The sequence below is a fragment of the Vibrio sp. genome (assembly GCF_050299255.1).
Taxonomy (GTDB): domain Bacteria; phylum Pseudomonadota; class Gammaproteobacteria; order Enterobacterales; family Vibrionaceae; genus Vibrio.
Window position 1 is genome coordinate 57,672 of record NZ_JBNKVP010000003.1, and the last position, 40,482, is coordinate 98,153.

A 40,482-nucleotide genomic window follows, 5' to 3' on the forward strand; every position below is an offset into this window, starting at 1 on the left:
TGATCCCCCTAGTCGCGGACATTGCTGCTGGTAAATGCCTGGTTGAGATTAAATCACCATAGAGTGATACCCAGATTTCTCATTAATAAAACAGGAAAGATTAAATGAAACATTTTACTAAGACGGCAGCAGCGCTGTTGATTGGTGCGGCCACAGCATTAAGTGGTTGCGCCGACACAAACACCACACCTCAACTAACCGCTGATTTGGTATTGCTCAACGGTGATGTCTACACGGTTGACCCGCAAAGTCCTCGCGTGGAAGCGTTTGCCGTGAAAGACCACAAGTTTCTGGCACTGGGCAGTAGCGACGAGATAAAAGCCTATGTTGGCGACACTACCCAGATCATCGACGCCCAGGGCAAGACTGTCACCCCAGGCCTGATTGACGGCCATACGCACATTAGTGAAGGCATGAGCCTGGCCACCGGTGTCGACCTGAGTGACATCGTCGACCAGCAGGAATGGCTGCGCATCATTAAAGACAAAGTCGCCACTATGGAGCCTGGCCAATGGCTGCTCGGCGGAGCCTGGAACCACTTGCTGGTGCCAGGTGGTCAACTGCCCACTATCCAGATGCTTGACAGCGTCGCCCCCAATAATCCGGTTCTGCTGTGGGATATCGACCACCACACCGCCTGGGTAAACAGCAAAGCCTTTGAAGTAACCGGGATGAGCAAAGACAGCGAAGTGGCTGACGGCGGCATAATCGGCCTGGATGACAACGGCGAAGTCAATGGCATTTTGTATGAAAGTGCCGCCTTCGGTATGATGCGCCACCCTTCGATGGCTGATGCTAAAGATCCGATGACAGGCTTCAAAGCCAGCATCAAACTGGCTAACTCGCTGGGTATTACCTCGGTCCACGATATGTCGTTGGGCTACCAGCCATTCCTACAGATCCTGGATGACGGTGACCTGAGCCTGCGTGTTTGGCAAGGTGCCTTTATGACCGGAGAACCTGACTTTATCGAGCAGTCGCTGGCCGATCGAGACACATTTGCTGAGCGTATGGCTGCCTATACTGCAGAGCACGGTGACCGGGGACCACAGCTCGAACTGGGCTACATCAAGTTTATGATTGATGGTGTGCTGTCTACCCATACTGCGTTACTCAAGTTGCCTTACGCCGACAAACCAGAAGCGCAAGCCGAGCATATTGTTACGCCTAAAATGCTCAGTGCCGCGGTTCAGCAGGCCAATAAAGCAAATATGCCGGTCTCTATTCACGCCATCGGCGACCGCGGCGTAGCAGAATCCATTGATGCTTATGCCAGCGCCCAGGGCATAGCGACCAGCGTACCTAACCGATTGGAACACATTGAGCTGATCACCGCAGATGATATTCAGCGTATGAAGCAGCACAACATTGGTGCTTCGATGCAGCCACGCCACGCCAACTGCTGTGTCGGCGCTTACGTTATCGATCGTGTCGGTGAGCACCGCACCGAAACCGAAGCCTATCTATGGAAAACCATGCTGGATAACCAGGTAGAACTGGCGCTGGGCAGCGACTGGCCGACCTCGCCATTTAATCCGCTGGCCCAGTTGCAAGACGCTCAGACCCGAGAAAGCATTTACCACGATGGCCAGATGCACCAATGGGATGGCGGCAAGAACGCCCTGACCTTTGAGCAGGCGCTGCATGCATATACTCAGGGTGCGGCCAACCTGACCGCCTGGAAAGACCAGATCGGCAGTATCACTCCCGGCAAGTACGCCGACTTTGTGATTCTCGATAGCAGCCTGCCTGCGCAGGGATTCCGTGACTTGAACGACGTCTCTGTCACCAGCACCTGGCTGGCCGGCGAAGCGGTATACCAGAAGCCGGATGCGTTGGCAAAAAATTAACAGCTAACCAACGGTGTCATGCCGGTCAGCTAGGCTGACTGGCATTTTTTATGCCGTTAATCCTTGGCTGGCTCTCGAATGCACAACTAAGAAGACCGCGGCATCAGCCTGCCTGAGCGTGGGCACCAGATACAAAAAATCCGAGTGCAGTCGCTGTACTCGGATTTTGCTATCTGACCAGCCGTATGGGCTGGTCTGGTTTATTTCTTCAGCAGGTAATTGACTAGCTCGAAGTACTCATCCATGCTGGTGATCGACTGAGTCTGAACCAGATAAACGTTGTTGACCACGACCGCGGGTACGCCAGATAGGCCGCTGTCTTTAAACTGTTTATCGAACCGGCGCACCATGGAGTCGACCGCAAAGCCGTTAAATGCCGCATCAAATTTTTTGCCGTCTACACCGTGGTCGGTAAAAATCTGTTTCAGTTCTTTGTCATTTTTTGGTGGCTTGCGCAGGTTATGAATGCGGTCAAACATGACCGGCACCATAGTGTCTTCCACTTTCAGCGTAACCATAGTGGCGTAAGATTTGGCCATCGACTTACCCATCGCGCCGCCCATAAAGGAGACATGGCTCTTCTGGAACTTGGCATTATCCGGCAGGTGGCTCTTTAACTGCTTGATAACAGGTTCAAAGTTATTACAGTGCGGGCAGTAGAACGAGAAAAACTCGGTGACCAGCGGTGTTTTTGATTTTTCCAGATCTAACACTTTGTAATGCTCGCCTTCTGAGAAGCTGGCGGCGTGGGCCGACAGGCTCAGCATCAGAGTGGCAACTAATGCAAACAGCTTTTTCATCTATTACTCCAAAATTAATCTCGGTACGTTTTTACCATTGCGGCATCAGTGTCAGCGGTGGCTCGGCCAGCGCCGCAATTTGTTCCTTAAAAGCCAGAACTTGGTTCTCCCAATACTTTGCATCATTAAACCATGGAAATGCCAGCGGGAAAGCAGGATCTTGCCATCTTTTTGCTAACCATGCCATATAGTGCACCATACGTAGACCACGTAAAGGCTCAATAAGTTTCAATTGGTTACAATCAAACTGACAAAACTCTTGATAACCCTCCAACAGAATGTCCAGTTGGGTTAGTTTTTCATGCCGATCACCGCTGAGCATCATCCACAGGTCCTGCACTGCAGGGCCGTTGCGGGCATCGTCGAGATCGACGAACATCGGACCATCACGCCACATTATATTGCCCGGGTGGCAGTCGCCATGCAGGCGGATAGTTTGCTGGCTTGCTGGCCAGGACTGTTCCAGTTGGTCGATCAGCAGGTTTAAATCGTTGAAGAATGCCGACTGCAGGTGCGGTGGGATAAAATCGCACTGCTGCAGTACGGTGCGCGGCTGATAGAGGTATTCGTCGAGTCCCAGTGTCGGACGATGGAGAAACGTTTTCTGCTGGCCAACCTGGTGGATCCGGCCCAAATAGCGGCCGACCCATTCGAGCTGTTCCAGGTTGTCCACCTCAAACTGGCGCCCGCCAACGCTGGCAAACAGGGTAAACAGATAACCCTGATACTGGTGCAGACTGACACCTTGCAAAACCACAGGTGCCACGACTGGGATCTCGGCTTGTTCCAGCTCCAGGGCAAAATCATGCTCTTCCTGGATCTGGGCCTGACTCCAGCGGTTAGGGCGGTAAAACTTCACCACGTAGCGCTGGCGCTCTTCATCGCTGAACTGATAAACGCGATTCTCATAGCTGTTGAGAGGCAGAAATCCGGATTCAGCCCGAATACCGATGCTTTCCAGCGCATACCACATGAAATCTGGGGTCAGGCCGGCAAAATTAAATGCTTGTTCAGTCATAATAAAAAAGGCTCATTGCTGAGCCTTTTCCGTTGTTGAGCAGTCAGTTACAGCTTCTTAATGAAGCGACTTTCCACTTCAATGGTAAAATCATCATTATCAGACAGTATAAACTCAATCGTCGCTACTGGCGTGGATAAACTGTCCGGATCGACGCCAAGGCTCATCGGCAGGCTGAGTACCTCGCCCGGATTCACCTCGACGGTCTGCTTACCATACCAGGACACATCGGATAGCCCTTTTACATCCAGCTGGTATTGCTGCACTTGCTGAGTTTTGTTGATCACTTTCAGGGTATAGGTATTTTCAATCTCCCCGGCGGCGTTGATGCGGAACAGCTGATTACGATCGCGCAGTACCGACAGCCCGGCCGGATCGACCGAGGCGACCTGGACGAAAAACAGTCCGATCATCAACAGCAGTACTGCACCGTAGCCGAGCAGTTTTGGCCGCATAATATGGGTATGGTGTCCCGACAGGCGGTGTTCGGTGGTGTAGCTGATCAGGTCGCGTTTATACCCCATCCGGTCCATGGTGGTATTACAGGCGTCGATACAGGCGCCGCAGTTAATACATTCGTACTGCAGACCATCGCGGATGTCGATGCCGGTCGGACAGACCTGGACACACAGGTCGCAGTCAATACAGTCGCCGAGGCCAAGCTGTTTAGGATCGGCTTTACGTGAACGTGGCCCGCGCGTTTCACCGCGTTCCGCATCGTAGCCGACGATAAAGGTGTCTTTATCAAACATAGCAGACTGGAAACGGGCATACGGGCACATGTGGATACAGACGATCGAGCGCATCCAGCCGGCATTGGCATATGTACAGCCGGCAAAAAACAGCACCCAGAACACCGGCCAGAAGCTGGCTTGCCAGGTAAAGAAGTCCACCACCAGATCGCGCACCGGAACAAAATAGCCGACAAAGGTAAAGCCGGTCGCCAGGGCGATCATCCACCAGGCCAGATGTTTAACCGATTTGCGCATCGCCAGGTTAGCGGTAAGCGGTCCGGAGTCCTGTTTGCGGCGTTTATTGGCGCTGCCTTCCAGTTTTTCTTCAAACCAGATGTACATAAAGGTCCACACCGTTTGCGGACAGAGATAGCCGCACCAGACCCGGCCGAGGAAGGTAGTGATAAAAAACAGTCCGAATGCGGCAATCATAAACAGCAGCGCCAGCAGGGTCAGATCTTGTGGGTAAAGGGTGGTGCCGATGAAATTAAACTGCTGGTTGCCGATATCCAGTAAGATCGCCTGGCGATCGCCGTATTGCAGCCAGGGAATACCGGCAAACAACACCAGTAGGAACCAGCCACCGTAGCGACGCAGTTTCTGGAACGTGCCTTTGCTGTCACGTACGTAGATACGGTTACTGGGATTAAACCGGTCGCCCTTACTCTTGTGAGCTTTAGGGTTAAAGGTTTTTGGAGTCACATCTTTGACGTCGATCTTATCCTGACTCATGGAGGTTTCCTTCTTGGGCTATCGGGCGCAACTTCTAGCGATTGCGCTCAGGTGACATTACTTTGGTGTCCCGAGTGATCTCAGGATCGTTATAGTAAGCAGTTGCTGGTTGGCGATTATACAACCAAAAGGGAGAGAAAAGCTTTACTCTCCTCTCCCTTTGTTAACTCGGTCTCTTCCCGGAGTCTGGTTACTTCGGGGACGTTATTGTCTATAGATCAGTCAATTATGCCGCGTGCGCGCAGGATCGCGGTCTTGAAGTCCTCTTCCTGATCTTTTTTCAGCCCCGGAATCATTTCATCTTTACCGCTGTTACGCATTTTAAGGTGATAGATCAGTACGTCGTCGGTCAGTTGCTCCAGGTCACCCTGATAGCCCGCTTCGTCGGCCAGCAGGCGAATAAACTGCACCAGGTTGAGTTGCTGCTCTTTGTGCCATTCCGGTTCCAGCAGTTCGAGCAATTCTTCAATACGATGGCATTTCATCGGTTTTCTCCACACTAAGATTCTGGTTATGCGGCTAAAGGTAACAAAACCACTATCGCTTGGTAAGAGAAAGTTAGCGCAAATAAAAAAGCGCAGATAACTGCGCTTTTGATTAAGCTGCTTGGCTGGCTTTGGAGGAAGAAGCCTGCATTCGTGCATTTTTCTCTGCCAAAGTCATTGCCGGCGCGGCGTTTTTTGCGTTCGGAGCGGTGACAAAGCCACTGCGGCGACGCATTGCACTGGTGTTGGTGTGCGAGAACCTGACTGCTGTTGGTCGCATAAAGGTACCTAACTGCCAGGCATATCCATTGCCAATGTAATGGCCTGAATAGTTATGAGTTGGGCTCCATTCGTCTGATTGAAGTTTAGCTCTTCTGGCGTCAGCCAATCCAATAAGCTATTCAGGGATAGTGATATGTAGTACATATCACTGCCTAGATTAGCACCAACATTGTGACAGATCGATATGTGATCAATTAAATATGCTATGCCCCTCACCAATGCTGAAAATCGTCGATTGAGTTACGGTCAAAAAACAGATTAAGATGGGGTTTTGCAGAGGAGGTGTGTATGTCGTTTTTCAAGAAAACCCTCGCCAGTTTCGGTATTGGATCGGCCAAAGTCGATTCCGTTTTAAAGCAGGAAGTGCTGTATCCGGGTCAGAAGGTCACGGTCACTATCCATGTCTATGGCGGCTCAAGTGCCCAGGCGATTGATAATATTGATCTGAAGTTATGCTGTCGCTATGTCAAAGAAGTTCCGGCCGACAACGATGCTCGTCACGATCAGGGGCCGATGAAACGTGTCCATCAGACTTATGCGCTGGCCGACTGGAGCCTCCCGTACGCGTTTACCATTCAGCCGGGCGAGCAGCGTGACTTCGATATCGAGCTGGATGTGCCCTGGAATACCCCGGTGACCATAGGGGATGCCAAAGTGTGGCTGGATACCAGCCTGGATATTGCCATGGCACTGGACCCGAGCGACAAAGATATCCTGACCGTGCGGCCGGATCCGTTGATGGACGGCATTCTGACGGCGTTGGAAGAACAGGGCTTGCGTATCCGCCAGGTGGAGTGCGAAGCGGTGGACGGTTTTGCCCTGCCGTTTGTCCAGGAGTTTGAATTTGTTCCGGTCGACGGGCCTTATCACGGCCGGTGGCGCGAACTGGAGCTGGTGGCCTATCGAAGCGATACAGAATTGCAGCTTTGGTTTGAGATTGATCGCCATAGCCGTGGTGCAAAAGGGATGCTGGCGAGTTTGCTCGGTATGGGTGAGTTAAAACGTCAGTTGACCATCGCGGCCACCACGCCTGGTGAAGAAGCCGGACAACAGGTGCTAGATTATTTAGAATCAACAAGTTAGCCTTGTTATAAAATTTTAGCTTACACGTGTAAGCTAAAATGTGCCATACTGCGACAGAGTGAATCACTGGAGTTTGGTATGGAAACGCGTTCTCAAACACAATACAGCGTCGGTGAAGAGATCGCCAACGCAGTCACCCACGGCATCGGTTTAATACTGGGCATCGTGGGGCTGGTGCTGCTGTTGCAGAAATCTTTAAGCCTACAGGCTGATGTCCTAACCATTACCAGTATGAGTGTCTATGGTGGCAGCTTGATCTTGCTGTTTCTGGCGTCCACCTTGTACCACGCTATCCCTCATCAAAAGGTGAAACGGGCGCTGAAAACCTTTGACCACTGCGCCATCTATCTGCTGATCGCCGGCAGTTATACCCCTTTCTTACTGGTGGGTTTGCGCACTCCCTTGGCATTCGGACTGATGATAGTGATTTGGATGCTGGCCCTGGTCGGTATCCTGATGAAAATCGCCTTTTTCTATCATTTCAAGCGGTTGTCGCTGTTGACTTACCTGATGATGGGCTGGTTGTCGCTGGTGGTGGTTTATCAGCTGGCGCTGCACGTTTCTGTCGGTGGGCTGACCCTACTGGCGCTCGGCGGGGTGATCTATACCCTAGGGGTGATTTTTTATGTGGCCAAACGGATTCCGTTTAATCACGCGATTTGGCATGGCTTTGTGCTGGCCGGAAGCGCCTGCCACTTCCTGGCCATTTATCTCTATATTCAGCCGGTTTAACGACGCCAGAAGGCCGGGAAGAACAGCACCAATAAAGTCAGGATTTCCAGTCGGCCCATCAACATCCCCAGACTGAGCAGCCACTTGGCCAAGTCGGGTAACGGGGCAAAATTACCGGTCGGCCCAATCACATCGCCCATACCGGGACCGACGTTCGCGACTGCGGTAATGGCGCCGGAAATACTGGTGATAGGATCCATCCCCATCGCACTCAACCCTGCGGCAACCAGAATAATGGTAATGACAAACATCAGTGCAAACGCCACCAGTGAGCGGACAATATCTTCATTGACCGGCCGCTGGTTGTAACGCTGCACGAACACGCCGGAAGGGTGGATCAATCGCATCATCTGCTTGTTAAGCATGGTCATGGCGATCTGAAAGCGGAAAATCTTAATGCCACCCGCGGTAGAACCGGAACAGGCACCGGCCATCATCAGAAAGGCAAACAGGGTGGTGGGCAATGCGCCCCAGGCGGTAAAATCTTCCAGGCCATAGCCGGTGGTGGTCACTACGGAAATAATGTTAAACATCGATACCCGCAACGCATTGGGCCAGGTGTAACCGTCACGCAGTACCAGCCAGCTGGCGACCACAGCGCTGGTGCCGGCAACCAGATAAAAGAAACCGCGCACCTGGGCATCGTTGAGTAACTCTTTCGGGCTGCGTTTACGCAACGCCGAGACAAACAGCAGAAACGGCAGCCCGCCGAGAAACATAAACAAAGTCGCGACCCAATGGCTGCCATTGCTGAAGTGATTCATCGAGCCGTCCGAGGTCGAATAGCCGCCGGTCGACAGGGTGGTAAACGAGTGGTTGATCGCCTCAAACAGGGTCATGCCGGTATACAGGTAGCCAAGCAGACAGAGCAGCGTCAGGGTCAGATAGACCACCACAATATTTTTTGCCACGGTTTTGGCGCGCGGGCTACTTTTGTCTGACCAGTCGGACGATTCGGTCTGGAACAGCCGCATACCACCGACGTTGAGCATCGGCAGCACCGCCACCGCCATCACGATGAAGCCCACTCCGCCGAGCCACTGCAGGATAGAGCGCCACAACAGGATACTGGGGGCCATATCGTCCAGCCCGCTGAGTACCGTTGAGCCGGTGGTGGTAATGCCGGACATGGTTTCAAAATAGGCGTCGGTGAAACTGATGTGGTTGATAAACACGAACGGCAGCGCGGCGAACGCGCTGGCAATGGTCCAGACCAGGCTGGTGATCAGGAACATATCGCGCACGCTGAGGGTAAACTTCGCTGTCCGGCCTATGGTCAGGCAGATGAAGGCGACAAGGTGGGTGATCACTACCGCCAGGGCAAAATCGATAAAGCCACTGGTACCGGAGAAAAACGCCACCAGGGTCGGCACGTACATAAACAGGGCCAGCTTGGAAAGCACTAACCCGATAACGAACATGACCGGACGAAAGTTGACCATCTCGGGGCCCTACAGGAAGAACGGACTCGGCTGGAACAGGGCTTCCACGTCCGGCACGTATTTTTTGTCGACCAGGAACATCACCACGTGGTCATCCTGCTCGATCACCGTGCGGTCGTGGGCAATCAGCACTTCTTCACCACGCACGATTGCGCCTATGGTGGTGCCCGGTGGCAGTTTGATGTCACCGATGGCACGGCCGACCACTTTAGAGGTGGTTTCGTCACCGTGGGCAATCGCTTCGATCGCTTCGGCGGCACCGCGGCGCAGAGAGGAAACGTTGACGATATCCGCCCGGCGTACGTGGGTCAGCAGCGCAGAGATGGTCGCCTGCTGTGGTGAGATGGCCACGTCGATCACGCCGCCCTGCACCAGGTCGACGTAAGCGCTGCGCTGGATTAGCACCATCACTTTCTTCGCCCCCATCCGCTTGGCCAGCATGGCAGACATGATGTTGGTTTCGTCTTCGTTGGTCAGGGCGATAAATACGTCGACCTGATCGATGTTCTCTTCGTTGAGCAGTTCCTGATCCGCGGCGTCACCGCAGAATACGATGGTGTTTTCCAGCTCTTCAGACAGTTTTTCCGCCCGCTGGTAATTGCGTTCGATCAGCTTGATGCTGTAGGTGTGCTCCAGCCGTTTGGCCAGTGACGCCCCTATGTTACCGCCCCCGACGATCATGATGCGGCGGTAGGTTTTCTCCAGCCGTTGCAGTTCACTGATCACCGAGCGGATATGGTTACTGGCGGCGACGAAGAACACCTCATCGTCCGCTTCGATTATGGTGGTGCCCTGCGGACGAATCGCCCGTCCCTGACGGAATATCGCCGCGACCCGGGTATCGATGTGCGGCATATGTTCGCGCAGTGCCGACAGGGCATTGCCCACCAGCGGACCGCCATAATAGGCTTTTACCGCCACCAGGCTGACTTTCTGGTCGGCGAAACTGACCACCTGCAAGGCACCCGGATACTGGATCAGGCGCTCGATGTAGCTGGTGACCAGCTCTTCCGGTGCGATCAGGTGGTCCACCGGTACCGCACCAGACTGGAACAGCGCCTCTTTTTCCGCCAGATACTGCGGTGAGCGGATCCGGGCGATACGGTTTGGGGTATTGAACAGGCTGAAAGCGACCTGACAGGCGGCCATATTGGTTTCGTCGGTATTGGTTACCGCCACCAGCATGTCGGCATCCTGCGCTCCGGCTTCATGCAGCACATTGGGGTGACTGGCATAGCCGTTGACCACCCGCAGGTCATACTTGTCCTGCAGTTCGCGCAGCCGGTCGCTGTCCTTGTCGACAATAGTGATGTCGTTGTTTTCACCCACCAGGTTTTCTGCCAGCGTGCCGCCGACTTGTCCGGCGCCAAGGATGATGATTTTCATAGCCTGTTCTCTTGTTCTTTCCTTGTGATTATCCGCGTGGTTCAGGCGGACTTACGCAGTACCGCATAGTAGAAACCATCCATATCCTGTTCACCAGGCAGGATTTGTCGCCCCGGGGTGGCCGGTTCTGAGCCGATCAGTTCGGCATCTTCGCGACGTTGCAAAAAGCGTATAATCTGTTGACTGTTTTCCTGCGGCGTTATCGAGCAAGTCGCATACACCAGCGTGCCGCCGGGTTTGAGTTGCTGCCACATGGCATCCAGGATGTCACTTTGCAGTTCTGCCAGCACCTCGATATCGTCGGCGCGACGTAACCATTTGATATCCGGGTGACGACGGATCACCCCAGTCGCGGAGCACGGCGCATCGAGTAGAATGCGATCAAATTGATTTCCTTGCCACCAATCTTGTGGTTTACGTGCGTCACCGCAAATAACTTGCGCCTGCAGTTGCAGTCGGGCCAGGTTATCTTCCACCCGCTCCAACCGTTTCGGGTCACTGTCGATCGCCACCACTTCGGCATCGCAGCGCTCCAGAATATGGGCGGTTTTCCCGCCTGGGGCGGCGCAGCAGTCCAGGATCAGTTCACCAGACTGAGGTTGCAGGTAGTCGGCCGACAGTTGTGCCGCGCCATCCTGCACCGATATCCAGCCTTGGTCGAACCCGGGCAGCAGTTTGACATCGCATGGGGTGGCCAATTTTATGGCGTCTTCGGCTTCTGGGTGGATCTGGTGATCTATGTTTGCAGAATTAAGCAGCGCGCAATATTCATCGCGGGTGTGATGGCGGCGATTGACCCTAAGCCACATCGGCGCTTTGTTGTTGTTGGCTTCCACTATCTGTTGCCACTGCTCTGGGTAGGCCTGCTTGAGCAACTTAAGTAACCAGCTCGGATGGCCATATTTGCCGGCATCGTGGCTGACCGACTGCTGATCCAGCTCTGCCTGGTTGCGTTGATAGTTGCGCAGTACCGCGTTGATTAGGCCTCTCAGGCGTGGTCCTTTCAGCGTCTTAGTCGCCTCGACCGTCTCTGCGACCGCGGCATGGGGCGGAATGCGCATCCAGCCAAGCTGATATAAGCCGACCAGGATCAGGTGGTGAAATACGCGCTGTTTGCCTTTCAGCGGCTTATCCATCAGTTGATTGGCAATCGATTCCAGCCGCGGCAGGTAGCGCAGGGCGCCGTAGCAGATCTCCTGCAGCAGGGCCTGATCGCGGGGTTTTATCGATTGTTGCGCCGCAGGGAGCGCGGAAGAGAGGGATTGGCCTTTATCGACCACGTTGAACAGGACGTTGGCGGCAGCGGCACGCACATTCATAATTTCATATCCAATTTGGGAGGGCATCTCTGCCCTCTAAAAGTTCTTAAACAGACTGTCAGCTGAGCACGCTGCCGACTTCAAACCAGGCGGCACGGGCATTAAGGATATCCTGTACCGGTAAGGCTTTTTTTCCTGGGATCTGGAGTTGCTCCAATACCAGCACCTGGTGACCGGTGGCCACATAGATACCGGTTTTGTCGGCTCGCAGTATGGTTCCGGCCGGCTTATCGCTGGTTTGCGCATCTACCCGGCTCTGCCAGACTTTAATGCTGTTGTCGGCCACGGCAAAATGGCTCATTGGCCAGGGGTTAAATGCCCGTACACAACGCTCAATCTGTGCTGCGTCCTGGCTCCAGTCGATACGTGCTTCCTCTTTGCTCAGTTTCTGCGCGTAGTTGGCCAGCTCATCGTCCTGTTTCTGCGCCACCGCACTGCCGGCCGCGATGTCGCTCAGGCAGTCCAGCAGGGCAACCGGGCCGAGTTCGGCCAGTTTCTGGTACATGCTGGCGCTGGTATCGCTGGCTTCGATAGGCAGACGGGCGACTTTCAACATATCACCGGTATCCAGGCCGATATCCATCTGCATAATGGTCACGCCGGTTTCCTGATCGCCGGCCCAGATCGAACGCTGGATCGGCGCCGCGCCGCGCCAGCGCGGCAGAATCGAACCGTGGACATTGATGCAGCCCAACTTAGGCGTATCCAGTACCGGCTGTGGCAGCAGCAGCCCATAGGCCACCACCACCATGATGTCGGCCTGCAGATCCGCTAGCTGCTGTTTGGCTTCATCGCTTTTAAAGTTTTCCGGCTGATATACCGGAACCTGGTGTTCCAGTGCGATGGTCTTGACCGGGCTGGCGGTCAGTTTCTTACCGCGGCCGGCCGGGCGATCGGGTTGGGTGTACACCGCGATCACCTCGTGCTCCGAAGACAACAACGCCGCCAGGTGACGGGCGGCGAAATCCGGAGTACCAGCAAAGACAATACGTAATGGCTTGCTCAAGGTAGGCTTCCTTTACTTGGGAGAAATTAAGCTTGGTTGGCTTGTTTTTCGTTGTAACGCTTTATTTTCATCAACTTGTCCTGAATACGTTTTCGTTTCAGTGGTGACAGGTAGTCGACGAACAGCTTACCTTGTAAGTGGTCAAGCTCGTGCTGAATACAGATAGCCAGCAGGTCATCGGCGTGCATGGTAAATTCTTCTCCATGCTTATCCAGCGCTTTGACCGTCACTTCTGCCGCACGAGGTACCAGCGCACGCGCGCCAGGCACGGACAGACAGCCTTCTTCAATGCCGTCTTCACCATGCTTTTCGATGATCTCCGGGTTGATGAACACCATCGGTTTGTCACGACTGTCAGAAATGTCGATCACCACGATGCGTTGGTGAATATCGACCTGAGTTGCAGCCAGACCGATACCTTCTTCGTCGTACATGGTTTCTAACATGTCTTCGACGATTTTTTGAATTTCAGGAGTGACGGCTTCGACCGGTTTTGCCACGGTACGAAGGCGTTCATCCGGGAATGTTAATACTTGTAATACAGACATATACACTCAAATTATTGAACTGTGCCGAATCGGGTCTTGCCCTGTTGGCTCAATTCTAGACATTTTACCAGCTAAATGACAGCATCCCAGCGTGATTAATCGTCCTTCATATTAACCTTAGACCAGGAAAATCGCGTCATGTTGCCAGAAAATGCTTCCCTGTTTATGCGCAATCGGCTGCGGATGCTATCGCTGCTACTGATGGTATTGAGCTCTGGAACCGCTCTGGCTGCACAACCAGCGGCCGCTCAACATCAGGTATCCAAGGGGGACACCCTGTGGGATATCGCCGCTCAGCACTGGCAGGACCCTTGGCAATGGCCGGCGCTGTGGAAACTCAATCCGCACATTGATGATCCCGATCTGATTTACCCTGGCACAACACTGCATCTTTCCTCCCTCGGTGTATCTTTATCTTCTCCCGTTACTGTCCAGCGACAGCGAAAGTTGCGGCCGACCATCCACTTTCAGCCGACTGTCGGCACCGAAAACGCGGCAGAGTTATCAGCAGAGGTTATTCTGCTGTCACCTGAGCGCATCGCCCAGGCGGTGAAAGTGGCGGCAGGCGACGATGAGCGAGAACTGTTGTCCGGACTGGGCGATATCACCACCATCGCCCGTTTTGACGCAGACAAAGGCGCGGTTTACCGTCAGATGGGGCAGTTTCAGCGCGGTTCATATCAGGTCATTGCCCTGGTGCGGATCGCCGATGTTGAGCCGATCCAAAGCGGTGAGACCTCCTCGCGTATGGCGGTCAGCCGGGTCAGGCAGGAGATTCGCCGCGGCGATCTGGTGCTGTCGTTGCCGCCTCGGAGCGAGCCGCCACGGTTACCACTCCAGCTTGCTGCGCCGCAGCAGGTCAGTATTATCGGTAGTGTCAACGCTCGCCACTTATCTCAGACTCAGGGCTGGCTGGTGCTGGATCGCGGCCTGGCAGACGGGCTCCAGACCGGCAGCCGGTTTGATATTGTGCCGGCCAGTCCAAGCGACAGCGATGCGGAACCATCCCGCCTGGCGGGCAAAATTGGCCTGTTAACTGTGCTGCGCAGTTATGACTATTTCAGTCTGGCAAGGATCGAACACAGCCTGAGGCCGATCAAACCCAACGCCCGGTTGCAGGCGCATTGAGTTTTAATCAATGACCGAACAACAGTTTAGCGCCTGGCTCACGTTCAGCCTGACTCCAAAGTTGGGCGGCCAACGGCTCCAGCAGCTGCTGGCGGTGGACCGGGCGGAAAACTTACTAACCTACGACCGGCGCCAGATGACTATGCTGGGGCTGAGCGACGAACAGATCACTTTTATTCAGAGCAAGGCTCCGCCGCTGGTTGAGCGCTGCCTGGCATGGCAGCAGCAGAGTCCGCAACATCATATTGTCACCAGAGAATCCCCGGGCTATCCGGCTCTGCTGGCACAGATCGCGGCGCCGCCTGCGCTGCTGTTTGTGGCTGGCCAGTTGGATACGCTCAGCTTGCCTCAGCTGGCGATGGTCGGCAGTCGCAACGCCAGTATCGACGGCCGCCAGGTCGCCCATCAGTTTGCTCAAGCGCTGGCCTCCCATGGCCTGGTTATCACCAGTGGCCTGGCGCTCGGCATAGACGGTCAGGCTCACCAGGGAGCGTTGGACGCGGGCGGTCGTACCATCGCGGTGTTGGGTTCGGGGCTGGATAAACTGTATCCGGCCCGCCACCGCCCATTGGCAGAACGTATCGTCGAGTCCGGCGCACTGGTGTCTGAGTTTCCTCCCTGGGCGGTGCCCCGGCCCAGCCATTTCCCGCGCCGTAACCGAATCATCAGTGGCCTGAGTGCCGGGGTACTGGTGGTAGAAGCGGCGGAAAAGAGCGGTTCTTTGATCACGGCGCGTTATGCTGGCGAACAGGGCAGGGATGTGTTTGCTCTGCCCGGTTCCATTCACAATCCCATTGCACGTGGCAGCAACCGGCTGATCAAGCAAGGTGCTTGCCTGGTTCAGGAGGTGGAGGACGTCCTGCAAGAGATTGATACCCTGGTCAGCTGGTCAAAACAGCATCAACCGGTTCAGCAATCGCTTTTTATTGCCGCTGAAGATAATCAGCAATTGCCATTTGCCTCGCTGTTAGCTAACGTAGGAAGTGTGGCGACACCAGTTGATATTCTGGCCAGTCGTACCAATATACCCGTCCATGAAGTCATGATGCAGCTTTTAGAGCTTGAACTTTCAGGGCATGTTGTTGCAGTTTCTGGTGGCTATATTCGTAAGGGGAGGGGCTAGCTATGATGATGGATATTTTAATGTATCTGTTTGAAACTTACATCCATAGCGATGCTGAGTTGCAAGTGGATCAAGATGAGTTGGAAGAAGAGCTGCTGCGGGCAGGTTTCCATCAAAAAGACATACTTAAAGCTCTGACCTGGCTGGAAGACTTGGCCGCGCTGCAACACAGCGACCGCCAGTATGCCATTTCAGTGGGTAACGCCCGTTCAACCCGTATCTACTCCGGCTCGGAAATGGAACGGTTGGATATGGAGTGTCGTGGTTTTCTGTTGTTCCTGGAGCAGGTCAGTGTGCTGACCACGGAAACTCGTGAGATGGTGATCGACCGGGTGATGGGATTGGAAACCAATGAGTTTGAACTGGATGATCTGAAATGGATTATCCTGATGGTGCTGTTCAACGTACCAGGGAATGAAAACGCGTATACGTTAATGGAAGAACTGTTGTACAGCAAAGAACAAGGTATTCTCCATTAATTAAGCGGTTATGAGCGGAAAAATCGATCATCAGTTGTTTGCGGCCCATGAGCATGCGCTGGAGCACGAACCCTGTCCACAATGTGGCGGTGAGTTGCAACTTCGTCATGGCAAACTGGGCCCTTTTCTGGGGTGTGGCAACTACCCGGCTTGTGACTACATCCGTCCGCTGCACCAGAACGATGGTCATATTGTCAAAACGCTCGGCATTGCCTGTCCTGAGTGTCAGCACGAACTGGTGCTGCGCCAGGGCCGTTACGGCATGTTTATCGGCTGCAGCCATTACCCCGCTTGTCACCATATCGAATCACTTAACGCCGAACCGGAAACGAGTGACGATTCGTTTCCGTGTCCGGAATGCCGCACCGGTCAGCTGGTGGAGCGAAAAAACCGTTTTGGTAAGACGTTCTACGCCTGCAATGGTTATCCCAAGTGTAAGTTTGCCGTCAATCAGCCGCCGGTCAATGGCCAGTGCCAGGCCTGTGGGTTTCCTCTGCTGGTGCGCAAAAAAAACGCCAATGGTGAGACGCTGCAGTGTGCTGACCGCAAATGCCAGCACCAGCAGCAGTAACCTGGTGCATCTCAGCGCAGAGTGTCAGGGCAAAACCCCTATTCCTCCGATGATAAAGAAAACCCCGCGGTTATAGACCAAACAGTGCCTTGGTATTGGCGCTGGTAATCTTGTCCACCTGTTCGGGTGTGATTTGACGCAGTTCTGCGATTCGGTTGGCAACCATCTGGGTATAGGCCGGTTCATTGCGTTTGCCGCGATGTGGTACCGGAGCCAGGTAAGGACAGTCGGTTTCCAGGATCACTTTCTCCATATCCAGGTGTGGGATCACTTTATCCATGCCGCCATTTTTAAATGTCGAAACGCCACCAATGCCGAGATGGAAACCGAGCTGATTGATCGCCCGGGCCTCTTCAACGCTGCCGCCAAAGCAGTGAAACACGCCGGACAGAGAGCCATCCTGTTCCTGCTCCAGCAGGGTCAGGGTTTCTTCAATCGAATCCCGGGTATGAATCACCACAGGCAGGGATAACTGTTTGGCCCAGCGCAGTTGGGTGATAAAGGCATACTCCTGTTCGGCCCGGTAGGTTTTATCCCAGTACAGGTCGATACCTATTTCACCCACCGCGATAAACGAATGCCTGGCAAACCATGAATGGATGGTATCCAGTGTCTGTTCTACCTGCTGATCGACATAGCAGGGGTGCAGACCCATCATAGAACGGCAGACTTGCGGGTAGCGTGCTTCTGTATCCAGCATGGGTTGGATAGATTCTAAGTCTATGTTGGGTAGAAGAATTTTTTCAATTCCCTGTGCCAGTGCGCGTTCAACCACCTGATCTCGGTCCTGGTCAAATTCGCTGGCGTAGATATGGGCGTGGCTGTCAATCATGGCAAGGTTTCTCTGCTGGATGTTCGTTGCTGAGTATACGGCAATGTGAGCCTTGGGTCATTTTTCGCATTTTTCTTGCCGGCCTATAGCGAATCAGACCAAGAGTGATATGATTTCGCCAAGCATTTCCCCAGACAAGGAGAGAACAGTGTCTGTATCTATTCAAGGTCAGTTCCCAGGACGCCGTATGCGTCGTATGCGTAAGCATGATTTCAGCCGCCGCCTGATGGCGGAAAACCAACTGTCGGTCAGCGACCTGATCTACCCGATGTTTATCCTGATGGGGAAAGATCGCCGCGAGCCGGTGGAGTCCATGCCGGGTATTGAGCGCTTGTCTATCGATCTGATGCTGGAAGAGGCGGAATATCTGGCCCATCTCGGCGTTCCGGCTATCGCCCTGTTCCCGGTCGTTAACCAGGACGCGAAAAGCTTGTGCGCGACTGAAGCGTACAACCCGGAAGGCCTGGTACAACGGGCAGTACGTTTGCTGAAACAGAACGTACCGCAAATTGGCGTCATCACTGACGTCGCGCTGGATCCGTTCACAACCCATGGCCAGGACGGCATCATCGACGATGACGGTTACGTACTGAATGACGAAACCACCGAAGTGCTGATAAAACAGGCACTTTCTCACGCTGAAGCGGGCGCGGATGTGGTGGCGCCGTCGGATATGATGGATGGCCGGATTGGCCGGATTCGTCAGGCTCTGGAAGAAGCCGGTCACATTCATACCCAAATCATGGCCTATTCAGCCAAATACGCGTCAAGTTACTACGGCCCGTTCCGTGATGCAGTTGGCTCGGCCAGCAACCTGAAAGGCGGCAACAAGAAAAACTACCAGATGGATCCTGCCAACAGCGATGAAGCCATCCATGAAGTGGCGATGGACATCAACGAAGGGGCGGACATGGTGATGGTTAAGCCAGGTATGCCGTATCTGGATGTGGTTCGCAGGGTGAAGCACGAACTGCAGGTACCCACCTTTGCCTACCAGGTTTCAGGGGAATACGCGATGCACAAAGCGGCGTTTGCCAACGGTTGGTTAAGCGAGCGTGATACGGTGATGGAATCACTGCTGTGCTTTAAGCGTGCCGGTGCTGACGGTATCCTGACCTACTTTGCTAAAGATGTGGCAGAGTGGCTGGCACAGGACAACGCACAAGCTGCGCAGCATCTGGTGCCGGAAGACTAACGCCTGCTCTGTCTGCGATAGGCTGGCCTTGTGCCGGCCTTTTTTGTTTAGGGTCACTATTTTTTTGATTAGGTCACTATTTTTTGGGGCAGGTAACTATGAAGATTCGAACCGGTAGCCTGGCTGAAGTGGTACAGGTGGTGAACTGCATTGACGAGTTTGTGGAAAAAGAGAGTGAGGCCAGTTTAGCGGCCAGGTTAGCAGGAAAAAAACAGCTGGTGTTGGTGGCGGAACAGGATGGCCAGCTGCTGGGTTTTAAGATCGGCTATCAGCAGGATGAGCAGACCTTTTACAGCTGGCTTGGCGGTGTTGCACCTTTGGCACGCAATACCGGTGTCGCCCAGCTATTGCTGGATCACCAGCAGCGCTGGGCGGCCGAGCAAGACTATCGCTGGTTAACGGTAAAATCCCGTAATCGCTTTCCCGCAATGTTGCGCCTGCTGCTGAGAAACGGCTATCAGATTCACCACTTTGAACCCTATCAGCCGTTAGAGGAGTCACGAATCCACTTTATAAAAGCACTGGATAAAATTAAATGAGACTTTTTCTCATTTAATGCTTGACGATGTAAATGAGAATTATTACTATCAAGTTGTCTTAGGGAATCAGCCGCCGAGATAACTCTTTTGCTATCAAGTTATTGATAGCCATCAGCGAGTTAAAGGCTGGACCGATTCTTTGTGACACGACATTGCTCACATTGCTTCCAGTGTATTTTATAGCGGTGGTATTTCCGGGCGGATGATTTACCCGGTTTCACCAGATTTTGCTAGGCGACATCTTCGGATGTCGCTTTTTTATTTGCCTGATACAACCGGAGAACAAAAAGATCCCGGTAGTCTTTTCCACATGGCAGGATCGGTTTTTGATCATCGTTAACCTTAACGATCATAAAATACATTGTTTAAAAACAATGCCTTATGGTTGAATTTGTGTTGAGTTGCATCGTTTGCGCAACTTGGGGGTAAATTATATAAACAGAGTTATCCACAGGCGGGGGAGGAAAATAGCAAGAATTATCGTTATCTATGTCACTCACTGATCGACTCCCGCATGGCATCGATGATCGAGACGTGGCATTCTTAGCAGATCAAACTCGATTTCTTGTTGGATAGCAAAACACTATGGCTCAAATACCTGACAATCCTCTGATCCTTATCGACGGTTCTTCATACTTATATCGTGCTTTTCATGCCTACCCGGGCACCATGAGTAACGGCGAGATCCCTACTAACGCGGTGTACGGTGTGGTGAACATGCTGCGCAGCATGATGCGTCAGTTCCCATCGGAACGTATTGCCGTGGTATTTGATGCAAAAGGTAAAACGTTCCGTGATGACTTGTATCCGGAATATAAATCTCATCGTCCACCGATGCCGGATGACCTTCGCTGTCAGATTGAACCGCTGCATGAACTGATTCGGGCCATGGGTCTGCCACTGATCTCGGTACCAGGGGTAGAAGCGGATGACGTGATCGGTACCCTTGCCCACCAGGCATCTCAGGCGGGTACGCCGGTGCTGATCAGTACCGGTGATAAAGATATGGCACAGCTGGTCAACGATCACGTCACGCTGATCAATACCATGACCAACGTGGTGCTGGATCGCGAAGGGGTGATAGAGAAGTTCGGTATTCCACCTGAACTCATCATCGATTACTTGGCACTGATGGGCGATAAAGTCGATAACATCCCTGGCGTGCCGGGCGTCGGTGATAAAACCGCTACCGCTCTTTTGCAAGGGATCGGCGGGATTGATCAGTTATACCAGCGTTTGGATGAGATCGCCGCGCTCGGCTTTCGCGGTTCGAAAACCATGGCGAAGAAGCTGGTCGACAATAAAGACAACGCTTACCTCTCTTACCAGCTGGCGACCATCAAACTGGATGTGGAACTGGAGTGTGCTCCGGACACCCTGCATAAAGCTGAGCCAGACCAGGATCTGCTGGTGAAACTGTACAGCCAGCTGGCATTTAAATCCTGGTTAAACGAGCTGCTGGAAGGCAACAGTCCGGTGGTGCAATCGTACCAGCAAGCATCAGGCGGCAACCCCGCGTCGGCTAACAGCAGCGCGAGTCATCAGGATATCGACAACAGTGCGGTCACTATCGATCGCAGCCACTACCAGACCATCACCGACGAAACCAGTTTCAATCAATGGCTGGAAAAGCTCCAGTCGGCGTCGTTGTTTGCCTTTGATACTGAAACCGACAGCCTGGACTATATGGTGGCTAACCTGGTTGGTGTCTCCTTTGCGATAGAAGAGGGCGAAGCGGCTTACGTTCCGGTGGCACACGACTACCTGGGAGCACCAGCGCAGCTCGATCGCGACTGGGTACTGGCTAAGCTGAAACCGCTGCTGGAAGACCCTGAGCTGGCGAAGGTCGGTCAGAACCTGAAATACGACGCCAGCGTGCTGGCCCGCTACGGGATCGAGATGCAGGGTATTGCCCACGACACTATGTTGGCGTCCTATGTTTACAACAGTGTCGGCGGTAAGCACGATATGGATAGCCTGGCACTGCGGTTTTTGCAGCACAGCTGTATCTCCTTTGAGCAGATCGCCGGCAAGGGCAAAAATCAGCGAACCTTCAACCAGATTGAGCTGGAAGAAGCCGCACCATATGCCGCAGAAGATGCGGATGTGACGCTGCGGCTGCATCATCGCCTGTATGCCAATATAGCCGCCGACAGCAAGTTGAAATCGGTTTACCATGATATTGAAGTGCCATTGGTGCCGGTATTATCTCGCATGGAGCGCACCGGGGTACTGATCGATGCCAACCAGCTTGGTCAGCAGTCGCAACAGATTGCAATCCGGCTGGATGAGCTGGAGCAACAGGCTTTTCAGTTGGCGGAGCAGGAGTTTAACCTCAGTTCGCCGAAACAGCTCCAGGCGATTCTGTTTGAGAAAATGGGCCTGCCGGTGGTCAAGAAGACTCCGTCTGGTACCCCGTCAACCAATGAAGAAGTGCTTCAGGAGCTGGCGCTGGATTACCCATTGCCGAAACTGATCCTCGAATACCGCGGCCTGGCCAAGCTCAAGTCGACCTACACCGACAAGCTGCCGAAGATGATCAATCCACAGACCGGCCGGGTGCATACCTCTTACCACCAGGCAGTGACGGCGACCGGGCGACTGTCCTCGACCGATCCGAACCTGCAGAACATCCCGATCCGCAATCAGGAAGGCCGCCGAATCCGCCAGGCGTTTGTGGCACCAGCCGGCTACAAAATCATGGCGATCGACTATTCCCAGATCGAACTGCGTATCATGGCTCATCTGTCCGGAGACCAGGCGCTGCTGGACGCTTTCCAGCAAGGTAAAGATATCCATGCGGCGACGGCGGCTGAGATCCTGGGTGTCGCTATCGACCAGGTCAGCAGTGAACAGCGTCGCCGGGCTAAAGCGGTTAACTTTGGCCTGATTTACGGTATGAGCGCGTTTGGGCTGGCCAAGCAACTGGGGATTCCTCGTTCAGAGGCTCAGCACTATATGGATACCTATTTTGAGCGCTATCCGGGAGTGATGCAGTATATGGAAGATACCCGTAGCACCGCGGCGGAACAGGGTTATGTTGAAACTCTGTTTGGCCGCCGATTGCACCTGCCTGAAATTAAATCGCGCAATGGCATGCGTCGTAAAGCGGCAGAGCGGGCGGCGATCAATGCGCCGATGCAAGGCACTGCGGCGGATATCATTAAGAAAGCCATGCTGCTGGTGGACCAGTGGATTCAGGATCAAGGACAAGGCCGGGTTAGGCTGTTGATGCAGGTGCACGATGAACTGGTATTTGAGGTAGAAGAATCCGCATTGGCCGAAATTGAAAGTAAAATACAACAATTGATGGAGTCGGCGGCGGAACTTAAAGTGCCTCTGATTGCGGAAGCCGGTCATGGCGATAGCTGGGATCAGGCTCACTAGTCATTTTTTGACCCAATATAGCCAAATTATATGAGCCAGCGCACAAACGCTGGCTTTTTTTGGCCAGAGCAAAAGGTCTGACAACTGAAGGGGTTAATGTAGTTTAATAAAAAAATACTGAAAAAAAACTACAAAAAGGCTTTTACTTTCTGATCATATGTTGTACATTTAACGGCGTAGGGTACAGAGGTAAGATGTTCTATCTTTCAGACCTTTTGTTTCACGTTATTGGATTAGGCTGATTCAGCCGCCCCAGTCAGATTTTGACTGGGGCGTTTTTTATTGGGCTGAATTTATATTTGTTGTCATATTTCAATTAGTTAAATCCATGTTTTCCTGCCGTTTCCCTATATTCACCGCGTCGCCATTCCACCTGTTCTGTTTTTCTGACACATTTTTGTCGTGTTGGTATTTTGAAACAAAGTTGTAATAAATATTCATTTTCACTTTTGCTTTTTAAGTCACAAATTCAAATTAAAAATTTGGATGCGGTGCGAGTGGCTTTGAATAAAAGACGCATAAAATTAGTGGCTTAGAGTGGTTTTTGCGAGTGAAGCAGCGTTTTTGGCCAAAGTTGAAAAATAGCCGGGAATAGTGAATCCTTACAGCATAATAATAATTACCTCCTATTTCTCTCCCGTTGCCCCGCCAGGATGGTGGGGATTTTTATCGCCAGCGGATGGGGATTGCTGTCTGCCAGCGATGCCGATTCTTGGCAACCTTCTCCGTCTCCCGACCCTTATCGTATTAAAAGCCAGTGTGACCCCATTAGAGTTGTAGTGATTTTTCCGCGGCTCAGTGAGTGCGTCGTGGCGAGAGGGTGGGAGTAGGTATCTGCAAGATTTACCTGCGGGCAAAACAGAACAGCCCCGCGAAGTTCGCGAGGCTGTGAATAGCAATCGAGTCAGGCTTATTTGTTATCGTTGCTTTCTGGGGGCGCTGGTATTTCCGCCAGGGGGGCGTCTTGCAGCTCCTGCTGAGCCAATAAGGCTGGCGCAAACCAGGCATCAAGCCGGTTTCTCAGCACATCGACGCCGATGCCTTTCAGCGAAGAAAACGCATCGACTTTCACATCACCACCAAACGCCATCGCCGCTTCACGGATCTTCAGCACCTGGGCTTTACGCGCACCCTGCTTTAGTTTGTCTGCTTTGGTCAACAGCACCTGAACCGGTATATCGCAGTCGACCGCCCAGAAAATTAACTGCTGGTCGAGATCCTTCATCGGATGGCGAATGTCCATCAACACCACCAGCCCTTTCAGACAGCGACGCTGCTGCAGGTATTCACCGAGCGACTTTTGCCATTTTTTCTTCATTTCCAGTGGCACCTGGGCAAAGCCATAGCCTGGCAGGTCGACGATATGACAGCCATCGGTGACCTTAAACAGGTTGATCAGCTGAGTCCGGCCGGGAGTCTTACTGGTTTTTGCCAGGTTCTTCTGGTTGGTTAACCGGTTAAGTGAGCTAGACTTACCGGCATTCGAACGGCCGGCGAACGCAATTTCGATACCTTCATCTTCTGGAAGATGGCGAATATCCGGCGCGCTGGTAATGAAATGCGTGTTTTGATAATGAATTTTTACGCTCACTGTTAACTCCATCTCGACTTTGTGTAGTCGATTGATTACTTTTTTGTGAATTTGTGTAAAATAACCGTGCTCGGCATAAGGTCGCCTATTGTATCACGAGTCTTTATCCTTCGTGGTACCGGAAGCTTGATAATTATAATGGAATGTCATGAAGAAATTAGCGCTAATTTTGAGTCTTTTAGCCAGCTGCACTGTGTGGGCCCAAGGCAGCATCGAAGCTGGTAAAGCAAAATCAACAACCTGTGCTGGCTGCCACGGTGCAGACGGCAACAGCCAAATGGCAATGTACCCTAAACTGGCGGGTCAGCACCCTAAGTACATTGAAAAGCAGTTGAAAGATCTGAAACTCGGCATGACCAGTAATGGTCAGCAAGGTCGCTATGATCCTGTGATGAGTGGTATGGCAATGCCGCTGTCTGAGCAAGATATGGCTGATCTGGCCGCCTACTACGGATCGTTGCCAATGAGTGGTAACACCACTCCGGAAGACGTGGTGGATGCGGGTAAAGCCCTTTATTCTGCCGGTGATGCAGAGCGTGGTCTGACCGCTTGTATCGCTTGTCATGGTCCGCGCGGTAACGGTACTGAGTTGTCCGGTTTCCCGAAAGTATCGGGTCAACATGCTGACTATATCAAAGCCCAGCTGGTTAAGTTCCGTGATGGTAATCGTAACAACGATATGAACGCCATGATGCGTGATATCGCGAAAAAACTGACCGACAAAGATATTGAAGTCTTGTCTAAATACGTTGGCGGCCTGCACTAATAGAAACACCGATAACCTTCGAGCAATGTTGTAGAAAAAGCCCCGGCCACAGGTCGGGGTTTTTTCTTGCCGGTCGGATCACACCGGTCCATCTGATGGCCGGGATAAAAATGCCATAAAGTTTGTAAGAGATTTGCCCTATTTGGATCAGAAAAGAGCAAATGGAATTCTGTAACGTTATGAAATTTATAATTTAATTAAATTAACTTTCACTGGTGGTATTTTTTTTTGTCAGGCGGGTTGTACGCCGGGCGTAATCGACTAAAGTGTACTCATCGACAGGGCGTCGAGACAGGAAGTAAGACCAGGCTGGTCTCCAGGGATGCAAACAGGGTAGTTTGATAGTCGGAAATGGAGCAATGCGAGCAGGACGCTGGCATGATAAGGATGGTCGAGTTGTCCAAAGGTAAGGACAAAGCAAAGGATCCGGCCCGGGACGGGCCCAGTAACAGGAAGTGAGTGGACGAGCAAAATTCATCAGGACGATGACAAACAACACCACTGCATGGAAAGCACGAAAAACAAAGGGAACATTGGTGCACACATATATCGGTGCAACGATTTAATGTCACTCAGTGACAGTTAGAAAGCGATAGGGCGACCTATCGCTTTTTTTATACCTGCCGGTTCAACATATCTGCTGAGTGGCGATATTCCTGTTGGCACGCTCTGCTCTGTGGGTTTATTTGCACCAGTTGATGAAAAAACACTCAATAACACTCCACTCCAGGCTCGGATTCTGTTATGTTTCGCTACCCGAATTGAGGAGCGCCGCATGCAATCATGCCCACTGTGCCACAGTCAGCAAATTGAGCCCTATTTTCGCGATTCACGCCGTCAGTATCTTCACTGTAGCCGCTGTGCACTGGTGTTTGTTGATCCGGCCCAGCGTCTGGCAGCAGATTTGGAAAAAGCGCACTATGATCTGCATGAGAATGATCCATCAGATCAGGGCTACCGGCGGTTTTTGTCTCGCCTGGCCCAGCCGCTGGTGCAGCGGTTAGCTGCTTCGTCAAACGGGTTAGATTTTGGTTGTGGTCCTGGGCCAACATTGTCGTTAATGTTGCAGGAACAGGGCCACCAGGTTGAGTTGTACGATATTTATTATCACCCGGACCAGAGCGTTCTGGCTCGGCAGTATGACTTTGTCACGGCCACCGAAGTGATCGAGCACCTTTATCAGCCCGATCAGGTGTGGCAACAATGGTTAAATTTAGTTAAGCCAGGAGGCTGGCTTGGTTTGATGACTAAGCTGGTTATAGACGCAGAGGCGTTTGCCGGCTGGCACTATAAGAACGATCCCACCCATGTGGTGTTCTTTAGTCGAGCCACGTTCCGGTATTTGGCAGAGCGGGATCAGCTCGAGCTTGAATTTATTGGTAAAGATGTAATTTTACTGAGGAAAGCCCAGTAATGAGTCGTAAGAAAAAAGCAAGATCAGGCGGTCACGACGACGTTATCGTTGTGCGTAACCGTACCCAGTCCGACGTCGAAGGTCGGGAAAGAAAAAAACAGAAAAAGCGCAAAGGCCTTAAAACCGGCAGCCGCAACGCGGATGCCAAAGCCAAGCAGGCCGCTTCGTCCGCTCAGGCGCGCGATCCACGTCTCGGCAGTAAAAAGAAAATTCCCCTGGTGGTGGAAACGGTGAAACCGAGCAAGCAGCAACGCAAACTGTCCGCTCAGAAAGAGCTGGAGTTGCTGGAGAGCGATGCGCAGCTGATGGTGCTGCTGGAGCGGCTAGAAAACGGTGAAAAGCTTGGTGCCGGACTGCAGAAATATGTCGATGAGAAACTGGATCGCATCGAACAGTTGATGGATCAGCTCGGGTTACTGGTTGAAGACGAGGAAGCGGAAACGGAAACAGGAGCAGAGGTCCAGCCTCAGCCTGTTAAGGCGAAAAAACCGGCTGCACCGCGCAGTGATGAAGATTTGCTGTCTGACTTTGAACAGCAGAAATGGGATGAATTTTAAAGGGTAACGGACCATGAATGTCACTTTACTCCTGGTGGCGGGACTCACCATTATTCTGGCGTTGGCCGGTTATGCTGCACACCTGCTACTGAAACTGAAGAAGCAGCGTCAGCTGATTGCTCAGCAGCAGACGCTGGCGATCGATAAACGTAACGCCAATATTTTTGATAGTGTCAGCGTGTTGTGCCTGGCGGGGATTCAGGGCCAGTGTGACCTGTCTGAGATTGCGATTCGGGTTTACTGCATTATGGATTATGTCCAGGGAGAACAACGGGTCGATTTTGACCAGGAGTTCCCTGCTATCGCTGAGCTGTATCATATAGTCAAAGAGATGCCTCGCGGTGAAGAGCGCCAGCAGATGGCCAAGCAAGAGCGGATGAAACACAATCTGGTCCGGCATAAGGCCGAATCCCGTTTGAACGATGCCATTATCGCCGAACTGCAACAACTGAAACAGCGCGTGCAGCCGCTGAACAATCAGATCAATATTCAGATGCTGTAAATACGCTGCTGGTTGCTCCGGAGTTACGATGTGCTCTGGCAGTGATCGCGCTAGCAGATCTGAATATTTGTTGTCATTTTGCCTGACATCATGCCGTTTGATCGCGGATGGTGTGGCAAAATGGCGACCTTAGAGCATTTCCTTAAACACAGTTAACACCGGAAGAAGATCATGTCGCAGCAAGTCGTAGCCAGCCAGCAAATTGTCTGGGATCAAGCGGTTCTGGATAAGTACAACTATTCAGGTCCCCGTTATACCTCATACCCGACGGCACTGGAGTTCCACGAGGCATACACGATCGCTGATCTGGACATGGCTTGTGCCCAGTATCCGGATCGCCCGCTGTCGCTGTATATCCACATTCCGTTCTGCCATAAGCTTTGTTATTACTGTGGTTGCAACAAGGTCATTACTCGCCATGCCCACAAGGCGGATGAATACCTTGATGTGCTGGCACTGGAGATCAGCACCCGAGCGGCGCTGCTCAATCAACGTACCGTGACTCAGCTGCACTTTGGTGGTGGTACACCGACCTTCCTGACCAAGCCGCAGATCAGCCGCCTGATGACCAAGCTGCGTGATGAATTCCACTTCGCTGACGATGCTGAGATCAGCATCGAAGTCGACCCGCGTGAAATCGAGCTGGATATGCTGGATCACCTGCGCAGTGAAGGTTTTAACCGTGTCAGTATCGGTGTGCAGGACTTTAACAAGGAAGTACAGAAGCTGGTTAACCGTGAACAGGACGAAGAGTTTATCATCGCCCTGGTCGAACGCGCCAAACAGCTCGGCTTCCGTTCGACTAACCTGGATTTGATCTACGGTTTACCGAAACAGACCCTGACCAGCTTCAGCAACACATTGGAGAAGGTACTGGAAATGCAGCCGGGCCGCTTGTCGGTGTTTAACTATGCCCATATGCCAAAACTGTTTGCCGCGCAGCGTAAAATCAACGAAGAAGATTTACCAAAGCCGGAAGTCAAGATGGCGATCCTGCAGCACACTATCGCAACACTGACTTCGGCCGGTTACCAGTTCATTGGTATGGACCACTTTGCCCGGCCTGACGATGAGCTGGCGGTTGCCCAGCGCAATGGCGTGCTGCACCGCAACTTCCAGGGCTATACCACCCAGGGTGAATGCGACTTAGTGGGCTTTGGTGTGTCGTCAATTTCGATGGTTGGCGATGCCTACGCACAGAACCAGAAAGAGCTGAAAAAATACTATGCCCAGGTCAACGAGCAGCGCCATGCGCTGTGGAAAGGTATCCAGTTAGATGCCGATGACCTGCTGCGTCGTGAAGTGATTAAGCAGCTGATTTGTAACTTTAAACTCAACAAGCGCCAGATCGAAAATCAGTTTGCGCTGACATTTGACCACTACTTCAAAACCGATCTGGAACTGCTGCAAACTTTCGTCGATGACAAGCTGGTGACGGTCGATGACGAGAATATTGAAGTGACGCCTCGCGGCCGGCTGCTGATTCGTAACATCTGCATGTGTTTCGATAAATACCTGCGCGACCGGGCTCGTCAGCAGCAGTTCTCACGGGTGATTTAAGCTTTTAATCATCGGACTAACGCCACGCAATGCGTGGCGTTGTTGTTTGTGGTTACTGGAAATATTTCTCCTGAGCAACCCGCCACAGCGCTTTGACCAGCGGGTTCTCCAGCTGTGAACGCTTGCAGCATACGCCGAGCTGAAACGGTTTGATCGGCAATACTTTGAGGCGCTGAACTTTATCCCGCACCGGGCTATTGTTGATAACCACATCCGGCGCGATACCCACCCCACAGCCCAGCGCTACCATACTGACGATGGCTTCATGACCGGAAACCTGAGCGTAGATATTGGGTTTGATTTTCATCTTCTTAAACCAGCTGTTGGCGCGGTCCCGCGCGGTGCCGGATTCAGGCACAATAAACGGAATGTCGGGCCAGTGCGGCGGCTCGGCCTGCAGCGGCTGGGCAAAGGTACTCAAGCCCAGAGGGGCAATCACTGACAGTGACAGCTCACTGATAGTGGCAAATTCAACCCGGGCCGGTAGCTGGTCTGGCAGCGCCGAGATGGCGATGTCCGCTTCGTCGTTCATTACTTTATCAATAGCCTGAGCCGGGTCGCCGGTGAACAGCTTGTATTCAATAAACGGGTGTTGGATTCGAAACTCCGACAGCAGTTGCGGCAGGTGGCTGTAACTGGCGGTGACCGAGCAGAACAGGCGGATTTCGCCCTGGATGTCGGTGCCGTGTTCGTTGAGCAGAGTCTGGTACTGCTGCCATTCAGTCAGAATGTTGGCCGCCACCGGCAGCAGTTTTTTCCCGGCCGGGGTCAGTTCTACGCTGCGATTGTCGCGCAAAAACAGCGCCTGGCCGATCTGCTGTTCCAGTTTCTGGATTTGGCGGCTGAGCGCCGAGGGGCTGACGTGCATCATCGCGGCGGTTTTACTAAAATTTTTACTTTCCGACAGATGGATAAACATCTGTAAGCTTTTTATATTCATTTGGTTCAGCTTTTACGTTGCACAAGTTGCAATAACTAATTGTGAATATATCACTTTAAGCAACTGAATGTCTGATTTAGTATGGTTCCATTCAGCAATGATTGCTGACCAATACGGATGAATCAAACAGGAGCGCCCCATGGCTAACTATTTTAATACCCTGAACCTGCGCGAGCAGTTGGACCAATTAGGTCGTTGTCGTTTTATGGACCGTGAGGAATTCGCCTCAGAAGCGGATTACCTGAAAGGCAAGAAAGTGGTTATTGTCGGCTGTGGTGCGCAAGGTCTGAACCAGGGTCTGAACATGCGTGACTCTGGTCTGGACGTAGCATACGCACTGCGCCAGGCCGCGATCGATGAACAACGTCAGTCATACAAAAATGCTAAAGATAATGGCTTTGAAGTGGGCAGCTACGAAACGCTGATCCCGCAGGCGGATCTGGTGGTCAACCTGACTCCGGACAAGCAGCACACCAATGTGGTTGAAACCGTGATGCCTCTGATGAAACAGGGCGCAGCACTGGGCTACTCTCACGGCTTCAACGTGGTAGAAGAAGGAATGCAAATCCGTCCTGACCTGACTGTCGTGATGGTGGCGCCTAAGTGTCCGGGTACTGAAGTACGTGAAGAATACAAACGTGGCTTTGGTGTGCCTACTCTGATTGCGGTTCACCCGGAAAACGATCCGAAAGGCGAAGGCTGGGATATCGCTAAAGCGTGGGCGGCAGCGACCGGTGGTCACCGTGCCGGCTGTCTGGAATCTTCATTTGTAGCAGAAGTAAAATCTGACCTGATGGGCGAGCAGACCATTCTGTGCGGTATGTTGCAAGCCGGTTCTATCGTCTGCTACGAGAAAATGGTCGCAGAAGGTATCGACCCAGGTTACGCGGGTAAACTGCTGCAATACGGCTGGGAAACCGTGACTGAAGCACTGAAGTTCGGCGGCATCACACACATGATGGATCGCCTGTCTAACCCGGCTAAAATCAAGGCGTTTGACCTGTCAGAACAGTTAAAAGATCTGATGCGTCCGCTGTACAACAAGCACATGGACGACATCATCGCCGGCGAATTCTCGTCTACTATGATGGCAGACTGGGCAAACGACGACGTTAACCTGCTGAAATGGCGTGAAGAAACCGGTGAAACCGCGTTTGAAAACTATCCGGAAAGCGATGTGGAAATCTCTGAGCAAGAGTACTTCGACAACGGTATCCTGATGATCGCGATGGTACGTGCCGGGGTTGAGCTGGCGTTTGAAGCTATGACGGCATCAGGCATCATCGACGAGTCGGCTTACTACGAGTCACTGCACGAGCTGCCGCTGATCGCCAACACGGTTGCCCGTAAGCGTCTGTACGAAATGAACGTGGTGATTTCAGATACGGCTGAATACGGTAACTACCTGTTTGCCAACGTAGCGACTCCGCTGCTGCGCGAACAGTTTATGCCTAACGTTGGTGTAGACGTGATCGGTAAAGGTCTGGGCGAGACATCGAACCAGGTCGACAACCAGCGCCTGATCGAAGTAAACGATGCGATTCGCAATCACCCGGTTGAATACATCGGTGAAGAGCTGCGCGGCTACATGACAGACATGAAACGCATCGCCGTTGGCGGCTAAGTGTAAGGATTTGGCGGCCTGAGCGGGCCGTCAACTGACTCCAAGACAGGTTGGAGTGATAAATACAACAATATAATCAAACACAACGAAAAAGGCTTGCCCATCCGGCAAGCCTTTGTTGTTTCTAGCGCGAGCTTACTGCTCTTTGTCGGCCAGTCTGCTTTCCAGCTCCGCCAGCTTCTGCTCCATCTCGGTCAGCTTCTGACGCGTGCGCAGCAGCACCTGAGTCTGGACGTCAAACTCTTCACGACTGACCACATCCAGCTTATTCAGTTGGCCCTGAATGACCTGGCGCATTTTCTGCTCCACATCGGCACCCAGCTCTTTCACTGGCTGTGGCATGGATTCATGGATCTGTTTAGCAATTTGCTCTAATTTTTTCGGATCAAACATAGTGGCGTAAACTCCTGTCAATATCGCTCCATTTTATGTAATTGCGCCTTGAAAGTCGCCTACTGAGGTAGAAAAAAAGGCCACCGAAGTGACCTTTAACTAGTTATCAGCGTTTGTTCAGCGATTAATTGGCCGTTTTGCTGGTGTTGGTTTCGACAAACACCGGCAGTGGTTTGTGTTTTTCTGCCAGGTAGGTATAGATCACCGGCAATACAAACAGGGTGAACAGGGTACCGATCGCCAGACCTGCCACGATCACGATACCGATGCTGAAGCGCTGTGCGGCACCGGCACCGGTGGCATACATCAGCGGGATCAGACCGGCAATCATCGCCGCAGTGGTCATCAGGATCGGCCGCAAGCGTACTTTGGCTGCCATCAGCACCGCTTCCATCCGCGATAACTGATAATGCAGTTGCTGCTCTTTGGCCACCTCACAAATCAGAATACCGTGTTTGGTGATTAGCCCCACCAGGGTGATCAGGCCCACCTGTGAGTAGATGTTCATCGAGGCGGCGCCCCAGGCCAGCGCGATCAGCGCGCCACAGATCGCCAGTGGTACCGACACCATGATCACCACCGGGTCTTTCAGCGATTCAAACTGAATCGCCAGCACCAGGAAGATGATCGCCAGTGCCAGGCCAAAGGTGGCGTACAGCGCACTACCTTCGGTGACGAACTGACGTGCTTCACCCATGTAGTCGTGGTTGTAACCGTTCGGCAGTTTGGTTTCAGCGATATTTTCAAACCAGTCGATGGCGGTGCCCATAGTGGTACCCGGCGCCGGCACCGCGCCGATAGTGGCGGAGTTGAGCTGGTTGAAGTGTGGCAGCGAACGCGGTTCAGCGACCACATCGATGTTGATCAGGCTGCCGAGCGGAATTGCACTGCCATCTACCGAGCGTACATAGTAGTGATTCATCGACTCAGGATTGAGACGCCATTTACGTTCTACCTGAGGGATCACTTCGTATGAGCGGCCATTGAGGTCAATACGGTTAACGTAACCGTCGGCCATCATAGTGCCCAGCGTGGCACCGATGTCCTGCATGGTCACCCCATAGGCCCCGGCCTTGTCTTTGTCGATATTGATTTTCATCGTCGCAGAATCGAAATTCAGATCCAGGTTGGAATAGACGAAAATCGGATTCGACTGTACATCGGCCAGGATTTCACTGGCGATGGTAAACAGGCTCTCAAACGCATTCGGCGTGGTCAGGACAAACTGGATTGGCAACCCTGAGCCTGCACCAGGCAGTTCCGGCATCTGGAAGGCGGAAACCGACATTCCGGGTACATTGGAGACTAACTGACCGACCCGGGCGGCGACCTCGGCCTGGCTGGCCTCGCGTTCACTCCATGGCACCATGGATGCGATACCAAAGGCCTGGTTAGAGTTAGGCACACCGGTAAAGATCTGTGCGTAGGCCACTTCAGGCTGGTCAGACAGAATCTGATTGACCTGATTCATGGTATTTTGCATGTAATCCAGATTGGAGTTGGACTGACCGGTACCGATCAGCATCACCACGCCTTTGTCTTCTGCCGGCGCCAGTTCCGATGGAATGAACTTAAACAGCATCGGCAGGCTGACAAATACGATCAGTGCAAAGGCCAGGAAGACCGGACGACGGTTCATCACATTGCGCAGCGCACGCTCATAAGCATTGGTCAGCTTGTCCAGCATGTTGTGAACGGTTTGCTCAAACTTGTTCGGCTCTGCATTGCTTTTGAGCATTTTGGAACACATCATCGGCGACAGGGTCAGCGCCACCACACCGGAGACAAAGACCGCCCCGGCCAGGGTGAGGGCAAACTCTTTAAACAGCGATCCGGTGATCCCGCCCATCAGCGCGATCGGCGCGTAAACGGCGCCCAAGGTCAGCGTCATGGCGATAACCGGGATGGCAATTTCACGGGTACCTATGATGGCAGCGCGAAACGGCGACTCTCCCAGCTTAATATGCCGGTCGACGTTTTCCAGTACCACGATGGCATCATCGACCACCAGGCCGATGGCCAGTACCATCGCCAGCAGCGTCATCAGGTTCCAGGAGAAACCCATTGCCTGCATCACCATCGCCACCCCGATCAGAGAAAGCGGAATGGTGACGATAGGAATAAATACCGCCCGCAGTGAGCCGAGGAACAGGGTGATCACCACCAGTACAATCAGCGCCGCTTCAACGATAGTCTTGATTACCTCGTTGATCGACTCGTTGATGGCGATGGTGGTGTCGTACAGGATGCGCATCTCTATGTTGCTGGGCAGGTTGCGCTCCAACTGAGGCAGTAACTGCCGTACATCATGGGCAATATTAATCGGGTTGGCACTCGGGGCGGCGTTGATCGCAGCCACGACCGCTTCCTGGCCATTGGCGCTGGCGCGGTAGATGTCGTGACTTTTCTCCAGGCTGACTTTGGCGATATCGGCCAGTCGGATCACTTCACCTTCGCCGGATTTTACCACCAGGTTTTCCAGTTCATGAACATTGGAAACCTGGGTATCGGCACTGCCGTTATACAGCACAAACTCGCCGGTAACCTGGCCAGTCGCAGACTGGTAGTTGTTGGCATTTAAGATCGCCATCACGTCGGTGGCGGTCAGGTTCAGTGCTGCCATCTTGGCCGGGTCGAGCCAGATACGCAGCGCGTATTTCATCCCGCCGTACAAATCGACTTTGGAAACACCGCTAACGGTAAACAGCTGTGGGTTGATAACCCGCTCCAGATAATCGGTAATCTGGCTGGATGACAGTTCATCACTGGTAAAGCCGACGTACATCACCGCGGTTGCCGAACCGGTCGACATGGTCACGGTCGGGTCTTCTGACTCTTTTGGCAACTGAGAGCGAACCGAGTTGGTCTTGGCCAACACGTCCGACAGGGCTGCGTTCGGGTCGGTATTGAGCTTCATATTGACCGTGATGGTCGATTTGCCCAGGGTCGACTGAGATGTAATGTAGTCGATGTTGTCTGCCTGCGCGACCGCCTGTTCCAGAGGTTGGGTAATAAAGCCCTGGATCAGATCGGCGCTGGCACCATAGTAGCTGGTGGAGACAGTGACCACGGTATTGGTCATTTCCGGATATTGGCGGACCTGCATTTTGAACACGGCCTGTAGACCGAGCAGGGCAATCAGAAAGCTGATCGATACCGCCAATACCGGACGTTTGATGAAAACATCAGTAATGCGCATGAATCCTCCGGTTACAGCATCGGTGTTTCGGCAGGCGGAGTGGTCGCGTCATTTTCGACGATACGCACTTTCGCGCCATTACTCAGCCGCACCTGGCCAGTGGTGACGACTCTGTCGCCTGGCTTCACGCCGGACAGGATATGTGCCACGTCATTAGCGCGTTCGCCAACTTTAACGATTTGCTGCTGGACGCGCAGGTCACCCTCTTGTTCGGCCACGATGTAGACGTTATCGCCGTACAGGGTATAAGTGATCGCCGTCTGCGGCAGAGTAACCTGCTCAGTCAGTTTTGGTAGCACAATATTGGCCCGGGCGAACATACCGCTGCGCAGCATGCCATCGCTGTTCGGAATGTCGGCCTGGACCTGAATCATACCGCTCTGGACATTTACCGCCGGTTCAATCGCTGTGATGGATCCCTGGAAGGCTTTTTCCGGGTAGGCATCGACAAAGATATTTACCTGTTGTTCTAGGCGAATGCGCGAAATATCGGTCTGAGGAACGGTGAAACGCAGCCGCATTACACTGGTGTCTTCCAGACGGACAATGTCGTTACCCGCTTGTAGGTACTGACCCAGATACACCTGACGGATACCGACCACGCCGGCAAATGGTGCGCTAATTTCACGTCGGTCGATGGTCGCTTTCAGGCTTTCAATGTCTGCTTGCAGCGACAAATAGCTCGCTTCGGCATCATCATAGGCTTCTTTAGACACGGAGCCTTTTTTGTACAGGCCCTGATAACGCTCATACTTGGCTTTGGCTGCCGGTAGGCGAGCCTGGGCACTTTTCAGGTTGGCTTTTTCCACCGCGGAGTCGAGCACGACCAGCAGTTGGTCCTCTTTCACCTGGACACCGGATTCAAACAGGATTTTATCGATCACACCGCTGGCCTTACTGGCCAGGGTGACGCCCTGGTTAGGCTCGATAAAACCGATCGCTTCAATCACAGGCACCCAGTCTACCGCCTGCACGTCTGTCACCGTGACCGGGAATTCTGGTTCCGGACGGTTGGCCATATATTCAGCAATTTTCTGTTGCTTGAACAGGTTAAAGCCTATTACGCTGCCAAACAGCAGTACCGCAATAAGCAGCATAAAAAATATCCACTTTTTCATTCTGACGAAAACTCCAAATCAGTGTTTTATAATTGCATCCCAACTGGCTTCTATGGCCATTTCAAGTTGCTCTTCATCGAGCTGATACAAGCCCATTGCGTGTTTTTTTGCCATTACCAGGCAGGCTTCAAAAGTTAATCCACCTAAAACTTCGTTATCGAGCGGTTTGAACAGGCCTTGTTCGCGTCCTTCATCGAACAGCCGGTTTATTTCCACGAATAGCTCTCGCTCCAGTGCTCTGGTTTCACTGTCGATGGGACAGGGCAGAGACTCGTATTGCATTCGGTTACTTATAATGGCCACATTGGATGACTTTATATTCCAGATGTTTAACCACATGATGCGAAAACGCTGTTTCAGTGGCATGTCACGGCTGACGCCAGCCTGCACCACTTTGGCGACGCGTTTCACAACGTTGAAACGAACTTCGCGCAGCAGGTGATCTTTATCGGTGAAATAGCGGTAGATAGTGCCTGCAGCAACGTTAGCCCGGCAGGCAACCTTTTGCATCGACAAGCCTTGAAAACCGACTTCAGCAATCAGAACTTCAGCGGCATCAATAATTTGCTGGCGTTTGTCGTTAGGGGGCTCTGTCATCATATCTCCATCCAGTGAATGAACGTTCATTCATTATCGCCGCAACTGCCCGGTGATAGCAAGTCTTGAAATAGGTGGTTAAATAAAAATCTCTTTACTGAGACGGTGGCAATCCTCTCGGTGCGTCTTTATTATAGGCGCCACCTTGATTCACCAGAGAAGCCGATGAAGCTCAATCCAAGACAAGATGAAGCCGTAAAATATGTCTCCGGACCTTGTTTGGTCTTGGCCGGAGCCGGTTCCGGCAAAACCCGGGTGATCACCAATAAAATCGCCTATCTGGTTCAGCAGTGTGGCTATAAGGCGCGCCACATTGCGGCGGTGACCTTTACCAATAAAGCGGCCCGTGAGATGAAAGAGCGGGTGGGTCAGACGTTAGGTCGCCAGGAAGCCAAAGGCTTAATGGTGTCGACCTTCCATACCCTGGGGCTGAATATCATTAAACGGGAATATCGTCAGTTGGGCTTAAAGGCCGGCTTTTCGCTGTTTGATGATCAGGACCAGTTAGCGCTGCTAAAAGAGCTGACGGAACAACAGCTCGACGGCGACAAAGATTTGCTGCGCCAGCTGATCAGCACCATTTCCAACTGGAAAAATGACATGCTGACCCCACAGCAGGCACAAGCTCTGGCTAAAGGAGAGCAACAGCAGTTGTTCGCGTTCTGTTTTGAGCAGTATCAGAAACAGATGAAAGCCTACAACGCCCTCGATTTTGATGATCTGATTATGCTGCCGGTGCATCTGCTGCGCAGTGATGAAGAAGTTCGCCAGCGTTGGCAGAACCGGATTCGCTACCTGCTGGTGGATGAATATCAGGATACCAACACCAGCCAGTACGAACTGGTCAAATTGCTGGTGGGCGAACGGGCCCGGTTAACCGTGGTGGGTGACGACGACCAGTCCATCTACTCCTGGCGTGGGGCAAGGCCACAAAACCTAGTGTTGCTCGGTCAGGATTACCCGAATCTGCGCCTGATTAAACTGGAGCAGAACTACCGCTCGACCAGCCGAATTCTGCGCGCGGCCAACATCCTGATTGCCAACAACCCGCACGTGTACGAAAAAGCGCTGTTCTCTGAGCTGCCGGACGGCGAAAAACTGAAAGTGCTGACGGCCAAAAACGAAGAACACGAGGCCGAACGGGTGACCGGCGAGCTGATTGCGCATAAATTTCTCAATCGTACCGAGTACCGCCATTACGCGGTGCTGTACCGCGGCAACCATCAATCGCGGCTGATTGAAAAATCGTTGATGCAGAACCGGATTCCTTACAAGCTGTCCGGTGGCACTTCGTTCTTCGCCCGGGCAGAAATCAAAGACATCATGGCTTACCTGCGGGTGCTGGTGAATCCGGACGACGACAACGCGTTTTTGCGCATTGTGAATACGCCACGCCGGGAAATCGGCCCGGCCACGCTGGAAAAACTCGGCAGTTACGCCAATATGCGCGGTAAAAGCCTGTTTGAAGCCAGCTTTGAACTGGGGCTGGAGCAGCACCTGACCGGACGAGGGCTGGAAAACCTGCGTCGTTTCACCGAGTGGCTGGTCAAAATTGCCGACCAGGCCGAACGGGGCGATACCGTGGCGGCGGTGCGCGCTCTGGTGCGGGACATCAACTACGAAGACTGGCTGTACGAAACGTCTTCCAGCCCGAAAGCGGCGGAAATGCGAATGAAGAACGTGTCCGATCTCTACTCCTGGATTGTGGCCGATCTGGAAGGGGATAATTACGACCAGCAGGAGAAAAACCTCAAGGAAGTGGTGCAACGGCTGACGCTGCGCGACATGATGGAGCGGGGTGAAGAGGATGAGGACAGCGATGCCGTCCAGCTGATGACGCTGCACGCCTCTAAAGGGCTGGAGTTCCCTTATGTCTACCTGATCGGCAGCGAAGAGGGCATCTTGCCGCACCAGACCAGCATTGACGAAGATAACGTCGAAGAAGAACGCCGGCTGATGTATGTGGGGATCACCCGCGCCCAGCGTGAACTGACCTTTACTATCTGCAAGGAGCGACGTCAGTTTGGCGAGCTGATTAAGCCGAGCCAGAGTCGTTTTCTCGATGAACTGCCGTTTGATGACGTGGAATGGGAGCAGAGCAAAAAGCCGGTTTCACAACAAGAGCGGATGGAAAAAGGCCAGGCGCATATCGCCAACCTAAAGGCGATGTTTAAAAAATAGCTCGCGGGATGGATCAACGCGGAATGCGTGTCTGCTGTCAGTAACCGGCACAAACAAAAAAAGGCTTGGTATTAACCAAGCCTTTTCTCTAGCCGAAAGGTCAGATTACAGACCTTCAATCATATGCTCGATCGCGGCGACGATTTCGTCATCGCTACAGTCCATACAGGTCCCTTTCGGTGGCATGGCGTTAAAGCCGTTGATGGCGTGGTTTTTCAGCACGTCGCGGCCTTGTGCAATACGTGGAGCCCAGTCGTCGGCGTTACCCGTTTTTGGCGCACCGCTAACACCGGTTGAGTGACAGGCGGTACAGAAAGTGTTGTATACCTGGGCGCCGTCACGCGGGCCTGCAGGTTCCGCCGCTACTGGCTCACTGCCGGCCAGGTAAACGTCACCGACAGGTTTAATACGTTTAGCGATAGCGTCTTGTTCTTCTTGGCTGATACCTGCAGCCATAGCTGCAGCACTTGAAAGGGCCAGAGTGGCGACCAAAGCGGTTATGATTTTTCGTGACATATCCATTAAACTCACTTTACATTCCTGAAGGTAAGTGCTTGCTTACCCGTTATTAGAGTATCAATATTGATTTTTCGACGTGAAACGCTGTTAAATCAATGTAAATATTAGGTGATTATATCCTGATAACCTGTTGCAATAAACAACAAGTTAGCCGCAGAAAGCGGATTATGAGATGTGAAATAGCGCTCGGTCACACTTTAATTGCCCAAAAACGCGCCAAACGGTAAAAAAAGTTGAAAAAGTACTAGACGGCATAAGGTGATATACGTATTATTCCACTCCGCCGATAGGGCATGCGCCCGTAGCTCAGCTGGATAGAGCGTTGGCCTCCGGAGCCAAAGGTCGAAGGTTCGAATCCTTTCGGGCGCGCCAGTCTCCCCGGAGGGTATCTCTGGAGGAACTATCGGTAAAAAATTGTGGTGGCTATAGCTCAGTTGGTAGAGCCCCGGATTGTGATTCCGGTTGTCGCGAGTTCAAGTCTCGTTAGCCACCCCATTCTCGGTGAATAGCGCAGTTTGGTAGCGCATCTGGTTTGGGACCAGAGGGTCGGGGGTTCGAATCCCTCTTCACCGACCACTTTCTTTCAATCAGGCCCAAGTGGCGTGATTATTAGATTGGTAAAGAGTCAAAACTCGGTAAACCACTGAAGCATCAGGGTGTCGATTCTCTTAACCAACTTAGCAAATTTTTGGTGGCTATAGCTCAGTTGGTAGAGCCCCGGATTGTGATTCCGGTTGTCGCGAGTTCAAGTCTCGTTAGCCACCCCATTATTCTCGGTGAATAGCGCAGTTTGGTAGCGCATCTGGTTTGGGACCAGAGGGTCGGGGGTTCGAATCCCTCTTCACCGACC

At 52.7% G+C, this 40,482-nt stretch carries 35 protein-coding genes and 5 tRNA genes; 22 read left to right on the forward strand and 18 right to left on the reverse strand.

The genetic code is table 11. From position 1 onward, the window contains the following. Window positions 1-104: 104 nt before the first annotated feature. On the forward strand, window positions 105-1,850 hold the full coding sequence (locus ACQY6F_RS02055) for an amidohydrolase (protein WP_428771917.1): 1,746 nt from the start codon (window positions 105-107) through the stop codon (window positions 1,848-1,850). A gap of 200 nt (window positions 1,851-2,050) precedes the next feature. Here ACQY6F_RS02055 and ACQY6F_RS02060 read toward each other — a convergent pair whose 3' ends face one another. From ACQY6F_RS02060 to ACQY6F_RS02080, 5 genes are all read right to left on the reverse strand, one after another. Next, window positions 2,051-2,650: a thiol:disulfide interchange protein DsbA/DsbL gene (locus ACQY6F_RS02060; protein ID WP_428771918.1), complete on the reverse strand. Its 600-nt coding sequence runs from the start codon at window positions 2,648-2,650 to the stop codon at window positions 2,051-2,053. Window positions 2,651-2,681: 31 nt separating this feature from the next. Next, window positions 2,682-3,668, reverse strand: coding sequence for a serine/threonine protein kinase (locus tag ACQY6F_RS02065; protein WP_428771919.1), 987 nt, complete (start codon window positions 3,666-3,668; stop codon window positions 2,682-2,684). A gap of 47 nt (window positions 3,669-3,715) precedes the next feature. Next, window positions 3,716-5,134 carry a cytochrome c oxidase accessory protein CcoG gene (gene ccoG / locus ACQY6F_RS02070; RefSeq protein ID WP_428771920.1) on the reverse strand — a complete coding sequence of 473 codons (1,419 nt, stop codon included), beginning with the start codon at window positions 5,132-5,134 and terminating at the stop codon, window positions 3,716-3,718. A 218-nt stretch (window positions 5,135-5,352) separates the two neighbouring features. Next, on the reverse strand, window positions 5,353-5,619 hold the full coding sequence (locus ACQY6F_RS02075; protein WP_428771921.1) for a YihD family protein: 267 nt from the start codon (window positions 5,617-5,619) through the stop codon (window positions 5,353-5,355). A gap of 112 nt (window positions 5,620-5,731) precedes the next feature. After that, entirely contained in the window at window positions 5,732-5,899 is a 168-nt protein-coding gene (locus tag ACQY6F_RS02080) for a hypothetical protein (protein ID WP_428771922.1), read from the reverse strand. Window positions 5,900-6,189: 290 nt separating this feature from the next. Between ACQY6F_RS02080 and ACQY6F_RS02085 the strand changes: the two genes are divergently transcribed. Beyond that, complete coding sequence (locus tag ACQY6F_RS02085) at window positions 6,190-6,984, forward strand: sporulation protein (RefSeq protein ID WP_428771923.1); 795 nt, start codon at window positions 6,190-6,192, stop codon at window positions 6,982-6,984. Window positions 6,985-7,062: 78 nt separating this feature from the next. Further along, window positions 7,063-7,716, forward strand: coding sequence for a PAQR family membrane homeostasis protein TrhA (gene trhA / locus ACQY6F_RS02090; protein WP_428771924.1), 654 nt, complete (start codon window positions 7,063-7,065; stop codon window positions 7,714-7,716). Here trhA and ACQY6F_RS02095 read toward each other — a convergent pair. From ACQY6F_RS02095 to def, 5 genes are read right to left on the reverse strand one after another with little or no spacing between them, the layout of a single operon-like run. Beyond that, entirely contained in the window at window positions 7,713-9,158 is a 1,446-nt protein-coding gene (locus tag ACQY6F_RS02095; protein WP_428771925.1) for a TrkH family potassium uptake protein, read from the reverse strand. The two genes, trhA and ACQY6F_RS02095, sit on opposite strands and share 4 nt — an antisense overlap. A gap of 9 nt (window positions 9,159-9,167) precedes the next feature. Beyond that, on the reverse strand, window positions 9,168-10,544 hold the full coding sequence (gene trkA, locus ACQY6F_RS02100) for a Trk system potassium transporter TrkA (protein WP_428771926.1): 1,377 nt from the start codon (window positions 10,542-10,544) through the stop codon (window positions 9,168-9,170). Between the two features lie 41 nt (window positions 10,545-10,585). Further along, a complete protein-coding gene (rsmB, locus tag ACQY6F_RS02105; RefSeq protein WP_428771982.1) occupies window positions 10,586-11,863 on the reverse strand; it encodes a 16S rRNA (cytosine(967)-C(5))-methyltransferase RsmB in 1,278 nt (425 codons plus the stop codon). 58 nt (window positions 11,864-11,921) lie between these two features. Next, the gene (gene fmt, locus ACQY6F_RS02110; protein ID WP_428771927.1) at window positions 11,922-12,869 is read right to left on the reverse strand and encodes a methionyl-tRNA formyltransferase; all 948 of its coding nucleotides are present in this window, start codon (window positions 12,867-12,869) and stop codon (window positions 11,922-11,924) included. Between the two features lie 26 nt (window positions 12,870-12,895). After that, on the reverse strand, window positions 12,896-13,417 hold the full coding sequence (gene def / locus ACQY6F_RS02115; protein ID WP_428771928.1) for a peptide deformylase: 522 nt from the start codon (window positions 13,415-13,417) through the stop codon (window positions 12,896-12,898). Between the two features lie 138 nt (window positions 13,418-13,555). On the opposite strand from def, the gene ACQY6F_RS02120 reads away from it, so the two are divergent. The 4 genes from ACQY6F_RS02120 to ACQY6F_RS02135 are packed head-to-tail and all read left to right on the forward strand — an operon-like array spanning window position 13,556 to window position 16,718. Continuing rightward, window positions 13,556-14,545 carry a LysM peptidoglycan-binding domain-containing protein gene (locus tag ACQY6F_RS02120; protein ID WP_428771929.1) on the forward strand — a complete coding sequence of 330 codons (990 nt, stop codon included), beginning with the start codon at window positions 13,556-13,558 and terminating at the stop codon, window positions 14,543-14,545. Between the two features lie 10 nt (window positions 14,546-14,555). Continuing rightward, a complete protein-coding gene (dprA, locus tag ACQY6F_RS02125) occupies window positions 14,556-15,668 on the forward strand; it encodes a DNA-processing protein DprA (RefSeq protein WP_428771930.1) in 1,113 nt (370 codons plus the stop codon). Window positions 15,669-15,673: 5 nt separating this feature from the next. Beyond that, on the forward strand, window positions 15,674-16,147 hold the full coding sequence (locus tag ACQY6F_RS02130; protein ID WP_428771983.1) for a DUF494 family protein: 474 nt from the start codon (window positions 15,674-15,676) through the stop codon (window positions 16,145-16,147). A gap of 10 nt (window positions 16,148-16,157) precedes the next feature. Next, window positions 16,158-16,718, forward strand: coding sequence for a DNA topoisomerase family protein (locus tag ACQY6F_RS02135; protein ID WP_428771931.1), 561 nt, complete (start codon window positions 16,158-16,160; stop codon window positions 16,716-16,718). 70 nt (window positions 16,719-16,788) lie between these two features. Here the strand turns inward: ACQY6F_RS02135 and ACQY6F_RS02140 are convergent, their stop codons facing one another. Continuing rightward, the gene (locus ACQY6F_RS02140; RefSeq protein WP_428771932.1) at window positions 16,789-17,550 is read right to left on the reverse strand and encodes a TatD family hydrolase; all 762 of its coding nucleotides are present in this window, start codon (window positions 17,548-17,550) and stop codon (window positions 16,789-16,791) included. A 148-nt stretch (window positions 17,551-17,698) separates the two neighbouring features. Between ACQY6F_RS02140 and hemB the strand changes: the two genes are divergently transcribed. The 3 genes from hemB to polA all read left to right on the forward strand — a co-directional run bounded on the left by hemB (window position 17,699) and on the right by polA (window position 22,671). Then, window positions 17,699-18,745 (forward strand): porphobilinogen synthase, encoded by a 1,047-nt coding sequence (gene hemB, locus ACQY6F_RS02145; RefSeq protein ID WP_428771933.1) that lies wholly within the window; start codon window positions 17,699-17,701, stop codon window positions 18,743-18,745. A 98-nt stretch (window positions 18,746-18,843) separates the two neighbouring features. Then, complete coding sequence (locus ACQY6F_RS02150) at window positions 18,844-19,284, forward strand: N-acetyltransferase family protein (RefSeq protein WP_428771934.1); 441 nt, start codon at window positions 18,844-18,846, stop codon at window positions 19,282-19,284. A 585-nt stretch (window positions 19,285-19,869) separates the two neighbouring features. Beyond that, window positions 19,870-22,671 carry a DNA polymerase I gene (polA, locus tag ACQY6F_RS02155; protein WP_428771935.1) on the forward strand — a complete coding sequence of 934 codons (2,802 nt, stop codon included), beginning with the start codon at window positions 19,870-19,872 and terminating at the stop codon, window positions 22,669-22,671. Between the two features lie 910 nt (window positions 22,672-23,581). On the opposite strand, the gene yihA is transcribed toward polA, so the two are convergent. Then, window positions 23,582-24,262, reverse strand: coding sequence for a ribosome biogenesis GTP-binding protein YihA/YsxC (gene yihA / locus ACQY6F_RS02160; RefSeq protein ID WP_428771936.1), 681 nt, complete (start codon window positions 24,260-24,262; stop codon window positions 23,582-23,584). Between the two features lie 148 nt (window positions 24,263-24,410). On the opposite strand from yihA, the gene ACQY6F_RS02165 reads away from it, so the two are divergent. The 5 genes from ACQY6F_RS02165 to hemN all read left to right on the forward strand — a co-directional run bounded on the left by ACQY6F_RS02165 (window position 24,411) and on the right by hemN (window position 29,061). Beyond that, the gene (locus tag ACQY6F_RS02165; protein WP_428771937.1) at window positions 24,411-25,028 is read left to right on the forward strand and encodes a c-type cytochrome; all 618 of its coding nucleotides are present in this window, start codon (window positions 24,411-24,413) and stop codon (window positions 25,026-25,028) included. A 775-nt stretch (window positions 25,029-25,803) separates the two neighbouring features. Further along, a complete protein-coding gene (locus ACQY6F_RS02170; RefSeq protein ID WP_428771938.1) occupies window positions 25,804-26,442 on the forward strand; it encodes a class I SAM-dependent methyltransferase in 639 nt (212 codons plus the stop codon). Then, entirely contained in the window at window positions 26,442-26,999 is a 558-nt protein-coding gene (gene yihI, locus ACQY6F_RS02175; protein ID WP_428771939.1) for a Der GTPase-activating protein YihI, read from the forward strand. Before ACQY6F_RS02170 ends, yihI begins: the two co-directional genes overlap by 1 nt. 13 nt (window positions 27,000-27,012) lie before the next feature. Further along, entirely contained in the window at window positions 27,013-27,501 is a 489-nt protein-coding gene (locus ACQY6F_RS02180) for a DUF2489 domain-containing protein (protein ID WP_428771940.1), read from the forward strand. A 171-nt stretch (window positions 27,502-27,672) separates the two neighbouring features. Beyond that, entirely contained in the window at window positions 27,673-29,061 is a 1,389-nt protein-coding gene (hemN, locus tag ACQY6F_RS02185; protein WP_428771941.1) for an oxygen-independent coproporphyrinogen III oxidase, read from the forward strand. 52 nt (window positions 29,062-29,113) lie between these two features. On the opposite strand, the gene ilvY is transcribed toward hemN, so the two are convergent. Then, window positions 29,114-30,001, reverse strand: a complete 888-nt coding sequence (gene ilvY, locus ACQY6F_RS02190) for an HTH-type transcriptional activator IlvY (RefSeq protein ID WP_428771942.1) — start codon at window positions 29,999-30,001, stop codon at window positions 29,114-29,116. A gap of 139 nt (window positions 30,002-30,140) precedes the next feature. On the opposite strand from ilvY, the gene ilvC reads away from it, so the two are divergent. Then, on the forward strand, window positions 30,141-31,625 hold the full coding sequence (gene ilvC / locus ACQY6F_RS02195) for a ketol-acid reductoisomerase (protein ID WP_428771943.1): 1,485 nt from the start codon (window positions 30,141-30,143) through the stop codon (window positions 31,623-31,625). Between the two features lie 135 nt (window positions 31,626-31,760). On the opposite strand, the gene ubiK is transcribed toward ilvC, so the two are convergent. The 4 genes from ubiK to ACQY6F_RS02215 all read right to left on the reverse strand — a co-directional run bounded on the left by ubiK (window position 31,761) and on the right by ACQY6F_RS02215 (window position 36,935). Further along, window positions 31,761-32,018: a ubiquinone biosynthesis accessory factor UbiK gene (gene ubiK / locus ACQY6F_RS02200; protein ID WP_428771984.1), complete on the reverse strand. Its 258-nt coding sequence runs from the start codon at window positions 32,016-32,018 to the stop codon at window positions 31,761-31,763. A gap of 124 nt (window positions 32,019-32,142) precedes the next feature. Beyond that, window positions 32,143-35,217, reverse strand: coding sequence for a multidrug efflux RND transporter permease subunit (locus tag ACQY6F_RS02205; RefSeq protein WP_428771944.1), 3,075 nt, complete (start codon window positions 35,215-35,217; stop codon window positions 32,143-32,145). An 11-nt stretch (window positions 35,218-35,228) separates the two neighbouring features. After that, window positions 35,229-36,335, reverse strand: a complete 1,107-nt coding sequence (locus ACQY6F_RS02210; protein WP_428771945.1) for an efflux RND transporter periplasmic adaptor subunit — start codon at window positions 36,333-36,335, stop codon at window positions 35,229-35,231. Between the two features lie 18 nt (window positions 36,336-36,353). Further along, window positions 36,354-36,935, reverse strand: coding sequence for a TetR/AcrR family transcriptional regulator (locus tag ACQY6F_RS02215; protein WP_428771985.1), 582 nt, complete (start codon window positions 36,933-36,935; stop codon window positions 36,354-36,356). A gap of 162 nt (window positions 36,936-37,097) precedes the next feature. Between ACQY6F_RS02215 and rep the strand changes: the two genes are divergently transcribed. Continuing rightward, a complete protein-coding gene (rep, locus tag ACQY6F_RS02220) occupies window positions 37,098-39,113 on the forward strand; it encodes a DNA helicase Rep (RefSeq protein WP_428771946.1) in 2,016 nt (671 codons plus the stop codon). 105 nt (window positions 39,114-39,218) lie between these two features. Here the strand turns inward: rep and ACQY6F_RS02225 are convergent, their stop codons facing one another. Next, complete coding sequence (locus ACQY6F_RS02225) at window positions 39,219-39,635, reverse strand: c-type cytochrome (protein ID WP_428771947.1); 417 nt, start codon at window positions 39,633-39,635, stop codon at window positions 39,219-39,221. A 292-nt stretch (window positions 39,636-39,927) separates the two neighbouring features. Here ACQY6F_RS02225 and ACQY6F_RS02230 point away from each other — a divergent pair. From ACQY6F_RS02230 to ACQY6F_RS02250, 5 genes are all read left to right on the forward strand, one after another. Further along, window positions 39,928-40,004, forward strand: a tRNA-Arg gene (locus ACQY6F_RS02230). 47 nt (window positions 40,005-40,051) lie between these two features. Then, window positions 40,052-40,127: transfer RNA gene (locus tag ACQY6F_RS02235), tRNA-His, on the forward strand. A 4-nt stretch (window positions 40,128-40,131) separates the two neighbouring features. Further along, a tRNA-Pro gene (locus tag ACQY6F_RS02240) sits at window positions 40,132-40,208 on the forward strand. A gap of 115 nt (window positions 40,209-40,323) precedes the next feature. Further along, window positions 40,324-40,399 (forward strand) — tRNA-His (locus ACQY6F_RS02245). Window positions 40,400-40,406: 7 nt separating this feature from the next. Next, window positions 40,407-40,480: transfer RNA gene (locus tag ACQY6F_RS02250), tRNA-Pro, on the forward strand. Window positions 40,481-40,482: the final 2 nt, after the last annotated feature.

Excerpts from the sequence above, each read along its gene's own strand:
- ACQY6F_RS02055 (WP_428771917.1), top strand. The coding sequence starts at position 105 with ATGAAACATTTTACTAAGACGGCAGCAGCGCTGTTGATTGGTGCGGCC.
- ACQY6F_RS02060 (WP_428771918.1), bottom strand. The coding sequence starts at position 2,650 with ATGAAAAAGCTGTTTGCATTAGTTGCCACTCTGATGCTGAGCCTGTCG.
- ACQY6F_RS02065 (WP_428771919.1), bottom strand. The coding sequence starts at position 3,668 with ATGACTGAACAAGCATTTAATTTTGCCGGCCTGACCCCAGATTTCATG.
- ccoG (WP_428771920.1), bottom strand. The coding sequence starts at position 5,134 with ATGAGTCAGGATAAGATCGACGTCAAAGATGTGACTCCAAAAACCTTT.
- ACQY6F_RS02075 (WP_428771921.1), bottom strand. The coding sequence starts at position 5,619 with ATGAAATGCCATCGTATTGAAGAATTGCTCGAACTGCTGGAACCGGAA.
- ACQY6F_RS02080 (WP_428771922.1), bottom strand. The coding sequence starts at position 5,899 with ATGCGACCAACAGCAGTCAGGTTCTCGCACACCAACACCAGTGCAATG.
- ACQY6F_RS02085 (WP_428771923.1), top strand. The coding sequence starts at position 6,190 with ATGTCGTTTTTCAAGAAAACCCTCGCCAGTTTCGGTATTGGATCGGCC.
- trhA (WP_428771924.1), top strand. The coding sequence starts at position 7,063 with ATGGAAACGCGTTCTCAAACACAATACAGCGTCGGTGAAGAGATCGCC.
- ACQY6F_RS02095 (WP_428771925.1), bottom strand. The coding sequence starts at position 9,158 with ATGGTCAACTTTCGTCCGGTCATGTTCGTTATCGGGTTAGTGCTTTCC.
- trkA (WP_428771926.1), bottom strand. The coding sequence starts at position 10,544 with ATGAAAATCATCATCCTTGGCGCCGGACAAGTCGGCGGCACGCTGGCA.
- rsmB (WP_428771982.1), bottom strand. The coding sequence starts at position 11,863 with ATGAATGTGCGTGCCGCTGCCGCCAACGTCCTGTTCAACGTGGTCGAT.
- def (WP_428771928.1), bottom strand. The coding sequence starts at position 13,417 with ATGTCTGTATTACAAGTATTAACATTCCCGGATGAACGCCTTCGTACC.
- ACQY6F_RS02120 (WP_428771929.1), top strand. The coding sequence starts at position 13,556 with ATGTTGCCAGAAAATGCTTCCCTGTTTATGCGCAATCGGCTGCGGATG.
- dprA (WP_428771930.1), top strand. The coding sequence starts at position 14,556 with ATGACCGAACAACAGTTTAGCGCCTGGCTCACGTTCAGCCTGACTCCA.
- ACQY6F_RS02130 (WP_428771983.1), top strand. The coding sequence starts at position 15,674 with ATGATGGATATTTTAATGTATCTGTTTGAAACTTACATCCATAGCGAT.
- ACQY6F_RS02135 (WP_428771931.1), top strand. The coding sequence starts at position 16,158 with ATGAGCGGAAAAATCGATCATCAGTTGTTTGCGGCCCATGAGCATGCG.
- ACQY6F_RS02140 (WP_428771932.1), bottom strand. The coding sequence starts at position 17,550 with ATGATTGACAGCCACGCCCATATCTACGCCAGCGAATTTGACCAGGAC.
- ACQY6F_RS02150 (WP_428771934.1), top strand. The coding sequence starts at position 18,844 with ATGAAGATTCGAACCGGTAGCCTGGCTGAAGTGGTACAGGTGGTGAAC.
- polA (WP_428771935.1), top strand. The coding sequence starts at position 19,870 with ATGGCTCAAATACCTGACAATCCTCTGATCCTTATCGACGGTTCTTCA.
- ACQY6F_RS02165 (WP_428771937.1), top strand. The coding sequence starts at position 24,411 with ATGAAGAAATTAGCGCTAATTTTGAGTCTTTTAGCCAGCTGCACTGTG.
- ACQY6F_RS02170 (WP_428771938.1), top strand. The coding sequence starts at position 25,804 with ATGCAATCATGCCCACTGTGCCACAGTCAGCAAATTGAGCCCTATTTT.
- yihI (WP_428771939.1), top strand. The coding sequence starts at position 26,442 with ATGAGTCGTAAGAAAAAAGCAAGATCAGGCGGTCACGACGACGTTATC.
- ACQY6F_RS02180 (WP_428771940.1), top strand. The coding sequence starts at position 27,013 with ATGAATGTCACTTTACTCCTGGTGGCGGGACTCACCATTATTCTGGCG.
- hemN (WP_428771941.1), top strand. The coding sequence starts at position 27,673 with ATGTCGCAGCAAGTCGTAGCCAGCCAGCAAATTGTCTGGGATCAAGCG.
- ilvY (WP_428771942.1), bottom strand. The coding sequence starts at position 30,001 with ATGAATATAAAAAGCTTACAGATGTTTATCCATCTGTCGGAAAGTAAA.
- ilvC (WP_428771943.1), top strand. The coding sequence starts at position 30,141 with ATGGCTAACTATTTTAATACCCTGAACCTGCGCGAGCAGTTGGACCAA.
- ubiK (WP_428771984.1), bottom strand. The coding sequence starts at position 32,018 with ATGTTTGATCCGAAAAAATTAGAGCAAATTGCTAAACAGATCCATGAA.
- ACQY6F_RS02205 (WP_428771944.1), bottom strand. The coding sequence starts at position 35,217 with ATGCGCATTACTGATGTTTTCATCAAACGTCCGGTATTGGCGGTATCG.
- ACQY6F_RS02210 (WP_428771945.1), bottom strand. The coding sequence starts at position 36,335 with ATGAAAAAGTGGATATTTTTTATGCTGCTTATTGCGGTACTGCTGTTT.
- ACQY6F_RS02215 (WP_428771985.1), bottom strand. The coding sequence starts at position 36,935 with ATGATGACAGAGCCCCCTAACGACAAACGCCAGCAAATTATTGATGCC.
- rep (WP_428771946.1), top strand. The coding sequence starts at position 37,098 with ATGAAGCTCAATCCAAGACAAGATGAAGCCGTAAAATATGTCTCCGGA.
- ACQY6F_RS02225 (WP_428771947.1), bottom strand. The coding sequence starts at position 39,635 with ATGGATATGTCACGAAAAATCATAACCGCTTTGGTCGCCACTCTGGCC.